Below are 56,704 nucleotides of genomic sequence, written 5' to 3' on the forward strand. Positions count from 1 at the left end.
TGGCGCGACTGTGGTGGCCAGTATGTCGGCGGCGAGCTGGAACTCCAGCGCCAGAATGAGCCAGCTGCCGAAACAGAGGCGGATGCGGGGGAAACCGGGGGCGTGATCCCGGATTCGTGCCGCCAGCCAGAGCGTTTTGCCAAGCCCTATCACCACGCAGGCGATGGAGATGATCTCCAGCAGCAGCTGGAACAGCTCGACCCCGTGCATCATGCCCTCTTTCAGGCTTGCTATCTCAAACACGTTCGGCTTCTCCACGGTTCAAAAGGAATACTATTAACATATTGCTCGGCCAGGGCCAAATCCGGACCGGGCCATCCATCAGGCGATCAGTTTGAATTCAATCACATAGAGCGGCGGCAGTTCGGGATAGATATCCCTGATCACCTGCTTGAGTTCGGCGAGGGTCATGTTCTCCTGGCGGGCGTGCTCGTCGCTCAGTTCATCGAAGGCGACCGCATTGACCGACAGCACTTCTATGACGCCGAACGGCTGGTGTTCCGGGTTGGTGAACAGGGCGAGGCGCTGGCCGGGTTGCCATTGGGCTTCGCTCTCGTCGCGGATGGTGATGGTCTTGCGGCCAGCCTGAATATCGGCCACGAAACGGCTGAAAAAAGTTAACTCGGGGTAGGTATGGATAGACATGGATGCTCCGATAGGGGTGAAGAGTGATTCGAGATTAAAGGTCGAGATAGGTGCGCAGCCTGGCCAGGTCGGCGATGGTGGGGCCGTCAGCGCCGTCGCACACTATCCCCTGTTTGACCAGCTCCTTGAGGGCGCGGCGGTAGACGCGCTCCGTGGTGCCAAAGCGCGCCGCCTCGTGGGAGCGCTTGCGCGAGCCCAGCATGGGGGTGCGCTGGCGCTCGCGCCACAGTTCAAAGGCGATGTTGTAGGCGATGGGGTGCAGCAGGCGGCTGGTGGTGATGTCCAGGGTATCCAGATAGTCGCTGGCCAGGGCTGAGGCGAAGAACAGAGTCAGCTCGGGTTCGGCCAGCAGCCGCTGGGCCAGCTTGTCGGCGCAGATGACGGCGGCGTCCAGCTCGGTCTCGGCCACCACGCTCCACTGCACCGGGGTGGCGCTGAAGAACTCCATCTCGCCGAAGATCTGGCGCTGACACGCTATCTCCCCGAGCTGAAACAGGCGCCCCGAGTGCACGGCACTGTTGAGGGAGACCCGCCCCGTCTCCACCAGATAGAGACATTCGCTCTGCTCCCCCTGGCGTATGATGGGCTCGCCCGGCAGGTAGCGGCGCAGAAACAGGGTGCACGCTGCCAGCGCCGCGGCAAAGCGTGGCTCAAGCTGCTCAAGTTCGGCCTGAAAGCGACCAAGGGGATAGGGGTGTTGCTGCATGAGAAACCCGCGCGGGGAAACGAGGGCCATGAGGCTAGCAAGAGCGGGGGCCGGATGCCAGCGCCGGCGCCCCCGAATGTGCCGGGCTTAACGTTTTGGCAGGGGCCGGCGGCGATGCCGGCTCCTGGGCTGATCAGATCCGGGTCGGGGGTGTGGCTGGCTTATTGCGCCAGCGCATGGATCGCGGCGGCGATGGCCAGCCGCTCACCGGCCATCATGGCCGCCTCTGCGCTCGCGTAGTCGCTTACCCCCTGCTGCACGTCCTGCTCGAATGCCACCACGTTGCAGAGCACGGCAGCGACCCGCACCTTGCGCAGCCGACCGACGGTGAGCAGGGAGGCGGTCTCCATGTCCGCCCCCAGCACGCCGCGTTCGTGCCAGTAGCGGCACACCGCCTGCTCGTCATCCCGGTAGAAGCTGTCGTGGGAGCGCACCAGCCCGTGCCAGTGAGGCTGGCCACTGGCGGCGATATGGTTGAGCAGGGCGGCCTGCAGCCGAATGTCGGCGCAGGCGGGGTACTCGGGGGGCAGATAGGCCAGCGAGGCGCCATCGTGGCGCACGGCACCTTCCACCACGATGAGATCGCCGAACCCTATGTCCGGCTGCAGGGCGCCGGCGGAGCCGACCCTGACCAGCGAGCGGGCGCCCGCTTGCACCAGCTCCTCCAGCGCTATGACGGCGGAGGCACCGCCGATGCCTGTGCTGCACACGGTGACGGGCAGCCCCTGATGATGGCCGTTGATCAGGCGAAACTCCCGGTTCTGGCCGAGCGACTCGCACCCTTGCAGCTGACTGGCGATGCGATCGACCCGGGCCGGATCGCCGCACAGCACCACCCGCTCGGCGATCTGATCCGGGCGGCATTGCAGATGGGGCAGCAGGCTCATGCGATCACTTCCTGCTGCGGGCGTTTGGCGGCCAGCATCCAGAGGCGGGTGCCGTTGGCGGCGATGAACAGCAGGATCAGGTACTCCAGCGACATTGCGTAGACGCCTTGGGCGGCATAGACGCCGATGCTGATGATGTTGATGACCACCCAGAGGATCCAGTTCTCCACGTATTTGCGGGTCATCAGGATCTGGGCCACCACCGAGAGCACCGTCATGCTGGCATCCCAGAACGGGAAGGCGTCGGGGGAGGGCTCAGGGGTAGCCAGACCGGCCCCGAATAGGTTGAGCAGGGCGACCGAGGTGCGGGCCAGGGTGGCGAACACGGGGTCGATAAACAGGGTCAGCAAGGCGATGGCCAGCACGCTCAGGGCGGCGGTCACCATCAGCTTGGACTTGCTGAGCCAGCGGATCTGCAAGCTGTCTCCCTGCTCGTTGGCGGGGCGGGTCCAGGCGTACCAGCCGTAGACGTTGGCGCAGAAGAAGAACAGCTGCAGCATCAGCAGACCGTAGAGCTGGATCTGGAAGAAGATGATGGCAAACAGGCTGACGTTGATGAGGCCAAACAGGTAGTTGATGGTCTTCTCCTGGCTGGCGAACCAGATGCAGGCCAGGCCGAACAGAGTGCCGATGGCTTCAATCCACGACATGGCATAACCGCCGCCCAGCGGTATGGTCACCAGGGTGTGATTGATGCTGAACCACTCGAATATGCTCATTTTCGTTTCCTTTGAAAATTTGGAAGAAGGGGGTGATCGGAACGGGCCTATTCTAGGGGCTGCACGGGGGCTAACGCAGGACTTTTGTCCGAACCGGCCTGAGCCACATCAAAGAATGGATAAAGGGTGGCGGCAGAGGCTCGCCATTTTTGCGGACCGCAGGGTGCCCCGATATGCGATGATGCCCACTGTCCTTTATTGATATGTAACAAACCGGGGCAGAACAAGCTGTGGTCTGATGGAGTCCGCCATTTCACCCATTGTGCCGTGGCGGACATGAACGAAAGGAGCAAGTGTGAATTCCGAACTGATCTGGGTCCTCTGCATGCTGGTGGGCGCCATCTATCTGTTTATTACCAACAAGGTACGCATGGACGTAGTCGCCTTGTTGATCATCATACTGTTTGTGCTGAGCGGCACCTTGACCCTGCCGGAGGCGCTGGCCGGATTCAGCGATCCCAACGTCATTCTGATCGCCGCCCTGTTCGTGGTGGGGGAGGGGCTGGTGCGCACCGGCATCGCCTATCAGGTGGGGGACATGCTGGTGAAGGTGGCGGGCAGCAGCGAGATCCGCATGCTGGTGCTGCTGATGGTGGCTGTCTCCCTGCTGGGGGCCGTGATGAGCAGCACAGGGGTGGTGGCCATTTTCATTCCTGTGGTGCTGAGCGTGGCAAACCGCATGGGGATCCCGGCTGGTCGCCTGATGATGCCGCTCGGCTTTGCCGGCCTCATCAGCGGCATGATGACGCTGGTGGCGACGCCGCCCAACATGGTGGTCAACAGTGAGTTGATGCGCCACGGCATCCATGGTTTCGGTTTCTTCGGCTTCACTCCCATGGGGCTGATCATACTGGTGATGGGCATCATCTATATGCTGCTGATGCGGGGCTCCCTGGTACGTGAAGGGGAGGAGGGCAAAGGCAAGCAGGCGGGGCGCAGCACCATGCGCGATCTCATCCGTGATTACCGGCTGGCCGGGCGGGCCCGCCGGCTGGCGATCCGGCCCGACTCCCCTTTGATAGGCCAGACCCTGGACGAGCTGCAGTTGCGAGCCCGTTACGGCGCCAACGTCATCGGGGTGGAGCGCTGGCGCAAATTCCGGCGGGTGATGGTGACTGTCTCCGGCGTCACCGAGTTCCAGGCCAAGGACGTGCTGCTGATCGACATGTCCGACCCCGAGGTGGATGTGCGAGAGTTCTGCAGCGAGGCGCGGCTCGAGCCCATGATACTGCGCGGGGAGTACTTCTCCGATCAGGCGCGGGAGGTGGGCATGGCCGAGGTGTCGCTTATCCCCGAATCCCGTCTGCTCGGCAAGAGCATTCGCGAGGTGGCCTTTCGCTCCCACTACGGTCTGAGCGTGGTGGGGATCCGCCGCAACGGCGAGGCGCTCACCGGCAAGCTGGTGGATGACCCGTTGCTGATGGGGGACAGCCTGCTGGTGGTGGGCAATTGGAGCCTCATTCGCCAGTTGCAGACCCACAGCCGCGACTTCCTGCTGCTCGGCCTGCCCGCCGAGGTGGACGAGATGGCGCCGGCCCGCAGCCAGGCCATCCACGCCCTGATCTGTCTCGGGGTCATGGTAGTGCTGATGGTGACGGATCCCGTGCCCAACGTCATCGCGGCGCTGGTAGCCTGTCTGCTGATGGGCAAGTTCCGCTGCATCGACATGGAGAGCGCCTACAAGTCCATCCACTGGCCCACCCTGATCCTGATCGTCGGCATGCTGCCCTTTGCCCTGGCACTGCAGAAGACCGGCGGGGTGGACCTGATTGTCGGCGGTCTGATCGCGGCCGTCGGTGAGATGGGCCCTCGCGTGATGCTGGCCAGCCTGTTTGCCCTGTGCGCCCTGATCGGGCTCTTCATCTCCAATACCGCGACGGCTGTGCTGATGGCACCCATTGCGCTGGGAACGGCCCAACAGATGGGGATCTCCCCCTATCCCTTTGCCATGACCATCGCCATCGCGGCCTCGGCGGCCTTCATGACACCGGTCTCGTCGCCGGTCAATACCCTGGTGCTCGGGCCCGGCAACTACAAGTTCGTGGATTTCGTACGCATCGGCGTGCCCTTCACTCTGCTGGTGATGGTGGTGAGCGTGATCGCCATCCCCTGGTTCTTCCCGTTCTGACCGGTTTGATTCAGGGAAAAGAGAGACAAGCGGCCTGCGGGCCGCTTTTTTGTCGCTCCACATGAGCTCGGGTGGCAGCAGAATGAGAGGGGAGCAAGGCAGAAAAAGGACGGCAAGCAGGGGGGAGAAACGGCGAAAAACGGGCACAAAAAAACCAGCCTGAGCTGGTCTGTTTGGTACTGCTATTAATGGTGCGGAAGGAGAGACTCGAACTCTCACGCCTAGGGCGCCAGAACCTAAATCTGGTGCGTCTACCAATTTCGCCACTTCCGCAATATTAATGGTGGCTATGACGGGATTCGAACCTGTGACCCTCGCATTATGAGTGCGATGCTCTAACCAACTGAGCTACATAGCCGTCTTGTCACCAATGTCATTGCTGACAAGTCAAAAATGGCTGGGGTACTAGGATTCGAACCTAGGGATGGCGAGATCAAAACCCGCTGCCTTACCGCTTGGCGATACCCCAACTGAACAACTGCAAAATGGTGGCTATGACGGGATTCGAACCTGTGACCCTCGCATTATGAGTGCGATGCTCTAACCAACTGAGCTACATAGCCGTCTTGTATGCGACAGGGTCGTCTACAAGTAAAAATGGCTGGGTACTAGGGTTTGGACCTAGGCGCGTTGACGAGATCGAAATCTCTCACGCTTACCACAGCAAATCATCGACAGGTCGATGACGGGTAAAAATGGCTGGGGTACTAGGATTCGAACCTAGGGATGGCGAGATCAAAACCCGCTGCCTTACCGCTTGGCGATACCCCAACAGTGCTCTTCAACAGTCAGACTGGCAAAGAACTTTTAAACATTGCTGTGGCATCAGGAAACTAGTCCATGCACGTTGACGAGATCGAAACCTCTTACGTTTACCACAGCGATCACCGATGAAATCGATGAAAGGCAATAATGGCTGGGGTACTAGGATTCGAACCTAGGGATGGCGAGATCAAAACCCGCTGCCTTACCGCTTGGCGATACCCCAACAGCGCTCCTCAACAGTCACGAGACTGGCAAAGAACTTTTTAAAAATGGCTGGGGTACTAGGATTCGAACCTAGGGATGGCGAGATCAAAACCCGCTGCCTTACCGCTTGGCGATACCCCAACTGAACAATTAATGGTGGCTATGACGGGATTCGAACCTGTGACCCTCGCATTATGAGTGCGATGCTCTAACCAACTGAGCTACATAGCCAACCGTGCTTCCAGTGAGTCGTTGCCTCGTCACTGTGCGGGCCGAATTATGCGTATCTGGCTCTGGGGCGTCAACCCTTTTTTTGCCAGAAAAACCGAATTTGGGTGCGTTTGGCGAGTTATTGGTCGCTGTCGTGCAAAAGCCCAACAATCTGGTTTTTTTTACGACATTTGCCGGAAGATGCTGTGTTCTGCCAGATAACAGAGAGGCCAGCAAATGCTAGCCTCTCATGGGATTAGACGTTGAACAGGAAGTTCATGATATCGCCATCTTTGACGATGTAGTCTTTCCCTTCGGCGCGCATCTTGCCTGCTTCCTTGGCGCCTTGCTCACCCTTGTAGGTGATAAAGTCTTCGAAGGCGATGGTTTGGGCGCGAATAAAGCCTTTTTCAAAGTCGGTGTGGATCTTGCCCGCCGCTTGCGGGGCGGTGGCGCCGACTGGAATGGTCCAGGCACGCACTTCCTTCACGCCGGCAGTGAAATAGGTCTGCAGCTTGAGCAGCTCGTAACCTGAGCGGATCACCCGGTTCAGGCCCGGCTCTTCGATGCCAAGATCTGCCATGAACTCGGCGCGATCGTCGTCATCCAGCTCGGCGATGTCAGACTCAATGGCGCAGCAGACCACTACCACAACCGCGTTCTCGGTAGCGGCGATTTCACGCACCTTGTCGAGGAAGGGGTTGTTCTCGAAACCGTCTTCCGCCACGTTGGCGATGTACATGGTGGGCTTGAGGGTCAGGAAGTTGAGGTGGCTCACGGCGGCCAGCTCATCCTTGTCCAGCTTCATGCCACGGATCATCTGGCCGTTTTCCAGGGCGACCCGGATCTTCTCCAGGGTTTCCACTTCCAGCTTGGCATCCTTGTCGCCGCCCTTGGCGCGCTTGGACTGGCGGTGAATGGCGCGCTCGCAGGCGTCCAGATCCGACAGGGCCAGTTCGGTGTTGATCACCTCGATGTCGTCGGCCGGAGAGACCTTGCCGGCAACGTGAATGATGTTCTCGTCCTCGAAGCAGCGCACCACGTGGCCGATGGCTTCGGTTTCACGGATGTTGGCCAGGAACTGGTTGCCCAGACCTTCGCCCTTGGAGGCACCGGCAACCAGACCGGCGATGTCCACGAATTCCATGGTGGTCGGCACGACACGCTGGGGATTGATGATGGCCGCCAGCTGGTCGAGACGCGGATCCGGCATGGGAACCACACCCGTGTTCGGCTCAATGGTGCAGAACGGGAAGTTGGCGGCTTCGATGCCGGCCTTGGTCAGCGCATTGAACAGGGTGGATTTACCTACATTGGGCAGGCCCACGATACCGCATTTAAAACCCATGGATTGTTACCTTACTTGATAGATGCTGTGAGGGGCGCAGGCGTCCCGTGTCATATTTTTTCGGCCATCGAGACGGTATGAAACCGCTCATGGCCCTGATCATGTCCGGCTTGGGCGCGTCGTTGAACGCACCCCTGAGTGCAGCCGGGGCATGATCGAACATCCCTATACTTTTTCGGCCTTGAAGCTGTGCAAGCGATTCATGGCCTTGGTCATGTCTTGCTTGAACAGGATATCGGTGGCGCGCAGGGACTCATCCAATGCGGCCTCGATCAGGCTCTGTTCACTGCTTGGGGCCTTGGTCAGGACGAATCCGGCCACCAGCTCCTTGGCGCCGGGATGGCCTATCCCGAGGCGCAGCCGGAAGAAGTTATTGTTGTTGCCCATCCTGGCGATGATGTCTTTGAGGCCATTATGACCACCGTGACCACCACCTTGCTTGAACTTGGCGATGCCGGGGGGCAGGTCCAGTTCATCGTGGGCCACCAGCATGGCTTCCGGTTCTATCTGATAGAAACGGGCCAGCGCCGCCACGGCCTTGCCGGAGAGATTCATGTAGGTGTTCGGGATGAGCAGACGCACATCCTGACCTTCCACCTGAATGCGGGCCGTGTGGCCGAAGAACTTGGGCTCTTCGCGCAGGCTGACATTGTGCCAGCGAGCCAGCTGCTCCACATACCAGGCGCCCGCGTTATGGCGGGTCTTGGCGTATTCGGGGCCGGGATTGCCCAGTCCCACGATCAGTTTGATTTGGCTTGTCACGCTTGATGTCTTCACTCGCTGCTTGCAATGGGCAGACTGCCCAAGGCAATGGGACGCAATATTCTAGCCGCCGACTGGCGATCACTCAACCAAAGCTCGGCAACCGTGAGGGAATAACCGCTGATCGGGTTGCCAATGGCAGCAAAACGGGCCCCTTGTCGAGGCCCGTGCTGGTCATTGTTGGTTGGGGTGGTGCCTTATTTGGCCCGCAGCAGCATGACTGTCTCTTCGGTCAGCGCGGTCAGGGTCGGCCGTTGCTCTCGCACGTATTGCACGAAGGAGGCCGCGTCCGTGCCGCAGTTGACGGCCCTGGCCTTGCAGTCGAGTTGCTGACCCGGTGCATAGCGGGCGCTCAGCTGATCGCCGCTTTGCTCCACCTTCTCGATGGGGAAGCCGGTCAGCTTGCCATCCACCCAGGCGAGATCCAGCCGCTCGGCCTGCTGGCGCTGGGCGTGGGCGAGTACCTGCCAGCCGTCGTTGCCATTGGCACTGTAGGCGTTCATCACTACCCGGTAGCGCTGGCTGTCGACCAGATCCTGCCACTGCCCTTCGGCCGTTTTCCATTGCAGTCGGGTTAGCTCGCCACGCTTGCCTTGCACCGTTTCGGTGAAGGTGTAGCGCAGGTGGCCGCCGTAGGGGAACTTGCCGGCGTGGGCGCTGGCAGGCAGGGTGGCCGTGATGGTCTCGGTCAGCAGGGCGCGTACCTCGGCACCGGTCAGGGTCAGCACTGAGAGCTGATTCTTGAACGGCAGCAGGGTGAGCGCCGCGTCCCCTTCGCGCAACTCGCCGGCGGGCAGATCGGCGCGCACGCCCCCCACCGCCAGCAGGGCGAAGTGGACAGGGCCGCCGGTCAGGGCCTGCACCGCCGGGGTGTTGGCCCAGTAGTATTGGCCTTCGGCTACTAGGGGGGCGACGTCGGAGCCGTGGCTGTCGCTGCCGTTGTCGCCGGGGCGACGGGCATTTTGCAGTGGTGCCGGCAGGGTGGCGATGACGGGGCCAAAGGCCTGCTCCAGCGCCGGCCTGTAGTGGCTGTCGATGATGCCGCGCAGGCGCGGGTCTTCATCCACTGTCACCAGGTTGGGTTGGGCATCGATGAATTTGCCCGCCTGTTTGGCTCGTGCCCCATCCAGCACCTGCTTGCGGGCCGGATCGGCGAAGAAGTCGCGGCTGGCCAGCAGCTGGTTCTGGCCCTTGCAGGCGATGACCCGGCCCTGGGCATCGAAACTCACCCGGGCCAGGCCGATGGCCTGGGCATAGGAGCCCGCCTGCACCACGCAGGTCAGGCCGACGCCGTCCGGATTGGTGACCAGCTGGGCATATTCGCCGGTCTTGCCCCAGCCGATGTTGCTGAAGTCACCGAGCAGGCTGTGGGAGTGGCCGCCGACGATGGCATCTATGCCATTCACCTCGGCCGCCAGCGCCAGATCACGCTGGTTGCCGATATGGGTCAGGGCGATGACGTGGTCGATCCCCTTCTGGCGCAGCAGATCCACGGTCGCCTGGGCCGAGGCGATCTCCTTGCCAAAGCGCAGCTTGCCGACATTGGGGGAGATATTGGCCATGTCCTCCAGCACCAGCCCCATCACGGCGACCAGTTGCTTGCCTTGCGGCAGGTTGTTGAGATCGGTGACCGGGCTCTTTCGGTTGCCTTCGAAGGCATAGACCACGAACGGCTTGAGGTTGGTGGTGTGGCGCAGATCCGGGTCGTCACGGGTATCCAGGTTGGCGGCCAGCACCGGGAAGTTGACCCCTTCGATGAAGCGGGCCAGCTTGTGGTTGTCGAGATCGAATTCGTGATTGCCCAGGGCCATGGCATCGAGCCCGAACTGGCTCAGCAGCTCGGCATTGGCCATTCCCTCGTTGAGCTTGAAGTAGCCGCTGCCCTGCCAGGCATCGCCACCGTGCAGCAGCAAGAGCGGCTGGTTCTTGGCAAGCGCCTCGGCCTGAAAGGATTTCGCCATAGTGAGCAGACGCGGATAGCCACCGAAGCGGGTGTAGAGAGTGTCGGTTTCCCCCTGCTTGCCAAAGATGGGCCCCTTCAGCTCGGCGTTGACCGGGTCAAACTGGGAGTGGGTGTCGTTCATGTGCGCCAGAGTCAGCACGAAGGGCTGGTTTTCTTTGCCGGGCTGACAGGCGAACAGGAAGCTGCAGAGGACGAGGAGCAGCAGCGGGCGCGAGCGATTCATGGATCTATCCTTAACCTGCCGGAGCAGGGCAATACCGGGTGTCACTGGGCTAAAAAGACAAAAACCGCCAGCTGGCGGTTTTTGTCACAACGGTGTCTATCAATGCTCAAACATGGCAGAGATGGACTCTTCGTTGCTGATACGACGAATGGCTTCCGCCAGTACGGTTGACAGGGTCAGCTGCTTGACCTTGTCGACCGCCTTCATCTCCGCAGTGAGCGGGATGGAGTCGGTGATGATCAGCTCGTCGATGACCGAGTTCTTGATGTTTTCCACGGCGGAACCGGAGAAGACCGGGTGAGTGGCGTAGGCGAATACACGCTTGGCGCCGCGCTCTTTCAGGGCTTCTGCGGCTTTGCACAGGGTACCGCCGGTGTCGATCATGTCGTCGACGATAATGCAGTCGCGGCCGGCCACGTCACCGATCAGGTGCATGACCTGGGAGACGTTCGGGCGGGGACGACGCTTGTCGATGATGGCGATGTCGGTATCGTCCAGCAGCTTGGCGATGGCACGGGCACGCACCACGCCGCCGATGTCCGGCGATACAACGACAGGGGATTCGAGGTTCTTGGACTTCATGTCTTCCAGCAGCACCGGGCTGCCGAACACGTTGTCGACCGGGACGTCGAAGAAGCCCTGGATCTGCTCTGCATGCAGGTCAACGGTCAGCACGCGATCCACACCCACGCTGGAGAGGAAGTCGGCGACAACCTTGGCGGTGATGGGTACACGGGCGGAGCGGACGCGGCGGTCCTGACGGGCATAACCAAAGTAGGGGATAACGGCAGTAATACGGCCAGCTGAAGCACGACGCAGAGCATCCACCATGACGATCAATTCCATCAAATTGTCGTTGGTCGGGGCACAGGTGGATTGAATGATGAAGATATCGCCACCGCGTACATTCTCATTGATCTGTACGCTGATCTCGCCGTCGCTAAAGCGACCTACGGCAGCATTGCCGAGTTTGATAAACAGGCGATCTGCGATCTTCTGGGCTAGTTCCGGCGTTGCGTTACCAGCAAACAGCTTCATGTCAGGCACGGTTTGAAACCTCGGGGTTGCATCCAGTATGTGGGGGAGTCTGATTCAGACCCGTATCGTTTTGGGGCAAACGATTTATCAAGTTGACGGGTCAGGCCACTATAGGCCGCTTTCAGGCTAGGTGCATATCGTTACATGTTTCAAATCGGATGGCTGTCGCGTTTGCAGGCAGCCGTCATCCAAGAGATCGATGACCTCTTTGCGAGTGACAAGGGGGACGATATTGGTTGCAGACGGGTTTGACGATATTGCGCTCCGTCAAGATCATCCGCGACCGGTTTACCGACACACCCGTGTCAATCACCAAGATAATGGCTGGGGTACTAGGATTCGAACCTAGGAATGGCGAGATCAAAACCCGCTGCCTTACCGCTTGGCGATACCCCAATCACTGATTTGTTGCAATGTCACGAACAGTGGTGATATGTTCTCGCCCTTGGCGACAAACCCATCCCATCTCTTCGGCACCTTTGCCAACACTTCCCGAGCAGCCTCTTCGTCTTCAAATTGAGCAAAGACGCAGGCTCCTGTGCCCGTCATTCTTGACGGCGCGTATTCTAGCAACCAGCCGAGCGCATTGGCAACCTCGGGGTGGCGCTTTTTCACCAGCAATTCGCAATCGTTTTTCCACTCCCCTTCCAGCAGGTTGTGAAATGCCATTTTCGGAGTCGCTCTGGGCAGGTCCGGATCCTGAAAGACGGCGGCGGTGGCCACGTGGCAATTTGGCTTGAGCACCAGATACCAGGCGCTTGGCAATTCGACCGGTTGCAGCCGCTCGCCTACCCCTTCCGCAAAGGCGGCGCGGCCACGCACGAACACCGGCACGTCTGCCCCCAGCTGCACGCCAAGCTCCGCCAGCTCGTCTTCACTCAAGCTCGCCTGCCAGAGATGGTTGAGGGCGACGAGCGTGGTGGCCGCATCCGAAGAGCCGCCGCCGATGCCGCCGCCCATAGGCAATACCTTCTCCAGCCGGATGTGGGCCCCTTGCGGGCTCGGCAGCCGTGCCTGCAGCAGGCGGGCGGCGCGGACGATGAGGTTCTGCTCATCCGGCACGCCGGGAATGGCGGGGCTTAAGGTGAGCAGGTCCGTACCGGTGAGCGGCTCGAATTCGAGCCAGTCGCCGTGACTGAGGAAGATGAACAGGGTCTGCAGCTCGTGATAACCGTCCGGACGACGGCCATTGACGTGCAGGAAGAGGTTGAGTTTGGCCGGTGCAGGCCAGCGAGTGGCGGTCATTGTCGCCTCCTTGTCAGTCGCAGCCATCAGCGAACGATCGTCCATTGGTTGATCTGCAACTTGAGGCGGCTGCCCTGGCCCGTCATGGTCAGCAGGTGAGGCAGGCGGTAGCCGTCCTGATCCCGGTAGTCGCCGTAGGCGATCTGCCACTGGCCGTCACGCACCCTGGCCAGGCTGCTGTCGGGATTGAGTTCAAACTCGGCCTTGCCCGGCAACCCCTTGATCCACTCCGGCAGCCCCTGCACCGGTATGTTCCAGCCGGTGAGCTGATAAATGAGCGCCTCGGCATCCTGGCTCTGGTGCGGCTTGCCCTCGTTGTCGATCAGGGTGATCTCGCCCTTGTTGCGGGAGAGCTCCAGTATGTGGGTACCCACTATGCTGCTCAGGTTGAGGCGATAGTCGTCCCCATCCTGCTGCCAGTTGACCCGGGCGCTGCCCTTCTGCTGGGCCGTGATGATGGCCATCTTGCCTGACAGCTGCCAGTGGGTGAGCCGCTCTAGACGGGCCCGCTCCTGCTGCCAGTTGACCTGATCCCGCTGGGGTTGGGTGGTGGCACAACCGGCCAGCAACAGCAGGCAGGCGAAGGTGAAAATACGCAACAACAAGGTCATGCTCCAGATACGGGGATTTGCCACAGTATACGGGGCGGCCGTATTGCTTTTAAAGCCTTACCCTTTCTCGTACAATTGACGGCCTTTACTCCCAGCGCACAGATATGATCACCACCCACTCATGAGTTTGCTTGCCCTCGGAATCAACCACAACACCGCCAGTGTCGCCTTGCGGGAGCGGGTCGCGTTCGGCCCGGACTGCATCGATCGCGCCCTGCGTGAGCTGGTCACCCAACCTGGCGTAAGCGAGGCGGTGATCGTCTCGACCTGCAACCGCACCGAGCTTTACTGCAGCCTGGCGCAGGGGCAGGGGGAGCAGGTACTGCACTGGCTGCAACGTTTCCATGGCCTGGACGCGGCCGAAGTGGTGTCCGCCATCTACCAGCACTGGGACGAAGAGGCGGTGCGTCACCTGATGCGGGTGGCCTGTGGCCTGGATTCCCTGGTGCTGGGCGAGCCGCAGATCCTGGGGCAGATCAAGCAATCCTATGCCCATGCCCAGCAGTCCGAGGCGGTGAAAGGCTCGCTGGAGCGCCTGTTCCAGAAATCCTTCTCCGTGGCCAAGCGGGTGCGCACGGACACCGAGATAGGCGCCAGCGCCGTGTCGGTGGCCTTTGCCGCCGTCAGCCTGGGTCGCCGCATCTTCTCCGATCTCTCCCAGACCAAGGTGCTGCTGGTCGGTGCCGGCGAAACCATCGAACTGGTGGCCCGTCATCTGCGCGAGCAGAACGTCACCCAGATGATGGTGGCGAACCGCACCCTGCAGCGGGCCCAGCTGCTGGCCGAGGAGTTCGGTGCCCGGGTGATGACTCTGGAAGAGATCCCCGATTATCTGCACGAGGCGGACATCGTCATCAGCTCCACTGCCAGCCCCCTGCCCATCATCGGCAAGGGCATGGTGGAGCGCGCCCTCAAGGCCCGTCGCTTCAAGCCTATGTTCCTGGTGGATATCGCCGTGCCGCGGGATATCGAGGCCGAGGTGGACGAGCTCTCCGATGCCTACCTCTACACGGTTGATGACCTGCAGGGCATCATCGAGCAGAACCTGGAAACCCGCAAACGGGCCGCCGCCGAGGCGGAGCTCATCGTGCAGGAAGAGCGCGATGAGTTCATGGGCTGGTATCGCAGCCAGCATTCGGTGGATCTCATCCGCGATTATCGTCATCAGGCCCAGCAGGTGGCCGATGAGGAGTTGCAGCGCGCCTTGCTGGCCCTGCAACAGGGCGAGAATGCCGAGCAGGCCCTCAAGGCCATGGCGCACCGCCTCACCAACAAGTTGATCCACGCACCGACCCAGGCCCTGCGCCAGGCGGCGGCCCAGGGAGATCACCATCAGCTCTCCCGCCTGCGTCAGGTGCTGGGACTGTCACCAGAGTAATTGTTCGGGGTGGCCGGCTGGCGGCCCCTTCCTCCATCGAGAAAACAAGATTTATGAATCCGTCACTGATCAGAAAGCTGGAAGGCCTCATCGAGCGCCACGAAGAAGTACAGGCCATGCTCGGCGAGCCCGGGGTGGCCTCGGATCAGGATCGCTACCGCGCCCTGACCCGGGAATATGCCCAGCTGGAAGATATCGTTCACGCCTTCCAGCGCTTCCGCCAGGCCGAAGAAAACCTGGAGGCCACCAAGCTGATGCTGGAAGAGGATGACGCCGACTTGCGCGAGATGGCGCAGGAGGAGTTGCCGCTGGCCAAGAGCACGCTGGAGGAGCAGGAGCAGGCGTTGCAGGTGATGCTGCTGCCCCGGGATCCCAAGGATGACAACAACTGCTACCTCGAGATCCGGGCCGGTGCCGGCGGTGACGAGGCGGCCATCTTTGCCGGTGACCTGTTTCGCATGTATTCCCGTTACGCCGAGCGTCAGGGCTGGCGCATCTCCATCGTCAGCTGCAACGACGGCGAGCACGGCGGCTACAAGGAGGTGATCGCCAAGGTGGACGGCGAGCACGTCTACGGCCGCCTCAAGTTTGAATCCGGCGGCCACAGAGTGCAGCGGGTGCCCGAGACCGAATCCCAGGGCCGGGTACACACCTCCGCCTGTACCGTCGCCGTGTTGCCGGAAGTGCCGGAAGCCGAGCAGATCGAGATCAATGCGAACGACCTGAAGATCGATACCTTCCGCGCCTCCGGAGCTGGTGGCCAGCACGTCAACAAGACGGATTCGGCCATCCGCATCACCCACCTGCCGACCGGCCTGGTGGTGGAGTGCCAGGATGAGCGTTCCCAGCACAAGAACCGCGCCAAGGCGATGTCCGTGCTCTCCGCCCGCCTGCAGGCGGCCGAGGATGAGCGCCACCGCGCCGCCGAGCAGAGCACCCGTCGCAACCTGGTGGGGTCCGGCGATCGTTCCGAGCGTATCCGCACCTACAACTACCCGCAGGGGCGCCTCTCCGAGCACCGCATCAACCTCACTCTCTATCGCCTCGGCGAGATCATGGAGGGGGATCTGGACTGCATCATCAGCCCCCTGATCCAGGAGTATCAGGCCGATCAGCTCGCCTCCCTGGCGGAAAACAGCTGATGCAGCCCGTTTGTGCCGATATCGCCGTCACGGCGGTGGGGGTCCGCTGATGCAGATCCAGCAGGCCCGCGCCCACATAATGGCGACCCTGGCCGGGGGGGAGTCTCCCCGTGCCGATGCCGACGTGCTGCTCTGCCATCTGCTCGGTTGCCGGCGCAGCTACCTGATGACCTGGCCGGAGCGTGAGCTTGATGCCGCCCAGCAGGCGACGCTGCAAGGTTGGTTGAGCCGTCGTCTCAATGGCGAGCCCATCGCCCACCTCATCGGCGAGCGGGAGTTCTGGTCGCTGCCGCTCAAGGTGAGCCCGGCCACCCTGATCCCGCGCCCCGATACCGAGGTGTTGGTGGAGCAGGCGCTGGCGCGCCTGCCAACCGGCCCCTGCACCGTGCTGGATCTGGGCACAGGCACCGGCGCCATCGCCCTGGCGCTCAAGTCCGAGCGCCCGGATGCCGATGTCTGGGCGGTGGATCGGATGCCGGAGGCGGCCGCACTGGCGCGCACCAACAGTGCCGCGCTGGGGCTGCCCATCGAGGTGCGGGACGGCAGCTGGTTTGAGCCACTCTCGGGCGCGACGTGCTTCGGAATGATAGTCTCCAACCCGCCCTACATTGACGGCACCGACCCCCATCTGGCTGAGGGGGATGTGCGTTTCGAACCTCGCTCCGCCCTGGTGGCCGACGAGCAGGGGTTGGCGGATATCCGCCTGATAGTGGCCGGTGCGCCTGCCCATCTTTGCCCGGGCGGCTGGCTCTTGCTGGAGCACGGCTGGCAACAAGGTGAGGCGGTGCGTCAACTCCTGCTGCAGCACGGCTACAGCCAGGTGGAAACCGTGCGCGATTACGGCGATAACGAGCGAGTGACCTTGGGGTGCCTGGCTCGGTGATGATGACGGGCGGGCCTGGCCTGCCTCTGTTCAAGGACATGTTATGTATGTTGCTCTCAAACATCTGCATCTGGTGCTGATCGCCTCGGCCGTGCTGATGTTTATGCTGCGTTTTTACTGGGTTCAGAAGGGGACGTCCGGTGCCTATGGCAGCCGGATCCTGCAACTGAGCGGCTGGTTGAATGGGCTGGTGGTGATCTCCGGCGTTCTGCTGTGCATGGTGCTGGATCTCAATCCGCTTAACAACGCCGCCCCCTGGCTCAGCGAGAAGCTGACCGCCATCCTGGTCGTCGCATTTTTAGCCATGATGGCGCTGCGGCTGGCCCGCAACAAGGGTATCCGCTGGTTTGCCTTCCTCGGTGCCTTGGGTTGGCTCTTCTTTATCGCCAAGCTTGCGCTGCAGAAGCAGGCCGGTCTGTTCGGTTAAGGATGATGACTATGATACGCGTAGACGAATGGACCGATTTCGAGGCCCACGATATCGCCGAGCTGGCGTTGTCGGTGAGCGACGAGATCCATGGTATCGGCGGCCGTGGAGATGCCGAGCTGGCCCGGCTCGATGCCTGGCTGGACGAGACGATCGACGAGGGCAACTGCGACGAGGTGCGTCGTCAGCTACTGCAGGGCTTCTACCAGACCCTGGGTTTTCACGGTGACTGGCAGGATTATTTCTCCGCCGCCAATTGTGATCTGGCTCAGGTGCTCGCTCGCAAGCAGGGCATTCCGGTCAGCCTCGGCATCCTCATCATACAGCTGGGTCGCAAGCTCGGGCTGGATGTGGAGGGGATCTGCTTCCCCGGTCACTTCCTGGTGAGCTTCGCCGGCAGCGAAGGCGAGGTCTATGTGGACCCCTTCACCGGCGACGAGCTGAGCCTGCACCGCATCGAGCTGCTGCTGCGCGGCGCCCTCGGCAATCTGGCTACCCTGACCTCCGAACATCTGCAGCCCTCGGGCCAGTGGGAGATCATCGAGCGGCTGCTCAACGTCAGCAAGGGGGCCCTGCTGCGGGAAGATCGCATGACAGAAGCGCTGCGCTGCAGCGAGCTGCTGCTGCGCATGAAGCCCGGCGATCCGCTGGAGACGCGGGATCGGGGCTTCATCTACGAGCAGCTCGACTGCCCGCGCTTCGCCGCCGACGATTTTGAATACTTTATTGAACAATGTCCGGACGATCCGGTGGTCGATGTGCTCAAGGTGCAACTGGCCGCGCTGGATCTTAGCCCCAAGCCCCTTCATTAAGGAGGCCTGGGAACTGAAACAGAAGAATATCAAGGCCGATGTGCCAAGGTGCAACGGACTAACTTGGATTCAAGCTTCTTCACTTAAGGATGCCTGAGATGGAACAGAAGAATATCAAGATCAATGACATCGATGTCGCCAACGACAAACCGTTCGTGCTGTTCGGTGGCATGAACGTGCTGGAATCCCGCGACATGGCGATGGCGGTCTGCGAGAAGTACGTGGAAGTGACCAGCAAGCTTGGCATACCGTTCGTGTTCAAGGCGAGCTGGGACAAGGCCAATCGTTCCTCCATCCACTCCTACCGCGGCCCGGGCCTGGAAGAGGGGATGAAGATCTTTCAGGAGCTGAAGGCGACCTTCGGCATGCCGGTCATCTCGGATCTGCACGAGGTTCATCAGGCCAAACCGGTGGCCGAAGTGGTCGACGTCATTCAGCTGCCCGCCTTCCTGGCGCGCCAGACCGATCTGGTGGAGGCCATGGCCCGCACCGGCAACGTCATCAACATCAAGAAACCGCAGTTCCTGAGCCCGAGCCAGATGAAGAACATCACCGACAAGTTCGAGGAGTGCGGCAACGATCAGCTTATCCTCTGTGAGCGCGGCGCCAACTTCGGTTATGACAATCTGGTGGTAGACATGCTGGGTCTGGGGGTGATGAAGAAGAGCACAGGCGGCTATCCGGTGATCTTCGACGTGACCCACTCATTGCAGTGCCGCGATCCGCTGGGGGCTGCCTCGGGTGGTCGTCGGGATCAGGTGACCGAGCTGGCTCGTGCCGGCATGGCGGTCGGACTGGCTGGTCTTTTCATCGAGTCACACCCGGATCCGAAAGTGGCCCGTTGCGATGGCCCGAGTGCCCTGCCGCTGGACAAGCTGGAAGGTTTCCTCAAGCAGATGAAGGCGATCGACGATCTCATCAAGGGCTTCGAGCCTCTCGATACCTCCGCCTGAGCCACCACGCCGATTTCGTGATGCCAAGTGCCCCGCCATGCGGGGCATTTTTATATCCAGAATGTTTTCATTAAGGTCCAAAATAAATCACTGACCGAATATTTCGCGGTTGCTTTGGTGTTAATGATGTTAAATATGTTGTGTGATTAATGTCTCTTAATTGGTTCTTGTAATGTGTGAAAGTGGCGCCGTTGCGATGACGAAATAGCATGAAGCTGGCGAGAGAACGATGATCTCTCGTTACGGTTTTCTGCATATTTATTTCTGCCATATGAGATATCGATTAATTAACAGGACGTTAATAATGCGAAAGAAAATATTCAGCAGCCTTTATTTTCAGGTGCTGCTTGCGATCACCCTGGGAGTATTTCTGGGGCACGTCTATCCCGACCTTGGGGCGGATATGAAGCCACTGGGTGATGGCTTCGTGAAATTAATCAAGATGATCATCGCCCCCGTTATTTTCTGTACCGTGGTGACAGGCATTGCCGGCATGGAGAGCATGAAGGCGGTGGGGAAAACCGGTGCCATCGCGCTGCTCTACTTTGAAGTGGTGAGCACCATAGCTCTGGTCATCGGGCTGTGCGTGGTCAACCTGCTGCAACCCGGGGTGGGCATGAACGTCGACCCCGCCACGCTGGATGCCAGTTCGATCTCGGCCTATGCCGAGCAGGCCAAGTCGCAGGGCATCATCGCCTTCCTGCTTGATGTGATCCCGGGCAGCGTGATCGGCGCCTTTGCCAGCGGCAATATTCTGCAGGTGTTGTTATTTGCGGTGCTGTTTGGTTTCTCTTTGCATCATATCGGCGAGAAGGGAAAACTGATCTTCAATGTCATCGACAGCTTCTCCCAGGTTATTTTTGGCATCATCAACATGATCATGCGACTGGCGCCGGTCGGGGCATTTGGTGCCATGGCCTTTACCATTGGGAAATATGGTATTGGCTCGCTGATCCAGCTGGGTCAATTAATCGCCTGTTTCTACATCACCTGTCTGCTGTTTATTTTTCTGGTGTTGGGCAGTATCGCCAGAGCGAATGGTTTCAGCATTCTGCGCTTTATTTCCTACATCAAGGAAGAGCTGCTGATCGTGCTGGGAACCTCCTCTTCCGAATCCGTGTTGCCGCGCATGCTAGTCAAGATGGAGGCGCTCGGCTGCAAGAAGTCGGTGGTGGGGCTGGTGATCCCGACCGGTTACTCCTTCAACCTGGACGGCACCTCCATCTATCTGACCATGGCGGCCATCTTCATCGCCCAGGCGACCAACACGCCGCTGGATCTGTTCCAGCAGCTCACCTTGCTGGTGGTGCTGCTCATCTCTTCGAAAGGGGCGGCCGGGGTGACCGGCAGTGGCTTTATCGTGCTGGCGGCCACCATCTCGGCGGTCGGGCACCTGCCGCTCGCCGGGTTGGCGCTGATCCTGGGGATAGATCGTTTCATGTCGGAGGCACGCGCGCTGACCAACTTGATCGGCAACGGGGTGGCGACAGTGGTGGTGGCCCGCTACTGCGACCAGCTCGATGTGAAGCAGATGAATGAGGTGTTGAGCAAACCGCGACACGCCGTCAAAGTGGCGCAGCATTAAGCGGTTCAATGATGGCGCCGCGTGATGAATGGCAGTTTGGACTGCGTGGCTGTGTGCGAGTCACCACGGATGAGTGAATTACGTCCATAAAAAAACGGCCCTAGAGGGCCGTTTTTCATGATGCAGATTACCGCCGAGACAATTACAGGCTCTGGGTAAAGGTACGGGTGACCACGTCACGCTGCTGTTCCGGAGTCAGTGCGTTGAAGCGCACGGCATAGCCGGAAACACGTATGGTCAGCTGCGGGTACTTCTCCGGATTGGCGATGGCGTCTTCCAGAGTCTCGCGGCGCAGCACGTTGACGTTCAGGTGCTGACCACCTTCCACGGCAGGTTCGGCTTGAACCGGCAGCTCGCGGTATTCGAACTGACCCAGGTCAGAGACGCTGACTTCCTGATCGGCGGTGAAGGTGTCGCCCTTGGCGCAGATGCAACGAGCCTGTTGCTTCTCTTCGTCCAGCAGCCAGAAAGAGTTCAGCAGTGCTGCGTTGGTGGACTGGGTGATTTGGATGCCCTTGATCATGGTATGACTCCTCATAGGAAAGCGGATTCAACTGTAAGGAAATTACCCTGATGTATTTAAACCACCGGGATGATTTAAAGGGCCCTTGCCTTACACCTTTACTTTGTTGGGCCATATATACCACGATGGTAATAATACGAAAATTGATCTAAATCAAAAAATACGCGATTTGCGCCTGTGAGTGGGGATTAAATTATTGAGATTAATCAAAAATAGGTCATTTTTATGATTATGTAAGATATCCAAATTATGCATCTTTCATTAATTAAATCTAGTAATTTAACTACATGTTATGGCTATTTCACTCTGTGGAAGTCAGGGCGCAGCTGGCCTCACCGGTAGCCTGGACCATGACACTGGGCTGGATGTCCATCATCCGGCAACCCCGGATTCCCGTCTTCGCTATATAAGGAGGCGGATCCGCCGGGAAGGGCTCAGAGGAAGGGGAGGCCACCCGCCTGGGCACGCTTGGCGAAGAGAGCCGGTTTGGCACCCCGCGTTTTCTGCCACTCTCGATGAGAGGGCATAATGGCCGTAGCGACCCGCCGTATGGGGCTTAGCCGATGGCGCTGCGGTTGCGTCTTGTGGTCTGCCCCCCTATCCTGAGCCCCTTGCCGCATTAATTGAGGATATTGGGGTGCTGACCTGGACAGATGTGATTGGCTCTGAAAAAGAGCAGGACTATTTCAAGGCAACCCTGGCGACCGTCAGGAGCGAGCGTGAAGCGGGCAAGGTGATCTACCCCCCCGCGACCGAGGTGTTCAACGCTTTCAAGCTGACCGAGCTGGATCGGGTCAAGGTGGTGATCCTGGGTCAGGATCCCTATCACGGCCCGAATCAGGCCCATGGCCTCTGTTTCTCGGTGCTACCCGGCGTGCGCACGCCTCCCTCGCTGGTCAACATCTACAAGGAGATGCAGCGGGATCTGCCGGGTTTTGTCACACCCAATCACGGCTTCCTGGAATCTTGGGCCCAGCAGGGAGTGCTGCTGCTCAATACGGTGCTGACGGTACAGGCGGGCCAGGCCCACTCTCACGCCCATCTTGGCTGGGAGACCTTCACCGACAGAGTCATAGAGCAGATCAACGCCAGCTGTCAGGGGGTTGTCTTCCTGCTGTGGGGGGCCCATGCCCAGAAGAAGGGCCGTTTCATCGACCGGCAGCGCCATCACGTGCTGAGTGCTCCCCATCCGAGCCCGCTTTCCGCCCATCGTGGCTTCATAGGTTGTGGTCACTTCTCCGAAACCAACCGTCTGTTGACCCAGCAGGGGATGAGCCCCATCAACTGGCATTCGGTCTGCGAATAAGAGGATAAAGTGGTGCCATGACTGTCACCGGATGTTGGAACAGGATGGCTGGAGCAGGAGTCTGACATTGTGCGTCACTCGGCATTTTGTATGCAGATGACTTGATTGAGTGCAAAGTTGGCGCGATAAATGACCGTATACTCGAAACTGGATCGTCTTATTTCAGCGCAAGGAGTGCCCATGCTAGCCAGTCTGCACAAGGATCATCTCAACATCGCCAGGTTGCTGGTGCTGCTCAAACACAAGCTCGCCGCCATTCGCAATGAACAGCCTGTCAGCTACTTCCTGATCCGGGACGTGGTGGATTATTTGCGGGAGGTGTCGGACAAGTTCCACCATCCGAAAGAGGACATGATCTACGACTACTACTTGAAATACCGGGTAGTGGAAGGCGAAGTCGCCAACCGGCTGCAGGAGGAGCACGCCAGCCTGCTGGAGGCCGGTGCCGAACTCAAGGATATGCTGGAGATGATACTGATGGATGCCGTCATCCCGCTGGATCAGTTCACGACCAAGCTGGAACAGTTTGTGGCGCTGCAAGAGGCGCACATGAACTATGAAGAGGGGGTCATCTTCCCCCATCTGCGTGATTCGCTGACCGAGGACGATTGGCGTCACCTGGAGCAGATCTGGCAGAACCGTGCCATAGGGGATCCCCTGTTTGGCGCCGAGATCAGTCAGCACTTCCAGGAGTTGGCCAAACGCCTGTCGTTGCCACTCTCCTCCTGACAGTCACAAGCCATTAAAAAACAGCGCCCCGGTTAACCGGGGCGCTGTTTTTACAGTTCGATCTCTTCCGAGAGACCTTCGTAGGCGATGTCGATGGATTGCAGCTCCTTCTGCAGGCGATGCTTGTCTTTCAACGCCTCAATCTCACGCCATTTACGTTTCTTTCCCGTTGTCCCGCGGCTACGTGAACCGAGCTCAACCACATCGTCATAATCGAAGTTGAACATTTCCATGGCTCCCTCCTTGGTTATTCTCGTTTTCACAACCCGTATAACATAACGGCATTAAAATTAAAACGTTTTCGTGACGAACTCATGACAGGGCAATCAGCGGCCATAAAAAAACCGGACTCCCTTGCGGGAGCCCGGTTTTTGTCTGCTCTTGGCGCCTTGATTAGAGGCGGCTGGCCAGCATGGTTTCCAGCTTGCCCTGGTCGACGGCGAACATGCGGATCCCTTCGCCCAGCTTCTCGTGGGCCATGGCGTCCTGGTTCAGTTCCCAGCGGAATTCGGCTTCGGTCATCGGGGTCGGCTTGGGCAGGCGATCGCCAGTGTAGTTCAGCTTGCGTACCACGGTGCCTTCGGTCTTGCTCAGCTCTTCCAGCAGGGCCGGGCCTATGGTCAGGCGGTCGCAACCGGCCAGTTCCAGGATCTCGCCGGTATTGCGGAAGCTGGCACCCATGACCACGGTCGGGTAGTCGTGCTGCTTGTAGTAGTCGTAGATGGCGGTGACGGAGACCACGCCCGGATCTTCGCTCGGGGTGTAGTCACGGTTGTGCTTGACCTTGTACCAGTCGAGGATGCGGCCCACGAACGGGGAGATCAGGAAGGCGCCGGCTTCGGCACAGGCACGGGCCTGGGCGAAGGAGAACAGCAGGGTCAGGTTGCACTGGATACCCTCTTTCTCCAGCACCTCGGCGGCACGGATCCCTTCCCAGGTGGAAGCCAGCTTGATCAGGATGCGATCGTTGGCGATGCCTGCTTCGTTGTAGAGGCGGATCAGTTTGCGGGCCTTGGCGATGCTGGCGTCGGTATCAAAGGAGAGACGGGCGTCCACTTCGGTGGAGATGCGGCCTGGGACTATCTTCAACACTTCCAGACCTATGTTGACGGCCAGCTTGTCGCCCGCGTCGATGATTTGCTGTGCCTTGTCCTGGCTCTGGGATTTTGCCCAGTTGATGGCGTCTTCGATCAGCGCCGCGTATTCGGGGATCTCGGATGCCTTCAACACCAGGGAGGGGTTGGTGGTGGCATCGATGGGCTGGTAGCGCTTGATGGCTTCGATATCACCGGTATCGGCGACAACTGTGGTCAGGGCTTTCAGCTGGGTTAATTTATCGGCCATAGCAAATATCATCTCTTAATGAGGGAGGGATCCCGGGGTTGCGGGCGTGAGACGACAGTTCTGAAATAAAATTACAAAATCCCGGCGACTCAGGCTCAGAAAAGCACGATGGGGGAGGCCCATCGCCATTGCCTGCCTAATTAATACGGATGTGGCGCATCCTGCAATAGGGGGGCTTGTATGCTTATCAGCCAGTCGCCGGCGATGCGGGGAATAAGTGGGTCAAAGTGATTGATAAAAAACGACTTTTATCCATTTTTAGCAAATGGATTTATCCCCCGATAAAAACAACTTTTTTGGTTGATTATCGGTTTTGTGTCCTCGATCACATAAATTGTGCGGATAGCCACTTGAAATTTTATTACGTGTAAAACGTTTGGCAAAACGGGGCCATTTTGAAATCCCTTTCAGGTAAACGCTTGCGTCGTGGTTTGCTTTCCCGTGAATGCATCTACCTCTATGTAGATAATTGCTAAATTGTGCTCTTTTGGGTCTAATTTGTCGGCTGATTGATTGGATTCCAAGTTTTGTTGAAAATTTGCGTGTTAAATGAAGCTTTATTGCGCCGGACAGCTCGTTTTTTGTTTTCTCAGTGATCGCGATCACTATTCTGAACTCCCTCGCTATGCTAGATTCCGCCCCTTTAGTGAACCGCTAATTCAGAAACTGACAGCAAGGGGTCAGCGCAGACTGGCCATGGACGTGATAACAACGAGAGAAATATGGACACCTTGATCGCAATGCTAAACGACCTGATGTGGGGAGCCGTGCTCATCTACCTGCTCATCGGGGTCGGCATCTTCTTTACCTTCCGGCTGGGCTTTATCCAGATCCGCCATTTCGGCCACATGTTCTCCGTGTTGCGCAATAGCCGCAAATCGGACAAGGCCGGTATCTCCTCCTTCCAGGCACTCTGTACCAGCCTTGCCGCCCGCGTGGGTACCGGCAACCTGGCCGGTGTGGCCGTGGCCATCTACCTCGGCGGCCCGGGCGCCATCTTCTGGATGTGGCTGATCGCCTTCATCGGCATGGCGACGGCCTTCGTGGAGAGCACCCTGGCCCAGCTCTACAAGGTGAAAGACGAGGACGGCAACTACCGTGGTGGCCCCGCCTACTACATGGAGCGCGGCCTTGGCATGCGCTGGATGGGGGTGCTGTTCTCGCTCTGCCTGATCCTGGCATTCGGTCTGGTGTTCAATGCAGTGCAGGCCAACTCCATCAGCCTGGCGATGAACGTGGCGTTCGGCATTCCCGACTGGGCCAGCGGTCTGGCGCTGGTGATGCTCTCCGGCCTTATCATCTTCGGCGGCATTCGTGGCATAGCCCGTTTCGCCGAACTGGTGGTGCCCTTCATGGCCTTGGCCTACATACTGATGGCGTTGTTCGTGGTGGCGATGAACATCAGCGAACTGCCTGGGGTGTTCAGCCTCATCATCAAGTCTGCCTTCGGCATCGAGCAGGCAGGGTCCGGCGCCATGGGTTACGCCATCTCTCAGGCGATGATCAACGGCATCAAGCGCGGTCTCTTCTCCAACGAGGCGGGCATGGGCTCAGCCCCCAACGCCGCCGCGACAGCGACCCCCTATCCGCCGCACCCGGCCTCCCAGGGCTATGTGCAGATGCTGGGGGTGTTCCTCGACACCATCGTCATCTGTACCTGTACCGCAGCCATCATCTTGATGTCCGGTCAGTTTGAGCCGGGCTCAGGGGTGACCGGGGTCGAGCTGACCCAGCGTGCGCTCTCCTCCCAGATAGGTGGCGGTGGCAACATCTTCATCGCGGCGGCCATCTTCTTCTTCGCCTTCACCTCCATCGTAGCGAACTACTCCTACGCCGAGACCAACCTGGTGTTCCTGGAGCACAACCACAAGGGCGGCCTGATGCTGTTCCGGATGTTCGTGCTGGGCATGGTGATGTTCGGTTCCGTGGGTGAGCTGCCGACCGTGTGGGCCATGGCGGATGTCTCCATGGGGTTGATGGCCATCGTCAACCTGGTGGCCATACTGCTGCTCTCCGGCGTGGCCATCAAGCTGGCCAAGGACTACAACGATCAGCTCAAGCTGGGCAAGGTGCCCACCTTCGATGCCAACAAGTACCCCGAGATCCGCAGCCAGCTGGAAGAGGGGATCTGGGACAACCCGCCCCAAAGCAGCAAGCAGGCCTGAGTCTGACATTCGCTATTGCCTGATGAACAAGGGGAGCCACTGGCTCCCCTTTTGCTTGCGCGGGATCCTGATGGTCGCTCGGCGCTATCGCTGCTCGTCCCATGTGCGGCAGGTCTGGCGCAGCCGCCGCTGCAGTTGCTGCCAGACCTGCTGCCGTTGTCTCGGGGAGAGGGGGGCGTAGCGCCAGCGCCGATAGAGCCAGGCGCAGCGTTCCAGCGGTCGTGCCAGCTTAGGAGCAAGGGATCCGAGCCGTGCGCACCAGCTGGCCAGACTCTCCCCCTCGGCGGGTTGCCACCCCAGGCGGGCGGCACGCCGGCGCAGGGGGCGCCACAGCCGCTGTTGCGGCGGCGCCCGCCCCGGCCACAACAGCAGCGTACCCACCAGGGTGGCCACCCCCAGCAGGCAGGCCAGGATCAGCCAGGCGGTGTGGCTGGCCAACACAGGCCAGCGCGCTCCCACCTGTTGCCACAACAGGGCCGCATCGTAGTTGAGCACGCGCCGGGTCCACTGATAGTCGAGATTGGCGCCCCACCAGCGCAACTGGTTGAGCAGGGCCCAGTTGCGATAGCGCTGCAGCGAGAGGGGATCGGCGGCGGTGAATTCGTCGCTCAGGGCCGCCGTCATGCCTCCCTCTATCCGTTGCGGCGCCACCGCCGCTGTGGGGTCCAGCCGCTGCCAGTCGTCCTGGTCATTGAGGTATTCCACCCAGGCGTGGGCATCGAACTGATGCACCTCAAGGTAGTTGCCTCGGGGATTCCATTCACCGCCGAGATAGCCGGTCACCAGCCGCGCCGGAATGCCGGCTGCCCGCAGCACGAAGGCGGTGGCCATGGCGTAGTGGCCGCAGAAGCCGCGCCGACTGTTGAACAGGAAGTCATCCACCCCATCCGGTCCCAGCAGCGGCGGTTGCAGTGTGTAGTAAAAGGGTTCGCGTCGAAACTCATCGAGCAGGGCCGAGGCCAGCGAAGCCCGGTCGGGATAACGGGCTGCCAAGGTGAGGGCATGGGCGCGAGCCCTGGGGTTGCCGGCCGGGGGCAGTTGCAGGTTGAGCCGCCGGGCGGCGAGGTCGGCCTTGGGCGCAGTTGGCTCGCTGGTGACCCGGTAGCTGATCCTTTGATCCCCCCGATCGCGGCGATACAGGGTAGCCAGCGGGCTGACCAGCACAGGGCCGCTCACCACCCTGGGCCTGGACAGGGCCAGGGTCCAGCGGTGGCGCTGGGGTTCGGCGATCACCTCGTAGCTGGCGCCAGGCAGGGTCCCCGTACTGGCCTGAAGGGGGGCCGTCTGCATGGGTTGGGCTTGTTGCCACTGCCGGATCTCGTCGCTCAGCCGCCAGCGCCGGCCATCGAACAGCTCCTGGCGCATCACGGGAAAATAGCGCTCATTGGCGGGGGGCGGGCCGTCGGCAAAGGTGACACGAAAGGCCAGCTCGGAAGAGTTGACCAGCTCGCTGATGTCGCCGGGGGCCACCTCTTCCGAAAGACCCGACAGGGCGCGGCTGGTGGTCGGCATTTGCCAGAGCGGCGGCAGCCTGGGCAGCACCAGAAACAGGGTCAGCAGCAGGGGAAGGGCCAGCAGCAGCGAGAAACCCGCGCTGCGCCACGGCTGTTTTTGTTCGGGGGCCACGGCGGTCACCAACGCCGTCACCGCCAGCCAGAGGGCCCCCGCCATCGCCAGGGTCCAGCCCATGCTTTGGCGTTGCACCAGCGTCAGTGCGATGAGAAAGAAGGCGAGCAGCAGTACCTGCTCTATATCCCGCTCCCGCCGCACCTCTATGATCTTCAGGCTGTAGCCTAGCCAGAGCAGGTTAATGAGGGCCGGCAAGGTGCCCAGTGCCCGCCACTGCCAGGCCAGCAGCAGGGCCCCGGTGATGGCCAGCAGCGCCAGTGCACGAGCGGGGGGCGCGCGCCAGCCCCGCCACAGCATCATGGCCCGCACGCTCAGGGTGAGGGCGCCGACGGCGACGATCCAGAGCTGCAGCTGGGGCCAGAGTGCCAGCACCAGCAGCAGTTGTTGCAGGGCGATGAGGGGCAGCAGACGCCGGTTATCGAGCAGCATACGGGCTGGCCTCGTCTGTCTGTGCCTGCGGGGGGTCGACGCTGGCCAGTGCCAGCTGGCAGCGCTGGAGAAAGGTGGGGCCACAGTCAGGGCCGAGCGTCTGCCCCGGCAGAGTCAGGGTGAAGGGCACGCCCCGCCTGCCGTAATCACCACACCACCAGGCCAGCACCGCCAGCCGCTGCTCCAGATCCGTGCCCGTCACTCGCGCCAGGCTGAGGTGAGTGTCATCCTGCCTCGGCTCGTGGAACTGTTTGACCAGCAGGCCGCGCCCCTGGGCGAGCTGCTTCCAGGCAATCCGGCCGAAAGGCTCCCCACTCTGGTATGCCCGCAGCATGTCAAAGTCGCCGAGGGGGGCCTGGCCTGGCTGGCCCTGCGCGCCGTGCTGAGCTGACAGCTCCTCGTTTCGCAACAGCCCATGCAGGGGCTTGGGGGAGAGCCAGGCCTCCAGTTGCAGATCCAGCAGCGACCAGCAGCGAAACAGGCCGAGGGGGTAGCGGCTCTCCACCCGCAAGCGTCCCAATGGCAGACGGCCCCGTCGCGGGCCCGGCACCGCCAGGGTCAGGCACTGGGGAGCCGAGCCGGCCTGCGCCAGCCAGAGCGAGCCCTCGTTGAGACTGAAGTGCAGCGCCTGCACCGGGCGCGGGCTCTGCACCGTCACCCGCATGGGCAGCTGGCTGCCCGCCTCCCCCAGCACAGTGGGGCCCCCCAGCAACGCCAGACCCAGCAGGTTGCGATGGGTGAGCCACATGGCGGCCATGAAGAGGCTGCCGAGGAAATAAGATACCAGCAGCACCAGGTTGTTCTGGTAGTTGGTGCCGAGCAGATAGATGGCGATCATCACCAGTAGATAGAGCAGCCCCATGCGAGTAGGCAGGATAAACAGGCTGCGTGGTCCCAGGGTCATCTGGCGGGCAGGGGGGATGCGGCGGGCCAGCCAGCGTCGCTGCCAGCGATCCCTTAACTGGCACCAGCCCATCAGGGGGCGTCTCATCAAGGATTGTCCGGATCGACCCTGGCCAGCAGGCGCTGACTCAGGGGGCAGGCCTCGCCGTGCTGCACGCCGAAGCTGCCTCTGAGCCTGTGCTCGGCCACATAGGGGAAGACGGCCTGCACATCTTCCACAGTGACGAAACGGCGGCCCGCCACCAGCGCCCAGGCTCGGCTCACCGCCAGCAGGGTCTGGGCCGCTCTGGGGGAGAGGGGCTGGGGCAGCTCGGCATCGAAACGGCTCTGCTGCACCAGTGCCAGCAGGTAGTCGAGGGTGGCATCGGAGACATGGATGGCATCCCCTTCGGCCTGCAGGGCAGCAAGCTCGGTGGCATGCAGCTGCGGGGTCAGGGGCTGGCTCTGGCGGTTGCCGCGCAGCAGCTGACGCTCCGCTTCCCGTGGTGGAAAGCCGAGCGACAGCCGTACGGCGAAGCGGTCCAGCTGGGATTCCGGCAGCGGATAGGTGCCCGCCTGATCCGCCGGATTCTGGGTGGCGATGACGAAGAAGGGGGAGGGGAGCGGGTGGGTGTGGCCCTCTATGCTCACCTTGCCCTCGGCCATGGCCTCCAGCAGGGCGCTCTGCACCTTGGGGCTGGCGCGGTTGATCTCGTCCGCCAGCAGCACCTGGGTAAATACGGGGCCGGGGTGAAAGCGAAATTGCTGCTGGTGGGGGTCAAAGATCTGCAGCCCCAGCAGATCGGCCGGCAGCAAATCGGCGGTGAACTGCACTCGCCGGCAGTCCAGCCCCAGAACCTGCGCCAGTCCGTGGGCCAGGGTGGTCTTGCCCATGCCGGGCAGATCCTCGATCAGCAGGTGACCGCGTGCCAGCAGGGTCACCAGGGCTATCTTGAGTTGCAGCGGCTTGCCCAGGATCACCTGCTCCAGTGCCGTCAGCAGTCGTGCTATGTGCTCTTGTCCCTTCACCCGCGCCTCCCTTGTCTCCTTTCGCCCCTACAGCTTATACGTCAGCGGCGGGAGAAGGGGGTAACACAGGGATAAACCCTTGAAACGGACCATGTTTGGCGGTGACTTCACACAGACTTCACCCTGGCGCACAGTGGACACATGCTGGCCGGTTATGTTGACCTCACACGCCACACTGTCGGCGCCCTTACCCATCGCGAGACTTATCCAATGAAACAAAATACAGCCGTGTCGCTGCTGGCACTGAGCGCCCTGCTGCTCTCCCCTCTGTCCCACGGCGAGGGGGCGGATCCCTTGACGGCGGTGGTCGACGGCGCCATCCAGCCGCTGCTCAAGCAGCACAGGATCCCGGGCATGGCGGTTGCCGTGTTCAAGGGGGGCAAGGCGCACTACTTCAACTACGGGGTGGCCAATTGGGAGAGCGGGCGCCGCGTCAGCGAGCAGACCCTGTTCGAGATTGGCTCGGTCAGCAAGACCCTGACCGCGACGCTGGGGGCCTACGCCATCGCCAAGGGGGGCTTTCAGCTGGATGACAAGGTGAGCCAGCAGGCTCCCTGGCTCAAAGGTTCCGCCTTTGATGGCATCACCATGGCTGAGCTCGCCACCTACAGCGCGGGTGGCCTGCCGTTGCAGTTCCCCGATGAGGTGGATTCGAGTGACAAGATGCAGACGTATTACCGGCACTGGGCACCGGCCTATCCGGCGGGCAGCCATCGCCAATATTCCAACCCCAGCATAGGCCTGTTCGGCCAGCTGGCGGCGAGCAGCCTGGGCCAACCATTTGAGCAACTGATGAGCCAGACTCTGCTGCCCGGGCTGGGTCTGCACCACACCTATATTCAGGTCCCCGACGCGGCCATGGCGAACTATGCCTATGGCTATTCGAAGGAAGACAAGCCCATCAGGGTCAATCCGGGCGCGCTGGCGGCAGAGGCCTATGGCATCAAGACCGGCTCGGCAGACCTGCTGAGATTCGTCGAAGCCAACATCGGCTATCAGGGGGATGAGGCGGTAAAGAGCGCGATCGCGCTGACCCACACAGGTTTCTACTCTGTGGGGGAGATGACCCAGGGACTGGGCTGGGAGAGTTACGCCTACCCCGTCACCGAGCAGGCATTGCTGGCGGGCAATTCACCGGCAGTGAGCCTCAAGTCCAATCCGGTCACGCGCTTTGCGGTGCCCAAAGCGATGGGCGAGCAGCGACTCTATAACAAGACGGGCTCGACCAACGGCTTTGGTGCCTATGTGGCGTTCGTGCCGGCCAAGGGAATAGGCATCGTTATGCTGGCCAACCGCAACTATCCCATCGAGGCCAGGGTCAAGGCGGCCCACGCCATCCTGAGCCAGTTGGCGTTGTGATCAGCCGTATGCATCTGTCTGTCGGCCAGGGGGGCGATAGATAAATGTTGTGAAATACGCCGGGCGGCCCCGGCGTATTCGTGTCAGACGCCCGGACTATTGCATCAGCCGACGGGTGAGAATATCCGCCTGTTGCCGGAACCGGGCGAAGTCTTGCTGGCGGCGGCTTCTGGCCACAGTGACCCATTGAATACCGGTCTCATCCCCATGCCGCACCTCGATGAGCAACTCATATCTGGCGTATTGCAGCAGTGCAAACAGCATGCCCGCAATAAACAGCAGGGGGGCCAATATGGTCGTCACCTCGGGCGCTGTATTGAACAGGGGCAGCAGCCAGACGGCGAAGGAAAATATCAGGCCTATGCCGGCAGCCCGCAGCAGCTGTTTGGTCTGGCTAGATTGTCTGGCCTTGATATTCACGATTTTGGCGGGCGGATATTGCTCCCGCTTGATCCTGAGTCGATCTCCGTCGATATCAAAATCCGATGACTGATACATGTTTCACTCCCGCAGCGCCCGACATCATGCGGGCGGCTCATTGGAATTGATATGCCGGGGACGTCAACGGACCAGATTGGTTAATACTCACGGGTGCGTATCAGTGTTTGTCAGTACCGAGGCCATGACGGGCCTGTTGCCCCTCTCTGCATGTCAGTGATGGTGGTTGCCGCCACTCTGTTCGCCATACCGCTTGCTCCCTTTCCAGGCATGCAACGGTTGAAGGTTAACACCCCATATGGCGCCGCTTGCGCTAAAAAAAGTAATCCTGCCTAATTAGAAAATGTCATTAACTGGTTATCTTCTAGTGTGATCAACCATTAAGTTCGTCAGATGCTAGTGATATAGCATGCCAATCCTTGATTACGTGGTTTTAATCTTGTCTGGTTGATTGCGGAGTGTTGCCCTGCCTGCTGGCCGAGCCGGTGAGCGGGGTACCAGGCGCCATCACATCAGAATAGGGAACCTGATCCAGGGGAGAGGAGGCACGGGTGAGATCAGGCAATGCTGTCTGCGCGAGGCCGCGGTATTTAGCCACTTGCCAAGTGGACTCGGTGTCCGCCTCCGATATTTAAATAGGCACCCTGATGCAGGCCAAATAAGCGTGATTGCGGGTAGATGAATATTCATCTCGTCGAACCTGGCTGTCGCCCCATATGACATATCAGGCGCGGGACTGCGCATCAATGCGTGGATCCTGCCGCTTTGACATGAATAAAAGAACATACACACAGGTAGGTTAGTATGCGTCCATCCGCCCCGACCGGGTTGTTACAGCAACCCAAACCGTTTTTCATGATCTTCTTTGTCGAACTCTGGGAACGCTTTGGCTATTACGGCGTACAAGGCATTCTGGCGGTTTTCTTTGTCCAGCAACTGGGTTTTTCACAGGAGCAGTCGTTTATTACTTTCGGCGCCTTTTCGGCGCTGGTATATGGACTGATCTCGGTCGGCGGCTATGTGGGTGACCATATTCTGGGCACCAAGCGCACCATGGTATTGGGGGCCATAGTGCTGGTCATCGGTTATTTCATGACCGGCATGTCGATCTACAATCCCGACCTCATCTTCTATGCCCTGGGCACCATCGCCGTGGGCAACTGCCTGTTCAAGGCCAACCCGGCCAGCCTGCTGGCCAAGTGCTATGGGCCAAGGGATCCCCGTCTGGACGGGGCCTTCACTCTGTTCTACATGTCGATCAATATTGGCTCCCTGATATCCCTCTCGCTGGCCCCGGTCATTGCCGATCATTACGGCTATACGGTGACCTACAACCTGTGCGGGGTCGGCCTCATCATAGCGCTGCTGACCTTCTTTGCCTGCCGCAACATGGTCAGGGACATTGGCTCGGAGCCGGATCATCTGCCGCTCGATTACGGCAAGCTGCTGCTGGTCTTGCTGGGGGCGGTGGCGCTGGTCTTCTTCTGCGCCTGGCTGATGCACCACGTGGTGATCGCCAACATGGTGTTGATGACGGTGACCCTGGTGGTGGTGATCTTCTTCTTCCGCGAGGCGTTCAAGCTGGATCGCATCCACCGCAACAAGATGTACGTGGCCTTCGTGCTGATGCTGGAGGCCGTGGTGTTCTACGTGCTCTATGCCCAGATGCCGACCTCGCTTAATTTCTTTGCCATCAACAACATGCACCACGAGATGCTGGGCTTTACCGTCAATCCGATCAGCTTTCAGGCCCTGAACCCCTTCTGGGTGGTGGTGGGCAGCCCTGTGCTGGCCATGATCTATACCCGCATGGGCAGCCAGGGGCGGGATCTGACCATGCCGCTCAAGTTTACCCTGGGCATGTTCTTCTGCTCCCTTGGCTTCCTGACCGCGGCGGCGGCGGGCATCTGGTTTGCCGATGCCGGCGGGCTGACCTCGCCCTGGTTCATGGTGCTCATCTACCTGTTCCAGAGCCTGGGCGAGCTGATGATCAGCGCCCTGGGACTGGCCATGGTGGCGGCGCTGGTGCCGCAGCGGTTGATGGGCTTCATCCTGGGGATGTGGTTCCTGACCCAGGCGATGGCATCCCTGCTGGGGGGCTATGTGGCGACCTTTACCGCAGTGCCGCAAGGGGTGACGGATCCACTGCTGACGCTGCCCATCTATACGGATGTGTTTGGCAAGATAGGGCTGGCGACGCTGCTGGTGGCCGTGGTGATGGCGCTGATGGTGCCTTGGCTCAACCGCATGATGAATGCCGGCCCGGCGGATAAAGAGGATGTGCTCCCGCAGCAGGCCAAGGCCTGATGGATATGGTGAGGGGGAGGCAGGTGTTCGCTGCCTCCCCCTTGCCGGTCAACCGTACTGCTCTTCCATCCAGGCTTCGACGATAAGCTGGGCTGAGACCCCGTCCACGCTGCCCTTGTCGAGCGCCTTGTAGCCACCCCGTTCAAACAGGCGGGCGCGGGCATCCGTGGTGGTGAGCCGCTCGTCCTTGAACTCTACCTGCTTGCCGAAACGGCCGTGCAGACGGTTGCCGAACTTGCGAGCTCGTACCGTGATCTCCTGCTCGGTGCCATCCATGTTGAGCGGCAGACCGACCACCAGCAGGTCCGGTTGCCACTCCTTGAGCAGCTTTTCGACGTCGTCCCAGTTGGGGACACCGTCGTTGGCCTTGATGGCGCGCAGGGGCTGGGCCGTGCCGGTAAGCTCCTGGCCGATGGCGACCCCTATGCTCTTGGTGCCGTAGTCAAAGCCCATGATACTGCGTGATGACATTGAATGATTTCCTCAATCCCGTGACGGGAGGGGTGGCAAGCACATCAGCTGTGGCCGATGTCGCTGGATAGATGAATGGGATTGACCCCTATGCTGGCGGCGGCTTGCTGCCAGCGCTGGTGAATGGGGGTCTTGAAGACCAGATCCGGGTTGGGCGGGATCACCAGCCAGGCGCCGTCCACCAGCTCTTGTTCCAGTTGACCCGCACTCCAGCCAGCGTAGCCGAGCGCCACCAGCCAGTGATCCGGGGCCAGCTCTGTGCCCAGCGTTTCCAGTATGTCTTTTGATGTGGTCACCATGAGTTCATCTCCCACCTGCAGGGTGGAGTTGAACCCAGGGCGGAAGCTGTGCAGCACGAAACCGCGATCGGCATGCACCGGCCCGCCTTGCAACACCGGCTGTTTGAGCTCCGGGTTGGCGGGAGGATCGAGCTTGAGCTGGGCCAGCATGGCATCCAGCGACATGTCCACCGGGATGTTGACTACCAGCCCCATGGCGCCCTCTTCGTTGTGCTCGCACAGGTAAACCAGCGAACGCTCGAAATAGGGATCGGAGAGGCTCGGCATGGCGAGCAAGAAATGATTTTGCAGTGTTTGCATATGGGCCAAATATTGCAAAGGTATTTGAGTCAATTATGGCAGTTAGCCGTGTCAGGCAAAACCGCTTTTTATCGGCGTGCCCCCCCTATCTGGATGGGAGGCAATGCACCGATGAGATATCACATACACAGCGCCATGTCGGGGCTGGGTCGAAGAGCAAAGAGGCTGCACCCTGTACCGCCTCTTTGTCATTCGGATATGCGACGCTATCTGGCACCGGTCAGATGACGTAGGTTGTGACCTCCATCCGTACCGCAGACAGGTTTGAACCAACCAGCACGATAGCCGCAGGCCCCAGAAGGCTTACCGTGCCAGCCGACGCTCGATGGCATCCATCAGCATGCCAGTGATGGAGACATCAAAGGCGGCCTCGATCTCGCGGATACAGGTCGGGCTGGTGACGTTAATCTCGGTTAGCCGATCGCCTATGATGTCGAGGCCGACGAAGATGAGGCCCTTGGCCTTGAGAGTCGGGCCGACGGCGCGGGCGATGGCCCAGTCCGCTTCGCTCAAGGGGCGCGCCTCACCACGGCCACCGGCCGCCAGGTTGCCACGGGTCTCCCCCTGCGCCGGAATGCGCGCCAGGCAATAGGGTACGGGTTCACCGTCCACCACCAGCACCCGCTTGTCGCCATCCTTGATGGCGGGCAGGTAGGTCTGGGCCATGCAGTACTGGCTGCCGTGCTCGGTGAGTGTTTCGATGATGACGCCCACGTTGGCGTCATCTTCCTTCATGCGGAAGATGGAGGCGCCGCCCATGCCGTCCAGCGGCTTGAGGATCACGTCCTTGTGCTTCGCGTGGAAGGCACGCAGCTTGTCGGCGCGGCGGGTCACCAGCGTGGTCGGGGTGTGCTCGGCAAACCAGGCGGTGTAGAGCTTCTCGTTGGCATCGCGCAGGCTCTGCGGCTTGTTGACGATGAGGCAGCCCTCATCTTCGGCCCGCTCCAGCATGTAGGTGGCGTAGATGAACTCGGTATCGAACGGCGGATCCTTGCGCATCAGGATCACGTCCAGGGTGGAGAGGGGCTGATCCACCACCTCGCCCAGGCTGAACCAGTCGGCGTAGTCATATTTGACCGTCAACGGGCGCATGGTGCCAAAGGCGCGGCCCGCCTCCATGTAAAGATCCGACATCTCCAGATAGAAGAGCTCATAGCCGCGCTTTTGCGCCTCTTCGAGCATGGCGAAGCTGGAGTCCTTCTTGATATTGATGGCCGAGATGGGGTCCATCACTATGCCGAGTTTAATGGTCATCCGAATGTCCTTCTGGTAGCTCGATTGCGTTTGAGATTGTCAGAACCCGTTTCAGGCCAGATCGCCGAAGCGGCACTGCAGCGCTGTTATTGCGGTCAGGGCGGCGGTTTCGGTGCGCAGCACCCGCGGCCCCAGCAACATCTCCTTGAAACCTTCCTGCACGGTACGGGCGATCTCGTCGCTGGACAAGCCCCCTTCAGGGCCTATCAGCAGGCGCACCCCGTGCTCCGGCACCGGCAGTGTGCTGATGCTGTACTCGGCGCGCGGATGCAGGTTGAGCTTGAGCTCTTTGGTCTCTTCCGCCAGCCAGGCGTCCAGCTCCATCGGCATCCGAACTTCGGGCACCAGGTTGCGGCCGCACTGTTCGCAGGCGCTGATCACCACCTTCTGCCACTGCTCGCGCTTCTTCTCCAGCCTGTCCGCCGGCAGCTTGACGCCGCAGCGCTCGGAGAAGAGCGGGGTGATGCAGGTGACGCCCAGCTCGACGGATTTCTGGATGGTGAAGTCCATCTTGTCGCCCCGGCTGATCACCTGGCCCAGATGGATGGCGAAGGGGGACTCCACAGATTGAGCCTCGCAGCCGTCTATGGTCACTTCCACCGACTTCTTGCCGACCAGGGCTATGGTGGCGGCATATTGATTGCCGTCGCCATTGAACAGCTCCAGCTGCTGGCCCGGCTGCATGCGCAGCACCCGGCCTATGTGGTTGGCGCCGTCTTCCGACAGGGCGAGGGTCTGGCCAACCTGCAGGGCGGCCGCTTCATAGATACGTGGAATGCGCATGGCTAAGTGTCAGTCTCTTGCTTGGAAACGCGTCAATGTCTTGCTGCGAGGCCGGGTTCACGGCGCACTCGACTATTGACGCGTCTCGTTATGGGAGGGGTTGTGATCCCTCCCTGTCAAATGGGGTTATTGGCACTGCTTTTCAATGAAGGGATTGGTATTGCCCTGCAACTTGCCGATGCGGCGATTGCGTTCGCACTCCCAGCCATCGGCCGGGTACTGCCTGTCCCAAGCTTCGAACAGTTTACGCTGTTGCGCCGCGAGGCGCAGCCCATACTGCTGGCTCATGTAGAGGTAGGCGCGGGCGATCTGGCCCCGTACCAGCCCCTTGGGCGGCTGTACCTGACGAGCCTTGAAATCCACCAGCATCTGGCACTGGCCGTACTGATCCGGGGTGCCGTTCCAGTCGGAGAAGCGGTAGTTGGCGCGATCGCCGTTCACCTCGCCGATGGCGGGGAACAGGTTGTGCATGTCTCCCTCCATCTGGTTGAACTCGTCGCTCTTGCCGCAGTTCTTGCGACCCCCCTGCTGCCAGCACTGCAGCTGGTGGCCGAACTCCCAGGCCGGCACCACGTGTTCCCACTCGATGCGGCTGGCGCGCGTGGCCTGCTTGCGCGGTTCATAGCCGCAGCTGGCGAGATCCGGGCTCATTTTCTTGCCCTGATACTCAATCTTGCAGCCGCAGTAGAAGGTGACGGGGTGATCCTGATAGAGGCGGTTCAGATCCTGCTTGGCGGCGCGAAAGGTCTGGGCATGCAGGGGCAAACTGACCAGCAGGGCCAGGGTGAACGAAAACAGGGGACGAAACATGAAGATCCTTGGCAATGACATGGTTGGATGAAGAGAGGGGCACCCTAGCACAGGGTTGCGACACGGGCTGGCTTACTCAGCAGGCACAGGCACCTGCCGTTCCCGCTCCAGCGGCTGCTTGCAGCGGCGGCAGTGGTAGCGAGCCTCGCCGCGCACCACCTTGTTGTGGCGGCGCACCGACAACTGATGCTGCTGGCAGTGACAGCGATAGGGCACGGTGCGCTGGGCCAGCACAGTCAGATCGAAGCTGTGGGTAGTTCTGGGCTCAAGGCCGAACAGCTCCCGCATCAGCGACTGCCACTGCTTGCCGTGGGGCAGCACCCGTGCCTTGCCACGCCCTTGGCCCCAGAGCGCATAGACCAGCAGATGGGCCACCTCGTGGGGCACCACCTCGGCCAGAAACGCCTGCTGGTTGGCCTGATAGAGGGCCGGGTTGAAGCGCAGCTCCCAGGTCTGCAGCCGCGCAGAGCCCGCCGCCCGACCGCGCATGTTGCAATGAACTTGCGGGCGGGGAAAGGAGCGGCCAAGGCGTGCTTCGGCCTGCACAAAACAGGCGTCGACACGGGCGAGCAACTGCTGGTGCAGGGCGGGATCGAGGCGGGTAGCGGTGACGGACATCGGGTTCTCGGCAAATGGCGGACAAGCAAAAGGGGAGCCAGGCTCCCCTTTATACCACAAGCGTGACGCTTACAGACCGGCGGCGGAACGCAGCAGTTCGGCCTTGTCGGTCTGCTCCCACGGGAACTCGTTGCGACCGAAGTGACCGTAGGCGGCAGTGGCCTGGTAGATGGGGCGCTTCAGGTCCAGCATCTGGATCAGGCCGTACGGACGCAGTTCGAAGTGCTCGCGTACCAGCTTGACCAGCAGATCTTCGGCCACCTTGGCGGTACCGAAGGTCTCGACGCTGATGGAAGTCGGCTCGGCCACGCCGATGGCGTAGGAGATCTGGATTTCACAGCGATCGGCCAGACCGGCGGCGACGATGTTCTTGGCCACGTAGCGGGCGGCGTAGGCAGCGGAGCGGTCAACCTTGGACGGATCCTTGCCGGAGAAGGCGCCACCACCGTGACGGGCCATGCCGCCGTAGGTGTCGACGATGATCTTGCGACCGGTCAGACCGCAGTCACCCATGGGGCCGCCGATGACGAAACGGCCGGTCGGGTTGATGAAGTATTTGGTGTCCTTGTTGACCCACTCGGCCGGCAGTACCGGCTTGATGATCTCTTCGCGCACCGCTTCCACCAGATCCTTGTGGCTGATGGACTCGCTGTGCTGGGTAGACAGCACCACGGCATCCACACCCAGGATCTTGCCGGCGTCGTCGTAGGCGAAGGTCAGCTGGCTCTTGGCATCCGGACGCAGCCACGGCAGGGTGCCGTTCTTGCGCACTTCGGCCTGACGCTTCACCAGCAGGTGAGAGTAGGTGATGGGGGCGGGCATCAGCACGTCGGTTTCGTTGGTGGCGTAGCCGAACATCAGGCCCTGGTCACCGGCGCCCTGCTCCAGCGGATCGCTGCGGTCAACGCCCTGGTTAATGTCGGGGGACTGCTTGCCGATGGCGTTCAGCACGGCGCAGGAGTCGGCATCGAAGCCCATGTCGGAGTGGGTGTAGCCGATGTCACGCACTGTGTTGCGCACTATCTCTTCGATATCAACCCAGGCAGAGGTGGTTACTTCACCGGCCACCATGACCATGCCGGTCTTGACCAGGGTCTCGCAGGCAACACGGGCCTTGGTATCTTGCTTGAGGATGGCGTCCAGTACCGCATCGGAGATCTGGTCCGCAATCTTGTCGGGATGGCCTTCGGAGACCGACTCGGAAGTAAACAGCTTTGCCATGATGGGATTCTCAGCTTGTCTGGGGTTATCGCCACAGCAATAACCGGGTGATGATAGGATGATTGTAGAGGTATCTACATCTGGACGTCCATTTTAGTTAGCGCCCCCCTCGATTGCCAGCACTATTTTGGTTTTGCCGCGCGCTGGCCGAACAAGATACGTGCTTTACCCCATTTGGGGTGCAAGCCGTTTACAACTCAATCGTTTGCCCCGGCCAGAAAAGCGATTGAGCTCCCAAAGCTACTTTATTCGCCCAGATAATATTTGCACCGCACGCGCCCTGCTGGGACAATAACGCGCCTTAATCTTGGCCATCAAATGAAGCAATCGCAGGAGATACAGATGCCTTCTCGTAAAGAGCTTGCCAATGCCATTCGCGCATTGAGTATGGATGCCGTTCAAAAAGCCAACTCCGGTCACCCGGGCGCCCCCATGGGAATGGCAGATATCGCCGAAGTGTTGTGGCGCAGCCACCTCAAGCATAACCCGAACAACCCCAAGTGGGCCGACCGCGACCGTTTCATTCTGTCTAACGGCCACGGCTCCATGCTGCTGTACTCCCTGCTGCACCTCTCCGGTTATGACCTCTCCATCGACGACCTGAAAAACTTCCGCCAACTGCACTCTCGTACCCCGGGTCACCCCGAGTACGGCTATGCGCCGGGCGTTGAAACCACTACCGGTCCGCTGGGTCAGGGCATCACCAATGCCGTCGGCATGGCGATCGCCGAGAAGGCCATGGCCGAGCAGTTCAACCAGCCGGGTCACGACATCGTTGACCACTACACCTACGCCTTCATGGGCGACGGCTGCCTGATGGAAGGCATCTCCCACGAGGCTTGCTCCCTGGCAGGTACTCTGCAACTGGGCAAACTGATCGCGTTCTGGGATGACAACGGCATCTCCATCGACGGCCACGTTGAAGGCTGGTTCACCGACGACACCGTCAAGCGTTTCGAAGCGTACGGCTGGCACGTGATTGCCGCCGTTGACGGTCACAGCCCGGAAGCCATTAATGCCGCCATCGAAGCCGCCAAGGCCGAGACCGGCAAGCCGACCCTGATCTGCTGCCGCACCATCATCGGCTACGGTTCACCGAACAAGTCCGGTTCTCACGATTGCCACGGCTCACCGCTGGGCAACGACGAGATCGCCGCCGCCCGTGCCTTCCTGAAGTGGGACCACGCGCCGTTCGTTATTCCGTCCGACATCGCCGCCGAGTGGAACGGTCAGGAGAAGGGTACCAAGCTTGAAGCCGACTGGGCTGCCAAGTTCGCCGCCTATGAAGCCGCTCACCCGACTCTGGCTGCCGAATTCAAGCGCCGTACCGCTGGCGAGCTGCCGGCCAACTGGGCAAGCGACTCCGCCAAGATCATCGAAACCCTGCAAGCCAACCCGGCCAAGATCGCGACCCGCAAAGCGTCCCAGAACTCTCTGGAAGCCTTCGGCAAGCTGCTGCCCGAGTTCATGGGCGGTTCCGCCGACCTGGCCCCGTCCAACCTGACCATGTGGTCCGGCTCCAAATCCCTGACCAACGACGATGCGTCCGGCAACTACATCCACTACGGTGTACGCGAGTTCGGCATGTCCGCCATCATGAACGGTATCGCCCTGCACGGTGGTTTCATCCCCTACGGCGCCACCTTCATGATGTTCATGGAGTACGCCCGCAACGCCCTGCGCATGGCCGCCCTGATGAAGCAGCGCGTCATCTTCGTTTACACCCACGACTCCATCGGTCTGGGTGAAGATGGCCCGACTCACCAGCCGGTTGAGCAGATCGCCTCCCTGCGTCTGACCCCGAACATGAGCACCTGGCGCCCATGTGACCAGGTTGAATCCGCGATCGCCTGGAAGCACGCCATCGAGCGTACCGACGGTCCGACTTCCCTGATCTTCTCCCGCCAGAACCTGGCCCAGATGGACCGTACTGCCCAGCAACTGGCCGATACCGCCAAGGGTGGCTACGTGCTGAAGGATTGCGCCGGTACCCCTGAGCTGATCCTGATCGCCACAGGTTCCGAAGTGGAGCTGGCCGTGGCCGCCTATGAGCAGCTGACTGCCAAGGGCCGTGCCGTGCGCGTGGTCTCTCTGCCTTGTACCGACGTGTTCGACGCTCAATCTGCCGAATACAAAGAGTCCGTCCTGCCGATGAGCGTGACCAAGCGTGTTGCCATCGAAGCGGGTATCGCCGACTACTGGTACAAGTACGTGGGCTTTGGCGGCAAGATCATCGGCATGCGCACCTTCGGTGAGTCCGCGCCGGCCGAGCTGCTGTTCAAGGAATTCGGCTTTACCGTGGAAAACGTGGTTGCGACCGCAGAGTCCCTGTAATAGCTGCTGACTATTGGGTCGTCTTGGCCCAATAGCCGGAACAGGAAAACGCCCTCCATCGCAAGATGGGGGGCGTTTTTTATAATAAAAATTTCTTTTTTCAGGTAACCTGATTAACCCAGTGTGAATAATTCAGCTTTACAACCGGGTATTTCGACTCTCTAAAGTTTTTCTGTGTTACGGTATTTTTTTTGGTGCCATATGATGCCGCCCGTAATATGCTATGTGTCTGATGGTGATTAATCCGCGTTCAATGCGGTATCGTTTTCAGTGATATAGGACAGGCGAGTTATTTTGTCGATCTATCATGGTAGTGAGTGGTTTTTTTCAGTAAATCAGGTGATATATAATTTTTAAAAAGGATGGAGTATTTACAATGGCTTGTTCTATATTGATTGATAAGTCAGAGGGAAAACTGAGGATAAATTCTGATTCATATGATTTGAACCGGGTCTCTGATGTACAAGTAAAAGAGCTTACATGGAAAGATAAACTGACAAATATGTTATTATTTGGGTTAATCACATCAAGTATCCTATTCTACTTTATACCGACTGAAGCGCAGGGTAAGGGAATGACGCTATTTCTTCCCGCAGTCGCTTTTCTGGTAGGAATGGTGATGGCTATGGTCACCCGTGCAAAATACGTATTCAGACTGGAGTTTAAACATGCCGATGAAACCGGCGTGCAATGGATCACTGCCGCCAAGAGCAGAAATGTGCGGGAGTATGAGATTTTTAAATTGAAAGAAGCGGAGCTTAAACAGATTCTCGGATAATACAGGCCGATTTTAAGCATAAATAAGGTCGTCAATGTTGATACCTGATAAAAAAACACCGGCCATAAGCCGGTGTTTTTTATCATTTAAACCAAACCTTACACCTGCGGTGGGGTGCTTTCCGCATTGGAGAGCACCGCATCCATCTGGACCAGGGCGCCGGTGGGCAACTCGCTCACGCCAATCACGGTGCGGGCAGGCAGATAGGCCGGGAAGTATTTGGTGTAGACGGCGTTGACCGCATCCAGATCCGCGATGTTCTTCACCTGAATATTGACCTTGACGATATCGTCCATCACATGGCCGATGCTCTCCACGATGGTCTTGATATGGCCGAGGCACTGGGCGGTCTGCTCTTTGACACAACCGGTCAGGATCTTGCCGGTGGTGATATCCAGCGGCAGTTGAGCGGCCAGATGGTTGTAGTGGGAGAAGGCGACAGTCTGGCAATGGAGCGGGCTGCGTGGCGCCTTGTCGGTATTGCGGGCGCTGATCACCAGGTTGTGTCTGTCTTCCACCAGCTGCGGCGGTGTGCCGTCACCGTGGGAGATGACCGCATCCATCTGCACCCGGGCACCCAGCGGCAGGGCAGCTGCGCTGATCACGGAGCGGGCCGGCAGATAGGCGACGGCGCGGGCAATGGCGGAGTCCGGGAAGAAGGTGGTGTAGACCTCGTTGACGGCGTCCAGATCGGCGAGGCTGGTCAGGTAGATGTTCACCTTGACGATGTCGTCAAACGGCACGTCGATGCTCTCCAGCACGGTTTTGATGTTGCGCAGACATTGACCCGCCTGTTCGCGGATGCCACCGGCGACCAGCTGGCCCGAGGCCGCATCGACCGGCAGTTGCGCGCCTATGTTGTTGTAGTGGGAGAAGGCAACGGTATGGGTCGAGAGCGGGTTGTGCGGGGCCTTGTCGCTGTTGCGGGCCAGCTTCACCAGGGCGCAGGGCGCTTGCGGGAAGGTGCCTTCGCCATTGGAGATGATGGCGTCGATCTGCACCTGGGCATCCAGCGGCAGGGCGGCCACCGCGAGTGTGGTACGGGTCGGCAGATAGCCCGGGAAGAATTCGCGATAGACGGCGTCGACCGCCTCCAGATCCGCCATGTCTTTCAGGAAGATAGTGGCTTTGACCATATCGTCCATCACGTGACCAAGGCTCTCTATGATCGCCTTGAGGTTATTCAGGCACTGTCTGGCCTGTACCTTGACGTCGCCACTCACCATCTTGCCGGTCTTGGGATCGACCGGCAGCTGGGCAGAAATATTGTTGTAATGAGAGAAAGCCACCGTCTGGGTGTAGGGACCCAGATCCTGGGGGGCATTGGTGGTATTTCTTGCAGCCTTGATGATGGTGCCACTCATAGATATTCCTCTTTTTAGTATTCGTTGTTGACTCAGGTACAGGTTCGTCCCATCCGAGTACGCCATGCCGACTGCGCCAGCGGGTGCATCCCAGGTTATTATGTTTAAGCCACTCAATAGCTGAATGGGATAAGAGAGGAAGGGACAGGGTTGATTATTTCAGACGAGGCGATTCTATGAGTGGCCATCAGAGGATGCAAACCGGTGATTGCGTTTCTATGAGATGGCTCAACGCTTGGAAATATAGCTGTTTTGCTATTCAATTCAGCGTGAATACCATTCAGAGCTGGATCAAACCGGTCTGGTATTGCGGGCGAACACGTGTGGACTGGGTTCTTCCTCTTGCAGGGACGGGTCAAGGCTGTGAATGAGGCGTTAAAAATATGCGCCATCTTGCGGTTAACCGGCTTTATTGTGCATAGATATGTATTTTAAATCGTTTTTGGGATCTATCCAGCTTGCTAAAAATATGCTAGCCCAAGGTCATGCAAAGACTAATAAAGATGTGGCTGGAATATAATTCAATCTATTGCATAGGCGATATTTTGTTATTGCGCTTGAATAGCCGCGTGTGTGCATATCCTGATGATATTTGCCGCGCAAAATAGAGAGATAAATATGCCACAAGAGGGCAGTCGTTCTGTTAGCGGATTGTGGTGATGGGGTGAGATGGTGGGGCCAAATGCTGGCTTGCCCACCAAGGTGACGCAGGTCGGGCAGCCAGTGTCACTTATCCGGTGGGGTAGAGGTCCGGGCGACTGGCGACCGTGTATGGGAGGGCAGGTTGCCCTCCTTGCCCAGAGATGTTTGATACGGAGGTCCTGATCCCGGTTATCGATCAGGCAGGATAGAGGGCGCCCAGGACTGCAAGACGGCTGGCACCGGTAACGGCCGGCAGGTTGCCCGGTTGGCGCTGGATAAAGCGCTGTGCCAGCCAGGCAAAGGCAGCTCCTTCCACCCAGTCGGGAGCGATCCCCAGCTCGGCCGTGCTGGCAATGCGCCAGTGGGGCAGCAGGCTGGCCAGTTCGCTCAGCAGCGGGGCATTGTGGGCGCCGCCACCGCAGACAAACAGCTCGGCCTCTGGCTGGCGGGCGCCGCTCGCCTCGTTCTGCGCGGGCAGCTGGCGGGCGATGCTGTGGCAGGTGAGCGCCTGCAGGGTGCGCTGCACATCCGCCGGGGCGTAGGCACTGCCTGCCAGCTCGCCATCGAGCCAGTCGAGGGTGAACATCTCCCGCCCGGTGCTCTTGGGGGCGGGGGCGATGAAGTAGGGGTGAGCCAACAACTGCTCCAGCAGTTCGGGGATAAGCCTGCCGCTGGCCGCCCACTGGCCACTGGCATCGTAGCCGGCACCCTTGGGGTGATGACGGCGATACCAGCCATCGAGCAGGGTGTTGGCCGGGCCGGTATCGAAGCCATAGACGCCGTCGGCCTGGCCCGGCAGCACAGAGATATTGGCGATGCCACCGAGGTTCAGCACAACCCGCAGGGCGCCGGGGCGGGCAAAGAAGGCCTGATGGAAGGCGGGCACTAGCGGCGCCCCCTGACCGCCGAGGGCCATGTCCATGGTGCGAAAGTCGGCGATCACATCGATGCCGGTCAGCGCCGCCAGCAAGGCCGCATTGCCGATCTGCAGGGTAAAGCCGAGCTGGGGACGGTGGCGGATGGTCTGACCGTGGCTGCCGATGGCGCGAATATCGGCAGGCGTGAGGCCGGCCTTGGCCAGCAGCCCGTGGGTCGCGGTGGCAAACTCCCGAGCAACCAGATTGTCGGCGACCCCCATGCGATCGATTTCATTGTCGCTCGGGGTGCAGAGGTCGTGCAGTTCACGGGCGGTGGGCCAAGGGTGGCTGAGGGCTGCTTCGACCCGCAGTTCATCCCCCTCGATCATCACCAGCACGGCGTCAATGCCGTCCATGCTGGTCCCCGACATCAATCCGATATAACGCTCGCTCATTTCGTCTCCACCTGTGTCGTCTTCAGCTAGGTGCCCAAGACGCGAGATAACAGTCCGGGGGCTTTGCCCCCGGTATCATAGTTCCATGTCACCCAGCCTGGGTTTAACTGCCGCCGTTGGCCCGCTTGTTCTGGGCCAGCTGCAGTTCCGGGCTGGCCAGCTTGGCCAGCTGGGGCATGGCCTGGGCCTTGAAGTTGGCAAGCTCCCGCCCGGTTAGCGTCTCTGCCTGGGGCAGATTGAGGGTACGCGGGTTCTTGTGCACGCCGCCTACCACGAATTCATAGTGCAGGTGCGGGCCGGTGACGCGCCCGGTGCCGCCCAGCTTGCCGATGGTCTGGCCCTGCTTCACTCGCTGCCCCTTGTTGACGGTGCGCTTGGAGAGGTGCAGGTACTTGGTCACATAGTTGCCGGCATGCTTGATGAAGACGTAGTTGCCGTTGAACTGGTTGTAACCGGCCGCCACCACGCTGCCGCCGCCCGCCGCCATGATGGGGGTGCCCACCGGCGCCACATAGTCGATGCCGTTGTGGGGGCGCACCTTGCCGGTGACCGGATGCAGCCGGCGCGGATTGAAGTTGGAGCTGATGTATTTGAAGTTGACCGGCGCGCGCAGGAAGCTCTTGCGCATCGCCTTGCCTTCCGGCGTGTAGTAGTTGCCATCTTCGTTCAGCACGGCGCGATAGATGGCGCCCTGGTTGATGAACTCGGCGGCCAGGATGTCGCCGGAGGCCACCCGCTCGTCATCCTGATACTTCTCCTGATAGACCACCCGAAAGCTGTCCCCGGGTTGCAGGTCCTGAGCGAAGTCGATGTCCCAGCCGAAGATGGCGGCGAGATCCATGATCTGATCTTCCGTCATGCCCGCCTCGGCGGCGGCGCCCCAGAAGCTGGAGCGGATCTCGCCCTTCGCCACCTGCTCGCGGGTATCGAGTTCCAGCTTGACCGGTTTTGCCACGAAGCTGTCGGCCTTGCGGCTCACCTTGAGCGCCTGCTCCAGGCTGTGGGGATAATAGAGGCTGTGCAGATCGCCATTTTGGGTGAGCTTGAAGGTGAGTTCCTGACCGGGTTTGAGCAGGCGCAGGGTATCCGTGCCCTCGAGCTGATCGATCAGGTGCAGATCCGTGGTGCTGAGGCCAAGGCGCTGGAAGATGACCCCCATGTTGTCGCCGCTGCGCACCTTCACCTGCTTGGTGATGTAGCTGGGCTTGGGCGGGGTGACGGGCTGCTCGGCCTGGGCCAGCAGCGCGTCCTCGTCGGCTTGCGGCTCGGCGGCAAGCTCATTGCCGTTGTCATCGACCCGAGTGGCGACCGCCTGTTCACTTGGCCAGGCAGCCAGCATCATCACCATGATGCTCAGGATCAGCACCATCTTGCGGTGCCAGGTGGGAAGAGAGTTGAAGGCGTTCCAAATAACCATGCGAAGCTGACGAAGTCGGGCAGAATGGCCAGATTTTACAGTCTTTCCAATTGGCCCGCCATTCCAGTAATATGTTTGGCCCTGTGGAATCGTGATTGGAGAGTCAAAAAATGTCCCAGCTCGAGGTGGCGCTAGCCGAGATCAAGCGCGGAGCGGAAGAAATTCTGGTGGAAGAAGAACTTGTCGCCAAGTTGAAGGAAGGGCGCCCGCTGCGCATCAAGTTGGGGATGGATCCGACGGCTCCCGACATTCACCTGGGTCATACCGTGATCCTCAACAAGCTGAAGACCTTCCAGGATCTGGGCCACGAGATCATCCTGCTGATCGGCGACTTCACCGCCATGGTGGGTGACCCCTCCGGCAAGAACAGCACCCGTCCGCCGCTCTCCGAAGAGGCCATCAAGCACAACGCCCTCACCTATGCGGAGCAGGCGTTCAAGATCCTCGATCCCGCCAAGACCCGCATAGAGTACAACTCCAGCTGGCTGGGCGAGCTGGGCGCGACCGGCATGATCAAGCTGGCGGCCAAGCAGACAGTGGCCCGCATGATGGAGCGCGACGACTTCAAGAAGCGCTACACCGGCGGCCAATCCATCGCGATTCACGAATTCCTCTATCCGCTGCTGCAAGGCTATGACTCGGTCGCGCTGAAGGCGGACGTCGAGCTGGGCGGTACCGATCAGAAGTTCAACCTGCTGATGGGCCGCGAGCTGCAAAAAGATGCCGGCATGGCCGCCCAGTGCGTGCTGATGATGCCGCTGCTGGTCGGTCTGGACGGCGTCAAGAAGATGTCCAAGTCTGCCGCCAACTACATAGGCGTGCACGATGCCCCGGGTGAGATGTTCGGCAAGATCATGTCCATCACAGATGACCTGATGTGGAACTACTACGAGCTGCTCTCCTCTCGCCCGCTTTCCGACATCGAAGGCTTCAAGGCGGGTATCGCCGCGAACACCCTGAATCCCCGTGACGTGAAGATCTGGCTGGCCAAGGAGATCATCACCCGCTACCACGACATTGCTGCGGCCGAAGCAGCCCACGAAGACTTCACCCAGCGCTTCTCCAAGAACGCCATTCCGGACGAGATGCCGGAAGTCGAGCTGGCACTGGAAGGGGAAGGGCTGGCCATCGCCAACCTGCTGAAAGACGCCGATCTGGTGACCACCACCTCCGAAGCGCTGCGGATGATCAAGCAGGGCGCGGTCAAGGTTGACGGCGACAAGCTGGAGGATGGCAAGGCGCTGGTCGGCGCCAGCACCGCCGTTTATCAGGTCGGCAAGCGCAAGTTTGCCCGGGTGACCGTCAAGTAAGCGCGCTCCCCTGATAGAAAGAAGGCCTCCATCTGGAGGCCTTTTTGTTGGCTCATTGCCGCTGGAAGAAGGGATTAGCCCTCTGTTTTCAGGAAGTTGCGATAGAGCATGTAGAGGTGGGCCGAGCTCCAGCTGAAGTTGCTGGCCCCCTGCATGGCGCCGGTCTCCGGGTTGTAGTTCTCGCGGATGGGACCGCTGCCCGCCAGCCCCTCGGCATTGGCAAACAACTTGTTGACCAGCATCTGGGCGTCGCTGCGATAGCCGTAGTTCTCCAAGCCCTTCACCCCGAAGTAGAACTGATCCAGCCAGACCCGGCCGCGCCAGTAGATGTCGGGGTCGTAGGCAGGGTTGGTCAGCGCTGCCGTGCCGAGCGGTACCTTGGTGTTGAACTCCTGGGCATTGAGCATCACCTCGCGCACCCGCGCCGCCTTCTCCTTGTCCGCCACCTCGGCCCAGAGCGGGCTCCAGCCTTCCGGGCCACGGCCTCGGGCGGTCAACAGCTTGCCGACGCAGCCGTTGGCGTCGGGCAGATCCCCCTGAGCTATCTGGCGGTCGTAATAGAAGCCGGAGGCCTCATCAAACAGGCAGCTGTTGATATAGCCGGCCAGCTGGCTGGCCCCTTCGCGGTAGCGGATCCCTTCGTCCGGCTTGCCGAGCAGCTCGGCCATGTCGGCCAGGATGCGCTTCTCCTTGGCGAGGAAGGCGTTGAGCTCCACCGACTCCTGATCGATGGAGAAGCCGATGAGGCTGCCGTCATCTTCGTGGTTTTCGAAGAAGAAGACGTTCCAGTCCTGGCGCGCCTTGGCCATGTCGCCGCCATAAGTCTTGTCGGCATAGCGTTTGAGCTGATCCGGCTCGATAAAGCCGAAGCGGGCGGCGTTGTCCATGCCAGACTCCCAGCCGGCGCCATGCTGGGCGCCGATATCCATGTCGGCGTAACCGCCAACGCTCAATACCTGCTGATAGAGCGCCATGCCGGCGCAGCCATACCAGCCCTCCTCTTCGCTGGTACAGCTGGAGAGATCCAGCCCGGCCGGTACGCCCGTCGGGTACTGCACCTTGAAGGTGATGTTGCCGAACTCGTCGTTGTGCTCGACGTGGCGGGTGGCGCCGTATTCGATGATGCCATTGCGGTTGTTGTCCCGCGCTCTGTACCACCAGTCGTGATAGGCCTGGATCTTCGGATACATCTCGGCGATGAAGGCCTTGTCTTTGGTGGCGCTGTAAATCTCCCAGATGGCCCAGGCGGAGAGGGGCGGCTTGGTGTCGCGCTCGTTCCAGTTGCCGCCATCGCCGCCGCGATCGGAGAGCTTGTTGTAGAAGACGGCATCGATCACCATGCCGGCGTCTTGCGGGCGAACAGGATCGCCGGGCTGGATCTGGTAGTCATACATGGCGCGCACGTTGTTCTTGGCCACCTCCGGGTTGAAGTGGGCCATGGCGTAGGCGTGCTTCCAGCTGTCCCAGGCCCAGACCCCGTCGAACCAGCGGGCCGTGTTGGAGGGGGTCACCCCGTCGTGCAGGATGGCGCCGGCCGGCGAGCGCCAGTTGCCGTTGAGGGTCTCCATCGCCTTGACCGCGATACGCCGCTCCGATTCCGGGATCCCCTGGTTGGAGAGGCCGCGCTCGAGGTAACCCTCCCAGCGGCGGATGGCGTCGTCGAAATAACTGGCAGGCTTGGCCAGCAGGGCCTGGCGACTCTGCTGGAAGCGGCTGGCGTCATCGCTGCTGTGAACGTAGCTCTGCAGGGTGTAGATATCCTCGCTCCCCTTGGCGGCCAGGGTGAGGCTGGCTTCGCTCACATAGCCAAGCCCCTTTTCATCCAGGGTGGTGCGGCTGGGCAGGGTACGGTCGATACGGTAGCTAGCGCTGCCGCTCTGTATGATGTTCCAGGTGCTGCGCAGCTTGCCGAACTGGAACTCGATGCCCCGTTCGCTCTGGCTGATGGTGCGACTCCAGTCAGGATACTGCTCGGCCACCGTCTTGTTGGCATCCCACTGCTGGAGCAGCTCTCCCTGCCAGTTGAGAGTCAGGGTGAGCGGCGCATCTGTGTGATTGCTCAATCGCGTGCGGACAAGGGCGGTGCGGGCATCGCCGTAACGCAGCTCCAGCTCCAGGGTGAAGGGCTCGAACTCGAAGCGCTGCACCAGGGCCCCCGGGATGGCGTAGATCTCGTGCTTGCTGGCGCTGGTGAGCGGGAAGGCGCGGCCGCTCTCGTCGCTCAGGCTGAGCCGGTCCAGTTCGCTTGCGAAGAACAGGCTGTACTCCTCGGCAATCACCATGGGGCCGGTGAAGCCGCCCCACTCGCTGTCGCTGGTGGGCAGCAAGAAGCCATGCCAGGCCCCCAGATCGAGCAGCGGGTTGTATTTGAGGTTGGAGTAGCTGTCAAAATCTCGGAACTGGAGCGGGGTGCCGCTGCGATCGATCACGTTCTGGTACTGGCTCGCCAGGGTCGCACTGGGCGGAGTCGGGGCGCTGGAGTCATTGCCGTTGCAGGCGGTCAGGCCAAACAGGGCGACGCTCAGGGTGATGGAAAGTAAACTTTTACGAAACATGTCTCGCTCCAATGACGATTTTGTAGGTTAAAGAAGGTGCTTTTTTAGCGTTTATTTTAGTGAAATCGTTTGCAGGAGACATTGTAGGGGAATGCTGCGGGCTATATTGGCGCTTCGTCACACTGTTGAGCGAGGGAATGTGAGCCGGATCACCGGGTTACACGAGGTTACATTACAGAATGTTTTAGTAACTATTTACTTGGTGTTGAGTGTCCATTGAGGGACAGGTACGCAGATATTGGTGGGGGGTCAGACCGAACTCCTGCTTGAAACGGGCGGCGAAGCGGCTGGGAGAGTCATAACCGCAGGCGAGGGCCACCTCCAGCGGAGTAAGGGCCTGCTGCAGCAGGGTGAGGGCGTGGCTCATACGTACCTGGGTCAGCAGCTGACGAAAGCTGCACCCCTCGGCGGTCAGCTTGCGCACCAGGGAGGCGCGGCTCATGGCGAAGTGGGGGGCTATGGCTTCGAGCCTGTGGTCGGCGCCGGGCTCTACGCCGAGGTAGCGGGCCAGCCGCTCCCCGAGCGTCATTGTGCTGGCGGGAAACAGCAGGTCGAGGGCATTGGCGGCGTGCAGCTCGGCATAGAAGCCGTGCAACAGCTGGGTCTGGGTGGCCTGGCTCAGCGTGCGGCTGGCCATCGAGCAGACCAGCTCGAAGCAGAATGCCAGCGCCGGGCTTATCTCAAGGCGCGGTTCCCTGAGTCGGGTGGCCGGGGCATCAGTCAGCCACTTTGCGGGGGGCGGGGCCAGCAGGGTCAGGGCCTGGGAGCTGAACTTGCCCTGTTCGGGCTGGTTGACAAAGGTGAGCTGGTGGCCTGCCGGGATCAGCAGCCAGCTCGCCTTGTCAAACGACAGGCGCCTATCCTGCCACCACAGCTGCTTGTGGCCTTGCTGTACCCAGATGATGGTCGGCGCATAGATGAGCACCCGGTGCAGCGGCTGCTGGCGGATCCCGAGATAGTGATGCAGTTGCAGCAAGGGGGCGCTCATCCGGCGGGCTCCTAGGGGGTGACGAAGGTGGCGGTCAGAGTGGCCTTGCCCAGCGCCATGGCATTGAGCATGTAGCCTACCATGGCGGGCGGGGTATCTGCCTTCACCTCGAGTTTGGCTTCGGGCAGAGCCCAGGCGGTGAACTGGTAGCGGTGCATGCCGTGACCGGCGGGCGGGCAGGGGCCGCCGTAGCCCTGGCTGCCGAAGTCGGTTCCGAGCTCAAGGCCCTGTTTGAGTTTGCCGGAGACGTTGCTGGCAAGTGAACTCTGGTTGGCCGGCAGGTTCACCACCAGCCAGTGCCACCAGCCGCTGCCGGTGGGGGCATCGGGATCATAGGCGGTAATGGCGACGCTCTTGGTGCCGGCCGGTAGATCCTGCCAGCTCAGCTGGGGCGAGCGATTCTCCCCCTTGCAGCCGAAGCCGTTGAAGCTGAACGCCTTGTCCATCAGCTGGCCTTCCTGAATGTCGGTGCTCTTCAAGGTCATGGCAGAGGCGGGCAGGGCCGCCACGCACAGCAGGGAGAGCAGGGTGGAACGCAGGGGTAATTTCATTGTGGTGCTCCTTTATGGATGACGGGATCCCGCCAAGCGGATCCTGATGGCGGGATCAGTCTAGCGAAGCCGGACGGTTCGGGTGCAACCAAAAGGCTCAATATCGGCTTATCGGTGGCTGATTGTGAGCCGAACTGCATCTGGGTGGAAAAAGAGTGGGGCGGCGAAATGAGGTGGCAAGGTAGGGGGCCAACTCGTGGTGCGGCGGCCATAAAAAAACCGGCCTCGATGAGGCCGGTTTTGACATCTTGCTGAGAGCCTAGCAGGCGGCTTAGCGCAGTATCATCTGCTCGCGGCCCGGGCCGACGGAGACCATGGGAACCGGCACACCCAGCAGGGCTTCGATGCGCAGCACGTAGTGCTGGGCAGCCTTGGGCAAGTCTTCAAACTTGCGGATGTGGGAGATGTCTTCGCTCCAGGCTTCCATGGACTCGTACACCGGCTTCAGACCGGCGGTCTGTGGCCAGATCGGGTTCTCGGTGTTGGCGCCTTCGTAGGCCACGCAGATTTTCAGATCCGGCATGCCGGAGAGGCAGTCCAGCTTGGTCAGGGCGATCTCGTTGGCGGCCTGGATCTCCAGACCCTGCTTGGTGGCAACGGCGTCGAAGTAGCCGATGTCACGGGGACGGCCTGTGGTGGCACCGAACTCGTTGGCGAACTTGCGGAACTCTTCCTGGTTCTCCATGGCGGTGATCAGGGTGCCGGTACCGACAGAGGTACTGAACGCCTTGGCAACGGCAATCACGCGCTCGGGGCGCAGGGCCGGCAGGCCGCCACCGATGCCGGCGTAAGCGCCGGAAACGTGAGAAGAGGTCACCCAGGGGTACTCACCGTAGATGAGGTCACGGCCGGCGCCCAGCTGGGCTTCGAACAGCAGGGTGCCGTTCTGGGCCTGGATGGCCTTGAGCGGCTCGCTGACGTTGCAGACGGCGTCGATCCAGGGGGCGGACACTTCCAGCAGCCAGTCGGCCATCTCCTGGGCGGTCTGCTTGAACTCGAAGCTCGGGTAGAGGGCTTTGAGCTGCGGCAGTTTCCAGTCGAGGAAGAACTGGATGCGCTCGACCAGCACGTCCGGCTGTTTCAGCCAGCCGACCAGGATCGCTTTTTTCATGACCCGATCACCGTAAGCCGGGGCTATGCCCTGACGGGTGGAGCCGTAAGCACCATCACCCAGACGGACTTCTTCCAGGGTATCTTCCAGCGCATGGATCGGCAGGCAGAAGGTGGCGCGATCAGAGATGGCCAGTTTCGGGGTCACGCCGGCGGCTTTCACTTCAGCCAGCTCTTTGGTCAGCGGCTCGGGGCTGATGACCATGCCAGGGCCGAGGACAACCAGGCACTCCGGGTTGAAGACGCCGCTCGGCAACTGGTGCAGCTTGAAGGTGCCCAAGTCGTTGACGACGGTGTGGCCGGCGTTGTTGCCGCCCTGAAAACGGATGCTGGCGGCGGATTGACCTGCCAGATAATCGACGATGCGGCCTTTGCCTTCATCACCCCAGTTAGCACCTACGACTACGATAGACGACATGACTCTTTCTCCTAAGACGTTAGGCGTCCATCCTAGGAGGCTGGGGTGGATTAGAAAAATTAATTATCTTTATAGTTCCGATAAGAAAGCCATATAATTGTGGCGATTTTACCGGCAAGACGCCCCGTGTTGCCGCGCTGGCCCGCGTCATGGGCACAGATGTGGAAAAACAAGAGGACCCCCATGCTGGACATTCACTGGCTGCACACCTTCGTTACCCTGGCCCGCCTGCAGCACTTCGGCCAGACAGCCACCGAACTGCACATGACCCAGCCCAATGTCAGCCTGCATCTCAAGAACCTGGAGCAGGCCACCCGGGTCAAGTTGATTGAACGCAGCCCGTTTCGACTGACCCAGGCCGGTGAGCGACTGCTGCAAAGCGCCGAGCGCGCCATCAACGAGCTGCTGCTGTGCCAGTCCGATCTCAATGCCCTCAACCAGCTGAGTCAGGGCACGCTCGCCATTGCCGCCAGCGACATCATCTCCCGCCTGTTGCTGATCCAGCCGTTCCAGCGCTTCAAGCAGGCGTTTCCCGGCATCGATCTTACCCTGTTCAATACCACCTCGGATCAGGCGGCGGATCTGGTCAGGGCGGGCAAGGCGGATCTCGGCTTCGTGATGGCGCAAAAGCGCAGCGAGCCGCTGTTCTACACAGAATTGCAGCAGGTGACCTGGTGCGCCCTTGGGCAGGGGCTCACTCGCTGGCAGGCCCGTGCCAAGGCCGGAGAGAGCGATCCCCTCGACGAGCCGACCCTGATCCTGCTTGGCCACGATACCCGCACCCGGGCATTGATCGACCCCTCGCTGCATCTGCTTGGTCTGCCGACTTGCCGCATCATGGAGGTGGGCAGCGTGGATGCCCAGCTCGACTGGGCCGAAGCGGGCTTCGGGGTGGCCATAGTGCCGGACTTCTCGCTCCATCCACGCCTCAAACTCACTGCCCCCGTGACCCGGCTCACCGACTTCCCCGGCACCAGCCTGGGATATGTGGTGCGCCAGAACCAGGTGCTGTCGCGGGCCATCAAACAGCTGTTGCACTGGGTGGAGGAGGAGATACGACAGCCCGACGCCCGCCATCAGGCGGTGCCCAAGGCAGCAGGTTGACCAGGTCCGACAGGACAAGCCGACGGGATGCCCCTTGTGTGTCCGTTTTCACGTCAGGTGCCTGACCTGGTTGGACTGGGTTGGAAGGGGAGATACCGATCGGCGGTCGGGTTACGGCCCATGTCGCGCATGAGTTGCCACCGAACAAGGCAACAGGTGCAATGCAAAAGAAGAGGCCACCCTGACAGGTGGCCTCTTTCGTTGGTGGTGGGCGAGATTACTGGATGGGCACGCTTGCCGAGGGGGTGGCCGGCAGGGGCTGGCCTGCGCCGTCGGTGCCACTGGCGGCAC

At 60.5% G+C, this 56,704-nt stretch carries 50 protein-coding genes and 9 tRNA genes (2 of these 59 only partly in view); 17 read left to right on the plus strand and 42 right to left on the minus strand.

Annotated elements, in window-relative coordinates; genetic code table 11:
• The 5 genes from ACW5XD_RS06435 to pnuC form a co-directional block, all read right to left on the minus strand.
• Nucleotides 1-243 carry the 5' portion of a DUF1622 domain-containing protein gene (locus tag ACW5XD_RS06435; protein ID WP_456494165.1) on the minus strand. The gene continues 138 nt to the left of window position 1, outside the view, so the window shows 243 of its 381 coding nt (coding positions 1-243); its start codon is at nt 241-243; the stop codon falls past the left edge of the window.
• Nucleotides 244-321: 78 nt separating this feature from the next.
• A complete protein-coding gene (gene yqfB / locus ACW5XD_RS06440) occupies nt 322-645 on the minus strand; it encodes a N(4)-acetylcytidine aminohydrolase (RefSeq protein ID WP_456494166.1) in 324 nt (107 codons plus the stop codon).
• Between the two features lie 34 nt (nt 646-679).
• Complete coding sequence (locus ACW5XD_RS06445; RefSeq protein ID WP_456494167.1) at nt 680-1,351, minus strand: Crp/Fnr family transcriptional regulator; 672 nt, start codon at nt 1,349-1,351, stop codon at nt 680-682.
• 161 nt (nt 1,352-1,512) lie between these two features.
• Nucleotides 1,513-2,238 carry a nucleoside phosphorylase gene (locus tag ACW5XD_RS06450; protein ID WP_456494168.1) on the minus strand — a complete coding sequence of 242 codons (726 nt, stop codon included), beginning with the start codon at nt 2,236-2,238 and terminating at the stop codon, nt 1,513-1,515.
• Nucleotides 2,235-2,957, minus strand: coding sequence for a nicotinamide riboside transporter PnuC (pnuC, locus tag ACW5XD_RS06455; RefSeq protein WP_043135629.1), 723 nt, complete (start codon nt 2,955-2,957; stop codon nt 2,235-2,237). Before pnuC ends, ACW5XD_RS06450 begins: the two co-directional genes overlap by 4 nt.
• 295 nt (nt 2,958-3,252) lie before the next feature.
• On the opposite strand from pnuC, the gene ACW5XD_RS06460 reads away from it, so the two are divergent.
• On the plus strand, nt 3,253-5,085 hold the full coding sequence (locus tag ACW5XD_RS06460; protein ID WP_456494169.1) for an SLC13 family permease: 1,833 nt from the start codon (nt 3,253-3,255) through the stop codon (nt 5,083-5,085).
• Between the two features lie 189 nt (nt 5,086-5,274).
• On the opposite strand, the gene ACW5XD_RS06465 is transcribed toward ACW5XD_RS06460, so the two are convergent.
• The 15 genes from ACW5XD_RS06465 to lolB form a co-directional block, all read right to left on the minus strand.
• Nucleotides 5,275-5,358 (minus strand) — tRNA-Leu (locus tag ACW5XD_RS06465).
• An 8-nt stretch (nt 5,359-5,366) separates the two neighbouring features.
• A tRNA-Met gene (locus ACW5XD_RS06470) sits at nt 5,367-5,443 on the minus strand.
• 36 nt (nt 5,444-5,479) lie between these two features.
• Nucleotides 5,480-5,554: transfer RNA gene (locus ACW5XD_RS06475), tRNA-Gln, on the minus strand.
• A 17-nt stretch (nt 5,555-5,571) separates the two neighbouring features.
• Nucleotides 5,572-5,648 (minus strand) — tRNA-Met (locus ACW5XD_RS06480).
• A gap of 133 nt (nt 5,649-5,781) precedes the next feature.
• Nucleotides 5,782-5,856 (minus strand) — tRNA-Gln (locus tag ACW5XD_RS06485).
• Nucleotides 5,857-5,998: 142 nt separating this feature from the next.
• A tRNA-Gln gene (locus ACW5XD_RS06490) sits at nt 5,999-6,073 on the minus strand.
• A 47-nt stretch (nt 6,074-6,120) separates the two neighbouring features.
• Nucleotides 6,121-6,195, minus strand: a tRNA-Gln gene (locus tag ACW5XD_RS06495).
• Nucleotides 6,196-6,208: 13 nt separating this feature from the next.
• Nucleotides 6,209-6,285 (minus strand) — tRNA-Met (locus tag ACW5XD_RS06500).
• A gap of 235 nt (nt 6,286-6,520) precedes the next feature.
• Nucleotides 6,521-7,612, minus strand: a complete 1,092-nt coding sequence (gene ychF, locus ACW5XD_RS06505) for a redox-regulated ATPase YchF (protein ID WP_098983018.1) — start codon at nt 7,610-7,612, stop codon at nt 6,521-6,523.
• A 165-nt stretch (nt 7,613-7,777) separates the two neighbouring features.
• Nucleotides 7,778-8,374: an aminoacyl-tRNA hydrolase gene (pth, locus tag ACW5XD_RS06510; protein ID WP_042065624.1), complete on the minus strand. Its 597-nt coding sequence runs from the start codon at nt 8,372-8,374 to the stop codon at nt 7,778-7,780.
• Between the two features lie 197 nt (nt 8,375-8,571).
• Nucleotides 8,572-10,560, minus strand: coding sequence for a bifunctional metallophosphatase/5'-nucleotidase (locus ACW5XD_RS06515; RefSeq protein ID WP_456494170.1), 1,989 nt, complete (start codon nt 10,558-10,560; stop codon nt 8,572-8,574).
• 99 nt (nt 10,561-10,659) lie between these two features.
• Complete coding sequence (locus tag ACW5XD_RS06520; RefSeq protein WP_005317019.1) at nt 10,660-11,607, minus strand: ribose-phosphate pyrophosphokinase; 948 nt, start codon at nt 11,605-11,607, stop codon at nt 10,660-10,662.
• A gap of 312 nt (nt 11,608-11,919) precedes the next feature.
• A tRNA-Gln gene (locus ACW5XD_RS06525) sits at nt 11,920-11,994 on the minus strand.
• Nucleotides 11,974-12,843, minus strand: coding sequence for a 4-(cytidine 5'-diphospho)-2-C-methyl-D-erythritol kinase (gene ispE / locus ACW5XD_RS06530; protein WP_456494322.1), 870 nt, complete (start codon nt 12,841-12,843; stop codon nt 11,974-11,976). Before ispE ends, ACW5XD_RS06525 begins: the two co-directional genes overlap by 21 nt.
• A gap of 26 nt (nt 12,844-12,869) precedes the next feature.
• Nucleotides 12,870-13,454, minus strand: a complete 585-nt coding sequence (gene lolB / locus ACW5XD_RS06535) for a lipoprotein insertase outer membrane protein LolB (RefSeq protein ID WP_456494171.1) — start codon at nt 13,452-13,454, stop codon at nt 12,870-12,872.
• 121 nt (nt 13,455-13,575) lie between these two features.
• Here lolB and hemA point away from each other — a divergent pair, with 121 nt between their 5' ends.
• The 7 genes from hemA (at nt 13,576) to ACW5XD_RS06570 (ending at nt 20,634) form a co-directional block, all read left to right on the plus strand.
• On the plus strand, nt 13,576-14,832 hold the full coding sequence (hemA, locus tag ACW5XD_RS06540) for a glutamyl-tRNA reductase (RefSeq protein WP_042867763.1): 1,257 nt from the start codon (nt 13,576-13,578) through the stop codon (nt 14,830-14,832).
• 53 nt (nt 14,833-14,885) lie between these two features.
• Nucleotides 14,886-15,974, plus strand: coding sequence for a peptide chain release factor 1 (gene prfA, locus ACW5XD_RS06545; RefSeq protein ID WP_456494172.1), 1,089 nt, complete (start codon nt 14,886-14,888; stop codon nt 15,972-15,974).
• Nucleotides 15,975-16,023: 49 nt separating this feature from the next.
• Nucleotides 16,024-16,857, plus strand: a complete 834-nt coding sequence (prmC, locus tag ACW5XD_RS06550; RefSeq protein ID WP_456494173.1) for a peptide chain release factor N(5)-glutamine methyltransferase — start codon at nt 16,024-16,026, stop codon at nt 16,855-16,857.
• Nucleotides 16,858-16,900: 43 nt separating this feature from the next.
• Nucleotides 16,901-17,284 carry a SirB2 family protein gene (locus ACW5XD_RS06555; protein ID WP_456494174.1) on the plus strand — a complete coding sequence of 128 codons (384 nt, stop codon included), beginning with the start codon at nt 16,901-16,903 and terminating at the stop codon, nt 17,282-17,284.
• Between the two features lie 11 nt (nt 17,285-17,295).
• Nucleotides 17,296-18,096 carry a SirB1 family protein gene (locus tag ACW5XD_RS06560; protein WP_456494175.1) on the plus strand — a complete coding sequence of 267 codons (801 nt, stop codon included), beginning with the start codon at nt 17,296-17,298 and terminating at the stop codon, nt 18,094-18,096.
• A gap of 98 nt (nt 18,097-18,194) precedes the next feature.
• The gene (kdsA, locus tag ACW5XD_RS06565; protein ID WP_005317003.1) at nt 18,195-19,049 is read left to right on the plus strand and encodes a 3-deoxy-8-phosphooctulonate synthase; all 855 of its coding nucleotides are present in this window, start codon (nt 18,195-18,197) and stop codon (nt 19,047-19,049) included.
• A gap of 304 nt (nt 19,050-19,353) precedes the next feature.
• Nucleotides 19,354-20,634, plus strand: coding sequence for a dicarboxylate/amino acid:cation symporter (locus tag ACW5XD_RS06570; protein WP_456494176.1), 1,281 nt, complete (start codon nt 19,354-19,356; stop codon nt 20,632-20,634).
• Nucleotides 20,635-20,776: 142 nt separating this feature from the next.
• On the opposite strand, the gene grcA is transcribed toward ACW5XD_RS06570, so the two are convergent.
• On the minus strand, nt 20,777-21,157 hold the full coding sequence (gene grcA, locus ACW5XD_RS06575) for an autonomous glycyl radical cofactor GrcA (RefSeq protein ID WP_042867771.1): 381 nt from the start codon (nt 21,155-21,157) through the stop codon (nt 20,777-20,779).
• A gap of 637 nt (nt 21,158-21,794) precedes the next feature.
• On the opposite strand from grcA, the gene ung reads away from it, so the two are divergent.
• Entirely contained in the window at nt 21,795-22,463 is a 669-nt protein-coding gene (gene ung, locus ACW5XD_RS06580) for a uracil-DNA glycosylase (RefSeq protein WP_456494177.1), read from the plus strand.
• A 180-nt stretch (nt 22,464-22,643) separates the two neighbouring features.
• Nucleotides 22,644-23,192: a hemerythrin domain-containing protein gene (locus tag ACW5XD_RS06585; protein WP_456494178.1), complete on the plus strand. Its 549-nt coding sequence runs from the start codon at nt 22,644-22,646 to the stop codon at nt 23,190-23,192.
• Between the two features lie 50 nt (nt 23,193-23,242).
• Here the strand turns inward: ACW5XD_RS06585 and ACW5XD_RS06590 are convergent, their stop codons facing one another.
• Nucleotides 23,243-23,425, minus strand: coding sequence for a DUF3545 family protein (locus tag ACW5XD_RS06590; protein ID WP_042867775.1), 183 nt, complete (start codon nt 23,423-23,425; stop codon nt 23,243-23,245).
• 160 nt (nt 23,426-23,585) lie between these two features.
• A complete protein-coding gene (gene tal / locus ACW5XD_RS06595) occupies nt 23,586-24,536 on the minus strand; it encodes a transaldolase (protein WP_456494179.1) in 951 nt (316 codons plus the stop codon).
• A gap of 722 nt (nt 24,537-25,258) precedes the next feature.
• On the opposite strand from tal, the gene ACW5XD_RS06600 reads away from it, so the two are divergent.
• Nucleotides 25,259-26,701 carry an alanine/glycine:cation symporter family protein gene (locus ACW5XD_RS06600; RefSeq protein WP_456494180.1) on the plus strand — a complete coding sequence of 481 codons (1,443 nt, stop codon included), beginning with the start codon at nt 25,259-25,261 and terminating at the stop codon, nt 26,699-26,701.
• Between the two features lie 84 nt (nt 26,702-26,785).
• Here ACW5XD_RS06600 and ACW5XD_RS06605 read toward each other — a convergent pair whose 3' ends face one another.
• The 3 genes from ACW5XD_RS06605 to ACW5XD_RS06615 are packed head-to-tail and all read right to left on the minus strand — an operon-like array spanning nt 26,786 to nt 30,670.
• On the minus strand, nt 26,786-28,759 hold the full coding sequence (locus tag ACW5XD_RS06605; protein ID WP_456494181.1) for a transglutaminase family protein: 1,974 nt from the start codon (nt 28,757-28,759) through the stop codon (nt 26,786-26,788).
• Nucleotides 28,746-29,735: a DUF58 domain-containing protein gene (locus ACW5XD_RS06610; protein WP_456494323.1), complete on the minus strand. Its 990-nt coding sequence runs from the start codon at nt 29,733-29,735 to the stop codon at nt 28,746-28,748. Before ACW5XD_RS06610 ends, ACW5XD_RS06605 begins: the two co-directional genes overlap by 14 nt.
• 14 nt (nt 29,736-29,749) lie before the next feature.
• Complete coding sequence (locus ACW5XD_RS06615; RefSeq protein WP_456494182.1) at nt 29,750-30,670, minus strand: AAA family ATPase; 921 nt, start codon at nt 30,668-30,670, stop codon at nt 29,750-29,752.
• A 210-nt stretch (nt 30,671-30,880) separates the two neighbouring features.
• Here ACW5XD_RS06615 and ampC point away from each other — a divergent pair, with 210 nt between their 5' ends.
• A complete protein-coding gene (ampC, locus tag ACW5XD_RS06620; RefSeq protein WP_456494183.1) occupies nt 30,881-32,029 on the plus strand; it encodes an FOX/MOX family class C beta-lactamase in 1,149 nt (382 codons plus the stop codon).
• A gap of 96 nt (nt 32,030-32,125) precedes the next feature.
• On the opposite strand, the gene ACW5XD_RS06625 is transcribed toward ampC, so the two are convergent.
• Nucleotides 32,126-32,527, minus strand: coding sequence for a hypothetical protein (locus ACW5XD_RS06625; RefSeq protein WP_456494184.1), 402 nt, complete (start codon nt 32,525-32,527; stop codon nt 32,126-32,128).
• Between the two features lie 744 nt (nt 32,528-33,271).
• Between ACW5XD_RS06625 and dtpB the strand changes: the two genes are divergently transcribed.
• Nucleotides 33,272-34,774 carry a dipeptide/tripeptide permease DtpB gene (gene dtpB, locus ACW5XD_RS06630; protein WP_456494185.1) on the plus strand — a complete coding sequence of 501 codons (1,503 nt, stop codon included), beginning with the start codon at nt 33,272-33,274 and terminating at the stop codon, nt 34,772-34,774.
• A 48-nt stretch (nt 34,775-34,822) separates the two neighbouring features.
• On the opposite strand, the gene ruvX is transcribed toward dtpB, so the two are convergent.
• From ruvX to metK, 7 genes are all read right to left on the minus strand, one after another.
• Complete coding sequence (ruvX, locus tag ACW5XD_RS06635) at nt 34,823-35,245, minus strand: Holliday junction resolvase RuvX (protein WP_042867427.1); 423 nt, start codon at nt 35,243-35,245, stop codon at nt 34,823-34,825.
• A gap of 44 nt (nt 35,246-35,289) precedes the next feature.
• The gene (locus tag ACW5XD_RS06640) at nt 35,290-35,844 is read right to left on the minus strand and encodes a YqgE/AlgH family protein (protein ID WP_456494186.1); all 555 of its coding nucleotides are present in this window, start codon (nt 35,842-35,844) and stop codon (nt 35,290-35,292) included.
• A 303-nt stretch (nt 35,845-36,147) separates the two neighbouring features.
• Nucleotides 36,148-37,098, minus strand: coding sequence for a glutathione synthase (gene gshB / locus ACW5XD_RS06645; RefSeq protein ID WP_456494187.1), 951 nt, complete (start codon nt 37,096-37,098; stop codon nt 36,148-36,150).
• A gap of 51 nt (nt 37,099-37,149) precedes the next feature.
• On the minus strand, nt 37,150-37,881 hold the full coding sequence (gene rsmE, locus ACW5XD_RS06650; RefSeq protein ID WP_456494188.1) for a 16S rRNA (uracil(1498)-N(3))-methyltransferase: 732 nt from the start codon (nt 37,879-37,881) through the stop codon (nt 37,150-37,152).
• A 126-nt stretch (nt 37,882-38,007) separates the two neighbouring features.
• Nucleotides 38,008-38,691, minus strand: coding sequence for an endonuclease (locus tag ACW5XD_RS06655; protein ID WP_456494189.1), 684 nt, complete (start codon nt 38,689-38,691; stop codon nt 38,008-38,010).
• A gap of 72 nt (nt 38,692-38,763) precedes the next feature.
• Complete coding sequence (locus ACW5XD_RS06660; protein WP_456494190.1) at nt 38,764-39,309, minus strand: SprT family zinc-dependent metalloprotease; 546 nt, start codon at nt 39,307-39,309, stop codon at nt 38,764-38,766.
• A 69-nt stretch (nt 39,310-39,378) separates the two neighbouring features.
• The gene (metK, locus tag ACW5XD_RS06665) at nt 39,379-40,530 is read right to left on the minus strand and encodes a methionine adenosyltransferase (protein WP_456494191.1); all 1,152 of its coding nucleotides are present in this window, start codon (nt 40,528-40,530) and stop codon (nt 39,379-39,381) included.
• A gap of 342 nt (nt 40,531-40,872) precedes the next feature.
• Between metK and tkt the strand changes: the two genes are divergently transcribed.
• Nucleotides 40,873-42,864 (plus strand): transketolase, encoded by a 1,992-nt coding sequence (gene tkt / locus ACW5XD_RS06670; RefSeq protein ID WP_456494192.1) that lies wholly within the window; start codon nt 40,873-40,875, stop codon nt 42,862-42,864.
• Between the two features lie 376 nt (nt 42,865-43,240).
• Nucleotides 43,241-43,642: a hypothetical protein gene (locus ACW5XD_RS06675; RefSeq protein ID WP_456494193.1), complete on the plus strand. Its 402-nt coding sequence runs from the start codon at nt 43,241-43,243 to the stop codon at nt 43,640-43,642.
• Nucleotides 43,643-43,740: 98 nt separating this feature from the next.
• Here ACW5XD_RS06675 and ACW5XD_RS06680 read toward each other — a convergent pair whose 3' ends face one another.
• The 3 genes from ACW5XD_RS06680 to ACW5XD_RS06690 form a co-directional block, all read right to left on the minus strand.
• Nucleotides 43,741-45,006, minus strand: coding sequence for a RidA family protein (locus tag ACW5XD_RS06680; protein ID WP_456494194.1), 1,266 nt, complete (start codon nt 45,004-45,006; stop codon nt 43,741-43,743).
• Nucleotides 45,007-45,844: 838 nt separating this feature from the next.
• Entirely contained in the window at nt 45,845-46,960 is a 1,116-nt protein-coding gene (locus ACW5XD_RS06685) for an anhydro-N-acetylmuramic acid kinase (RefSeq protein WP_456494195.1), read from the minus strand.
• A gap of 103 nt (nt 46,961-47,063) precedes the next feature.
• Nucleotides 47,064-48,377 (minus strand): peptidoglycan DD-metalloendopeptidase family protein, encoded by a 1,314-nt coding sequence (locus ACW5XD_RS06690; protein WP_456494196.1) that lies wholly within the window; start codon nt 48,375-48,377, stop codon nt 47,064-47,066.
• A gap of 110 nt (nt 48,378-48,487) precedes the next feature.
• On the opposite strand from ACW5XD_RS06690, the gene tyrS reads away from it, so the two are divergent.
• On the plus strand, nt 48,488-49,687 hold the full coding sequence (gene tyrS, locus ACW5XD_RS06695; protein WP_456494197.1) for a tyrosine--tRNA ligase: 1,200 nt from the start codon (nt 48,488-48,490) through the stop codon (nt 49,685-49,687).
• A 74-nt stretch (nt 49,688-49,761) separates the two neighbouring features.
• On the opposite strand, the gene ygjK is transcribed toward tyrS, so the two are convergent.
• The 4 genes from ygjK to ACW5XD_RS06715 all read right to left on the minus strand — a co-directional run bounded on the left by ygjK (nt 49,762) and on the right by ACW5XD_RS06715 (nt 55,309).
• The gene (ygjK, locus tag ACW5XD_RS06700; protein WP_456494198.1) at nt 49,762-52,242 is read right to left on the minus strand and encodes an alpha-glucosidase; all 2,481 of its coding nucleotides are present in this window, start codon (nt 52,240-52,242) and stop codon (nt 49,762-49,764) included.
• A gap of 184 nt (nt 52,243-52,426) precedes the next feature.
• Nucleotides 52,427-53,230 (minus strand): helix-turn-helix transcriptional regulator, encoded by an 804-nt coding sequence (locus tag ACW5XD_RS06705; RefSeq protein WP_456494199.1) that lies wholly within the window; start codon nt 53,228-53,230, stop codon nt 52,427-52,429.
• Nucleotides 53,231-53,241: 11 nt separating this feature from the next.
• Nucleotides 53,242-53,781: a YbhB/YbcL family Raf kinase inhibitor-like protein gene (locus tag ACW5XD_RS06710; RefSeq protein WP_456494200.1), complete on the minus strand. Its 540-nt coding sequence runs from the start codon at nt 53,779-53,781 to the stop codon at nt 53,242-53,244.
• Nucleotides 53,782-54,052: 271 nt separating this feature from the next.
• Nucleotides 54,053-55,309 carry an adenylosuccinate synthetase gene (locus ACW5XD_RS06715; protein WP_456494201.1) on the minus strand — a complete coding sequence of 419 codons (1,257 nt, stop codon included), beginning with the start codon at nt 55,307-55,309 and terminating at the stop codon, nt 54,053-54,055.
• 183 nt (nt 55,310-55,492) lie between these two features.
• On the opposite strand from ACW5XD_RS06715, the gene ACW5XD_RS06720 reads away from it, so the two are divergent.
• The gene (locus ACW5XD_RS06720; protein WP_456494202.1) at nt 55,493-56,413 is read left to right on the plus strand and encodes a LysR family transcriptional regulator; all 921 of its coding nucleotides are present in this window, start codon (nt 55,493-55,495) and stop codon (nt 56,411-56,413) included.
• A gap of 217 nt (nt 56,414-56,630) precedes the next feature.
• On the opposite strand, the gene ACW5XD_RS06725 is transcribed toward ACW5XD_RS06720, so the two are convergent.
• A protein-coding gene (locus tag ACW5XD_RS06725) for a TAXI family TRAP transporter solute-binding subunit (RefSeq protein WP_456494324.1) crosses the window boundary here: on the minus strand, nt 56,631-56,704 show its final stretch. It continues 1,300 nt past the right edge of the window; only the last 74 of its 1,374 coding nucleotides appear in the window; its start codon lies off the right edge, out of view; its stop codon occupies nt 56,631-56,633.

This window comes from Aeromonas enterica, from assembly GCF_054052465.1.

Coding starts and splice junctions, on each gene's coding strand:
- yqfB (WP_456494166.1), bottom strand. CDS start 645: ATGTCTATCCATACCTACCCCGAGTTAACTTTTTTCAGCCGTTTCGTG.
- ACW5XD_RS06445 (WP_456494167.1), bottom strand. CDS start 1,351: ATGCAGCAACACCCCTATCCCCTTGGTCGCTTTCAGGCCGAACTTGAG.
- ACW5XD_RS06450 (WP_456494168.1), bottom strand. CDS start 2,238: ATGAGCCTGCTGCCCCATCTGCAATGCCGCCCGGATCAGATCGCCGAG.
- pnuC (WP_043135629.1), bottom strand. CDS start 2,957: ATGAGCATATTCGAGTGGTTCAGCATCAATCACACCCTGGTGACCATA.
- ychF (WP_098983018.1), bottom strand. CDS start 7,612: ATGGGTTTTAAATGCGGTATCGTGGGCCTGCCCAATGTAGGTAAATCC.
- ACW5XD_RS06515 (WP_456494170.1), bottom strand. CDS start 10,560: ATGAATCGCTCGCGCCCGCTGCTGCTCCTCGTCCTCTGCAGCTTCCTG.
- ispE (WP_456494322.1), bottom strand. CDS start 12,843: ATGACCGCCACTCGCTGGCCTGCACCGGCCAAACTCAACCTCTTCCTG.
- lolB (WP_456494171.1), bottom strand. CDS start 13,454: ATGACCTTGTTGTTGCGTATTTTCACCTTCGCCTGCCTGCTGTTGCTG.
- hemA (WP_042867763.1), top strand. CDS start 13,576: ATGAGTTTGCTTGCCCTCGGAATCAACCACAACACCGCCAGTGTCGCC.
- prfA (WP_456494172.1), top strand. CDS start 14,886: ATGAATCCGTCACTGATCAGAAAGCTGGAAGGCCTCATCGAGCGCCAC.
- prmC (WP_456494173.1), top strand. CDS start 16,024: ATGCAGATCCAGCAGGCCCGCGCCCACATAATGGCGACCCTGGCCGGG.
- ACW5XD_RS06555 (WP_456494174.1), top strand. CDS start 16,901: ATGTATGTTGCTCTCAAACATCTGCATCTGGTGCTGATCGCCTCGGCC.
- ACW5XD_RS06560 (WP_456494175.1), top strand. CDS start 17,296: ATGATACGCGTAGACGAATGGACCGATTTCGAGGCCCACGATATCGCC.
- kdsA (WP_005317003.1), top strand. CDS start 18,195: ATGGAACAGAAGAATATCAAGATCAATGACATCGATGTCGCCAACGAC.
- ACW5XD_RS06570 (WP_456494176.1), top strand. CDS start 19,354: ATGCGAAAGAAAATATTCAGCAGCCTTTATTTTCAGGTGCTGCTTGCG.
- grcA (WP_042867771.1), bottom strand. CDS start 21,157: ATGATCAAGGGCATCCAAATCACCCAGTCCACCAACGCAGCACTGCTG.
- ACW5XD_RS06585 (WP_456494178.1), top strand. CDS start 22,644: ATGCTAGCCAGTCTGCACAAGGATCATCTCAACATCGCCAGGTTGCTG.
- ACW5XD_RS06590 (WP_042867775.1), bottom strand. CDS start 23,425: ATGGAAATGTTCAACTTCGATTATGACGATGTGGTTGAGCTCGGTTCA.
- tal (WP_456494179.1), bottom strand. CDS start 24,536: ATGGCCGATAAATTAACCCAGCTGAAAGCCCTGACCACAGTTGTCGCC.
- ACW5XD_RS06600 (WP_456494180.1), top strand. CDS start 25,259: ATGGACACCTTGATCGCAATGCTAAACGACCTGATGTGGGGAGCCGTG.
- ACW5XD_RS06605 (WP_456494181.1), bottom strand. CDS start 28,759: ATGCTGCTCGATAACCGGCGTCTGCTGCCCCTCATCGCCCTGCAACAA.
- ACW5XD_RS06610 (WP_456494323.1), bottom strand. CDS start 29,735: ATGGGCTGGTGCCAGTTAAGGGATCGCTGGCAGCGACGCTGGCTGGCC.
- ampC (WP_456494183.1), top strand. CDS start 30,881: ATGAAACAAAATACAGCCGTGTCGCTGCTGGCACTGAGCGCCCTGCTG.
- ACW5XD_RS06625 (WP_456494184.1), bottom strand. CDS start 32,527: ATGTATCAGTCATCGGATTTTGATATCGACGGAGATCGACTCAGGATC.
- dtpB (WP_456494185.1), top strand. CDS start 33,272: ATGCGTCCATCCGCCCCGACCGGGTTGTTACAGCAACCCAAACCGTTT.
- ruvX (WP_042867427.1), bottom strand. CDS start 35,245: ATGTCATCACGCAGTATCATGGGCTTTGACTACGGCACCAAGAGCATA.
- ACW5XD_RS06640 (WP_456494186.1), bottom strand. CDS start 35,844: ATGCAAACACTGCAAAATCATTTCTTGCTCGCCATGCCGAGCCTCTCC.
- gshB (WP_456494187.1), bottom strand. CDS start 37,098: ATGACCATTAAACTCGGCATAGTGATGGACCCCATCTCGGCCATCAAT.
- rsmE (WP_456494188.1), bottom strand. CDS start 37,881: ATGCGCATTCCACGTATCTATGAAGCGGCCGCCCTGCAGGTTGGCCAG.
- ACW5XD_RS06655 (WP_456494189.1), bottom strand. CDS start 38,691: ATGTTTCGTCCCCTGTTTTCGTTCACCCTGGCCCTGCTGGTCAGTTTG.
- ACW5XD_RS06660 (WP_456494190.1), bottom strand. CDS start 39,309: ATGTCCGTCACCGCTACCCGCCTCGATCCCGCCCTGCACCAGCAGTTG.
- metK (WP_456494191.1), bottom strand. CDS start 40,530: ATGGCAAAGCTGTTTACTTCCGAGTCGGTCTCCGAAGGCCATCCCGAC.
- tkt (WP_456494192.1), top strand. CDS start 40,873: ATGCCTTCTCGTAAAGAGCTTGCCAATGCCATTCGCGCATTGAGTATG.
- ACW5XD_RS06675 (WP_456494193.1), top strand. CDS start 43,241: ATGGCTTGTTCTATATTGATTGATAAGTCAGAGGGAAAACTGAGGATA.
- ACW5XD_RS06680 (WP_456494194.1), bottom strand. CDS start 45,006: ATGAGTGGCACCATCATCAAGGCTGCAAGAAATACCACCAATGCCCCC.
- ACW5XD_RS06685 (WP_456494195.1), bottom strand. CDS start 46,960: ATGAGCGAGCGTTATATCGGATTGATGTCGGGGACCAGCATGGACGGC.
- ACW5XD_RS06690 (WP_456494196.1), bottom strand. CDS start 48,377: ATGGTTATTTGGAACGCCTTCAACTCTCTTCCCACCTGGCACCGCAAG.
- tyrS (WP_456494197.1), top strand. CDS start 48,488: ATGTCCCAGCTCGAGGTGGCGCTAGCCGAGATCAAGCGCGGAGCGGAA.
- ygjK (WP_456494198.1), bottom strand. CDS start 52,242: ATGTTTCGTAAAAGTTTACTTTCCATCACCCTGAGCGTCGCCCTGTTT.
- ACW5XD_RS06705 (WP_456494199.1), bottom strand. CDS start 53,230: ATGAGCGCCCCCTTGCTGCAACTGCATCACTATCTCGGGATCCGCCAG.
- ACW5XD_RS06710 (WP_456494200.1), bottom strand. CDS start 53,781: ATGAAATTACCCCTGCGTTCCACCCTGCTCTCCCTGCTGTGCGTGGCG.
- ACW5XD_RS06715 (WP_456494201.1), bottom strand. CDS start 55,309: ATGTCGTCTATCGTAGTCGTAGGTGCTAACTGGGGTGATGAAGGCAAA.
- ACW5XD_RS06720 (WP_456494202.1), top strand. CDS start 55,493: ATGCTGGACATTCACTGGCTGCACACCTTCGTTACCCTGGCCCGCCTG.